This window comes from Romboutsia faecis (assembly GCF_014323405.1).
GTDB lineage: Bacteria > Bacillota > Clostridia > Peptostreptococcales > Peptostreptococcaceae > Romboutsia_E > Romboutsia_E faecis.
Genome location: NZ_JACRWE010000012.1, coordinates 1 through 54,630, shown reverse-complemented (window position 1 = coordinate 54,630; position 54,630 = coordinate 1). Strand labels below are relative to the sequence as shown.

Sequence of the window (54,630 nt, the reverse complement as noted above, 5' to 3'; positions counted from 1 at the left end):
GGTTACCCACGCGTTACTCACCCGTCCGCCGCTCTTTACCGAAGTAAATCGCTCGACTTGCATGTGTTAGGCACGCCGCCAGCGTTCATCCTGAGCCAGGATCAAACTCTCAAATAAAAGTTGATGGGCTCAGATACTGTTATATATCTGGCTTTGTTTGGTTGTTTCGAATAATCCTTATAAAGAATTAATTTTATAAATTAACCTACTGTTTAATTTTCAAAGTTCATTTTTTCGACTCATTTATCTTACCAAGTTTTTCCTTCTTAGTCAAGACTTTTTTCATCTTTTTTCTTTCATGTTTTCCTTTTCTCAAGGACAAGTAATACTATACCATCTTATTTTAATATGGTCAATACTTTTTTTAAAATTATTTTGCTATTTTATTACTGTAAATATGATTATTGTTTTTAAACCTTGTATTTCCAATGTTTTTAGTTTTACCTTTTTTATTAGATTTACTCACTTTTATTACATCTTTACATAAATAAACCATTATTTCTAGCACCAAAAAACTTACACATATATAACATAACCAGTTAATAATTTGAAACATCCAGATCCCCCCACTTATACTTTTTTATTTTATTCTAACTAGATATTCCTTTTTCCTTTATAAAAATTTCTTCTTATATACCTATAATATTTTATTATTTATCAAGTTAAAGTATATAATACCATTTTTAACTATTATTTTTATTAATAATTCTTTATTCATGATAATTATTTTCATTTTATTTATAAAAAAAATCCATATATCTTAACGATACACGGATTTTTTTTATATAAAAGTTATTCTTCATCAGATTTTTTGTTAGTTTCTATTGGTTTCATAGTAGGGAATAATAATACATCTCTTATAGTAGTAGAGTTAGTTAGTAACATTATAGTTCTATCTATTCCTATTCCTAATCCACCAGTAGGAGGTAAACCTACTTCTAGTGCATTTATGAAGTCTTCATCCATATCACAAGCTTCATCATCACCTAATTCTTTCTTTCTTAATTGATCCATAAATCTCCCTTTTTGGTCAATTGGATCATTTAATTCAGAGAATGCATTTCCTAATTCCCATCCATTTGCGAAAGCTTCGAATCTATCTGTTCTTCTTGGATCATCTACACTTCTCTTCGCAAGAGGTGAAATTTCAACTGGATGATGAGTTATAAATGTAGGTTGTATTAATTTATCTTCTCCAAATTCTTCAAAGAAAGCATTTATAACTTCTCCTCTTCTCATACCTGGAGTTATCTCTATACCTTTTTCTTTAGCAATTGCTAAAGCTTCTTCATCTGTATTTATAGTAGAGAAGTCTACACCTGCATATTGCTTAACACACTCTTCCATAGTCATTCTCTTCCACGGAGGAGTAAAGTCTATTTCAGTACCTTGATAATTTACTACCATGCTTCCTGTAGCAACTTCTGCCATATGAGATATAAGATTTTCTGTTATATCCATCATATCTGTATAATCAGCATATGCTTGATATAACTCCATAGCTGTATATTCCGGGTTATGCTTTACAGACATACCTTCATTTCTAAACATTCTACCCATTTCATATACTTTATCAAACCCACCAACTATTAACCTCTTTAAGTATAATTCGTTAGCAATTCTTAAGTACATTGGTATATCTAGCGTATTATGATGAGTTATGAATGGTCTAGCATTTGCCCCACCTGCTATAGTGTTTAAAATAGGTGTTTCAACTTCTAAGAAACCTCTTTCATCTAAGAATGATCTTAACGCTTTAAGAGCTTTTGTTCTTATTAAGAAAGCATTTTTAACTTCTGGATTAACTATTAAATCAACATATCTTTGTCTGTATCTTAAATCTTGATCTTTTAATCCGTGATACTTTTCTGGTAATATTTGAAGAGATTTTGTTAATAAAACTACATTATTAGCTTTTACAGATATCTCTTCTTTTTTAGTTTTAAATACTTCACCTTCAAGACCTATTATGTCTCCTATATCATATGTAGAGAATATTGAATACTCTTCTTCTCCAATTCTATCTAATCTAACATAACATTGAATTCTACCTTCTTGATCTTGTAAGTCTATAAATCCAGCTTTCCCTTGGATTCTTTTGCTCATTATACGACCAGCTATTTTAACTATTTTTCCTTCCATTTCATCGAAGTTGTTTTTTATAGCCATAGAATTACTTGTTCTATCGTATCTACTTTGGTGGAAAGGGTCTCTTCCCATCTCTTGTAGCTTAGCTAATTTATCCCTTCTTACTTGAAGAACTTCACTAAGATCTTCAACTAGTTCATTTTGTTGATCTTTATTCATTTTTCTTCCTCCAGATTATCTTCTTATTTCTAGTATTTTGAACTTCGCTGTTCCATCTGGAACTTGAACATCTACTTCATCTCCTACAGTTCTTCCTAAAAGAGCTTTTCCAACTGGAGACTCATTTGATATTTTACCATCATATGGATCTGCCTCTGCAGAACCCACTATTGTATATTCCACTTCTTCATCAAACTCTACATCATTAACTTTTACTATAGAACCTATAGTAACCACATTAACGTCTATTTGACTTTCATCTATGATAACAGCTCTTCTTATCATATTTTCAAGTTTCATTATTCTTTCTTCTACTTGAGCTTGTTCATTTTTAGCTTCATCGTACTCAGCATTTTCAGATAAATCTCCAAAAGATATAGCTACCTTTATTCTTTCAGCAACTTCTTTTCTTCTAACTGTCTTCAGTAATTCAACTTCTTCTTCTAACTTGTCATAACCTTCTTGAGTTAAAAGTATTTCATTTTTTTGTTCCATAACCCCACAACTCCTTTGTAAAATTAAGAATTTCCATATATTTTAAAATTCTTTATATCTATTTTATTATGCGGTATATTATAAGTCACTATTATACTAATGTCAAGGCATCTTCCATGTACTCATTAAGCCTACTTACAACTTCTTCATAACTAGTTATTTTGTTAATTTCATCTCTTACTTTAGCTGACCCTTTAAGTCCTTTTAAATACCATGCTATATGTTTTCTCATCTCTCTAACAGCCACATATTCTCCATGTTCTCTTACTGCAAGATTTAAATGTTTTACAGCTGTATTTATTTTCTCTTCTAAAGTTGGCTCCGGTAGTATCTCACCAGTCTCCATATAATGATTTATTCTTTTAAATATCCATGGGTTACCTTGAGCACCTCTACCTATCATTATAGCATCACAACCTGTTTTGTCTAACATATTTCTTGCATCTTCTACTGTGAATACATCCCCATTTCCTATTACAGGTATATTTATTGCATTCTTTATTTCAGCTATTATATCCCAATCAGCTTTTCCTGAGTAGTATTGTTCTCTAGTTCTTCCATGTATAGCTAATGCACTTATACCACTCGCTTCTGCTATCTTCGCTATTTCTACAGCATTAACACTATTGTCATCCCAACCTTTTCTTATTTTTAAAGTTACTGGCTTCGTTGAATTTTTCACTACTGATTTTAATACTTCTTCTGCAAGTTTAGGATTTCTCATTAAAGCTGATCCATCTCCATTTTTAACAACCTTAGGAGCAGGGCATCCCATATTTATATCAAGTATTTCATTTGGATATGCATTCATTATTTCTGCTGCTCTTCCCATAAATTCCGGATCTGATCCAAATATTTGAACTGCAACTGGATGTTCTTCATCTTCTATCTTTAACATTTTTTTAGTATTTTCATCGTCATAACATAGAGCTTTTCCATTTATCATCTCTGTGTATAGCATACCACAATTTTGTTCTTTACATATTAACCTAAAAGGAAGGTCTGTAACGCCTGCCATAGGTGATAAGAATACTTTGTTTTTTAACTCGACATTCCCTATTTTCATTATGTTTCTCCTCACTCTGATATATTATTATTAATTTAAATAATCTTTTTATCTATTTTTATAAATATTAAATAATTACCACAAACTATATTATTATAAACTTGTCAATTATACCATTTTTATTTTAAATTTTGTTCATTAATTAAAACTAATATACCTCTTAGCTTATGACAACTATTTATTCAAATAAGTATATCTACTTTATCACAAAAAAGGAACTGGATTTCTTCTCCAATTCCTCTTTAATCTATTCTTTATTTTTTTCGTATATAACCTTTAATCCTTCTAAAGTTAAAAACTTATCTACATTATCTATGCTATCAGTTTCAGAAGCTATAAGATTAGCAAGTCCACCCGTAGCTACAACCTTAATACCTTCACAATTCAATTCATGTTTCATCATAGATATTATTTTATCTACTAAACCTACATAACCATATATTATTCCAGACTGCATTGCAGTAACTGTAGATTTACAAATTGTTGTTCCAGGCTTTAGTAACTCGACTCTTGGTAACTTAGATGCTCTTTGGAATAAAGCTTCACTAGATATTTTTATACCCGGAGCAATTGTTCCCCCTAGGTATTCACCTCTTTCAGATATAGCACAAAATGTTGTTGCTGTTCCAAAATCAACTAATATCAATGGGTACCCATACTTCTCTATACCCGCAACAGCATTTACAATTCTATCCGCCCCAACTTGTTTCGGATTATCATATTTTATATTTAAACCAGTTTTTATTCCTGGCCCTACTATTAATGGTTGCTTTTTACAATATTTAATACAAAAGTTTTCAAGAGAATGCATTACATTTGGCACAACCGATGATATTATAACATCCTTTATTTCACTCATCTCTATATCTTCATATTTAAATAAGCTACTTATTAATATTCCATATTCATCAGAAGTTTTTTCTTTATCTGTGTTTATTCTCCAATCCTTGATTAATTCATTATCTTTGTATATACCTAATACCATATTTGTATTTCCAACGTCGAATACTAAAAGCATTTATGTTAACCTTCTTTCTATTTTTTACTTTTCTTTAGTACAGCAACTACAGCTGATACAACTAAAGCCCCACCCAAGGCTTCTGCTATACCATTCGTTGTTGCCACTCCTATTAAAAGCGCTTTTGCTGCACCTGGGCTTTTCTCTAATGCCACTGCATATTCTGCAGCATAAAGAACATATATCATACTTAAAACACCTACTGTATTGATTATAGACGCTAATGCACCAGATATACAACCAGCTACATATGTGTTTTTTATTAATTTCATAGACATTTTAAATGAATAGTATGCAACTACTCCTATTAGAACTCTTGGTAATACCGACACCAATGGATTCATAAATACAAAACCAGTAGGTCCTGCTAGACCCATTAAAGCTCTAAACATACTAGTTATACCAAATATAAACCCTATACTTGCACCTGCTATGGGACCTTCCATAATCCCACCAATTATTACTGGTATACACATTGTAGTTATGGCTATAGGTCCTATCTGTATATACCCTACTTGAGGAATCATCGATAGCATAATCGATATTGCTGAAAGTAAACTTATTATAGTCATCCTTTTGACATTTACTTTCTTTCTTGTTGCTACTTGTGAATTCACCATAAAAATACACCTCCGTTCCAGCTCATAAAGATGCCGGACTTCTAAATTTTATTAAGTTTGTTTTGTTACACATACATTTTTGATATTAGTCAGGCTCCTGAAATTAGGATGCCAGCTGTAACACAAATAATTTTATCAATAGGGTATATTCTTGTCAACTAAACTTGTAATATCGGAATATTTTTATATGATAATATATTTTTTACATCTGAAGCATTTTTTATAGCATTAATAATACTCTTTTCAACAACTTCAGCTGCTATTGAACCTAATAAGGTTATATCCGTTTCTATCTCACCTGTAGCCATTGTAAATATAGTATCTCCATCATGAGGAGTGTGAATCGGGAATATAGCTTTCGCATATCCATCATGAGCCATCTGAGATATTTTTTTGCATCCAGCTTTATCTAGTTTAGCATTTGTCGCAACAATACCTATAGTTGTATTATCTATACTAAATCCACCTTTATTAATCCCCTGTTTCATAAGTTCGTAACTATTTAGAACTCTAGTCTTAGTGTCATCTAGCACTCCTGCTATTACATTACCATCTTCATATACATCACCAAATGCATTTACAGCAATTAATGCAGATACAACTAGGCCATTTTCTAATTTTATTGAGTAACTTCCTATTCCACCCTTCATTGCGTATTCAGGTCCTTTTATTTTTCCTACTGTAGCCCCGCATCCTGCCCCAAAATTTCCTTGTTTTAAAACAGTATCACTAGCTACTTCACATGCTTTATACCCCATCTTTTTATTAGGCCTACACTTAGGATTTCCTACTGCTAAATCAAATAATACTGCTCCTACTACTATCGGTACTTTAGCAACACTCACATCAAACCCTATATTTTTTTCCTCTAAATACTGACTAACACCACATGTGGATTCAAGTCCAAATGCAGATCCTCCAGAAAGAACTACAGCATGCACCTTTTGAATCATGTTAATTGGATCTAGTAAGTCTGTTTCTCTAGTTCCAGGAGCTGAACCTCTTACATCAACTCCACATACGGCACCTTCTTCGCAAATTACAACAGTGCAACCCGTTAATCCATCTTCATCTTGAACTTGTCCAACTTTTAATCCTTTTACATCCAGTATATTATTATACATATCCATTTTCTCCTCTTACTGAAACTTCACCAGACATAACTTCTTTTATAGCTCCATTAGATTTTTTAACAATTAAATTCCCATCTATATTTATATCTACACATTCTACTAATTCTCTATCATCATTCTTTATAACAAATATATTCTTACCTAAGACTACAGAGTATTTCTTATATGTATCTATTATCTTCTCTCTATTTTCATTTTTTATAAATTCTAAATAATTTTTCTCTAACTCACATAAAATTTCTCTCACAATATCAACCCGAGATAAGTCGTATCCTTCTTTACATAAAGAGGTCGCAATATTTTCTATTTCATTCGGGAAGTTTAAATTTTTTACATTCATACCAATTCCCAATACAATATAGTTTACCCTTTCTATCTCAGCTGATAATTCAGTTAAAATTCCACAAAGCTTTTTACCATTTAAAATTATATCGTTCGGCCACTTAATACCTACACTTACCCCTAGATTATTTAAAGCATTTGCTATACTAGCCCCTGCTATTATAGTCAAAAATGGAGTTCTATAAGGTAATATATTAGGCTTTAGTATTATGCTCATCCATATCCCTTCATAAGCTTTAGAATCCCATATTCTTCCCAATCTTCCCCTTCCTAATGTTTGCTCTTCACTTATTACTACTGTACCATCAACTTCTTCTGATGCAATTTTTTTTGCATAGGTATTTGTTGAATCTATAGTTTCAAAATGGAAAATACTTTTACCTAAAAACTTTGTATTTAACTCATGAGCTATATTCTGTGAACTCAATAAATCTTTCGGTTTCTCCTTTAGTCTATATCCTTTTTTGTTAATAGATTCTATATTATAACCTTCTTCTTTTAACGATTTAATATGTTTCCATACGGCACTTCTAGAAATTCCTAATTGTTTAGATATTTCTTCTCCTGAAATAAATTCTCTATTATTATCTAATATTATATTTATAATTTTTTTTCTCATTGCCACCTCACCGCTCTTATATTTTATATGTAATTATACAACATATGTTTTTACATTCCTATTATTTAAGTTGTATTTTATCAAAAATTGGCTTTGCTCATGTCATAACAGCATGAAAAAGAACCCTATTTCTAGGGTTCCCTCTTATTCTTTATCTTTATAATCTCTTTTCAGCTCAACAACGTTGTCTTCTTTCATATCTTTAGCATCTTTAGGATCTATTTTTCTTACTTCTTCAGTAAGTGCTTCCTCTTTATCATTATACGAAGCTTTTTTATCATCTGAGTTCATATCTACTTCTAAAGATAATTCTTCATCAAATGCTTTAATAAATTGATCTGAGTCTAAAGTTTCATATACTAATAATGCTTTGGCAACATAATCTAACTTACTCATATTTTCTTGTAATATATGTCTACACTCTCTATAAGCTTTATCTACTATACGTCTTACTTCTTTATCTATTTCAGAAGCAACTTCTTCTGAATAATTTCTCTTTGTAGCGAAGCTATTTCCTAAGAATACTTCATCATCAGAGTCTCCAAATACCATAGGCCCAAGTTTTGAACTCATACCGTATTTAGTAACCATAGCTCTAGCAATAGAAGTTACTCTCTCTAAGTCATTAGAAGCACCTGTTGAAATATCTTCTATGACTAATTCTTCAGCTACCCTTCCTCCAAGTGCCATTACTATAGTTTCTTCCATTTCTAGTTTTGTACCATACATTTGATCTTCTTTTGGAAGAGGTTCTGTAAATCCACCAGCTCTACCTCTTGGTATTATCGTTACTTGATGCACTGGACTTACATGATTAAGTACATGCATACAAATCGCATGACCAGCTTCATGGTAAGCTGTAAGTTTTCTATCTTTTTCACTTATAACTCTAGATTTCTTAGCTACACCAACCATAACCTTTGTTATAGCTTCCTCTATAGTTTCCATGTGTATTTTTTTATCTCTTCTTCTAGCTGTTAATATTGCAGCTTCATTCATTATATTTTCTATATCTGCAGGAGTAAATCCTGGAGTTCTTCTTGCTAAAACATCTGGCTTAACATCTTCAGCTAAAGGTTTATTCTTAGAGTGAACTTTAAATATTGCTTCTCTTCCCTTAACATCTGGAGCACCAACAACTATCTCTCTATCAAATCTACCTGGTCTTAATAATGCTGGATCTAGTATGTCTGGTCTATTTGTTGCAGCCATTATTATAATTCCTTGGTTAACACCAAATCCATCCATCTCTACTAGTAACTGATTCAGAGTTTGTTCTCTTTCATCATGTCCTCCACCAAGACCTGCACCTCTTTTTCTACCTACAGCGTCTATTTCATCTATAAATATGATAGCTGGTGCATTTTTCTTAGCTTGTTCAAACAAGTCTCTAACTCTTGAGGCACCTACCCCAACAAACATTTCAACGAAGTCTGAACCACTTATACTAAAGAATGGTACGCCAGCTTCTCCAGCCACTGCTCTTGATAAATAAGTTTTACCTGTCCCTGGAGGTCCTACCATAAGTATACCCTTAGGTATTCTTGCTCCTAAATCAATATATCTTTTTGGATTTTTTAAGAAATCTACGACTTCTTGCAAATCTTCCTTTTCTTCTGTAAGTCCTGCTACATCTCTAAATGTCACTCTAGTTTTTTCATCATCTTTATGCACCTTAGCTTTTGACTTGCCAAAGCTCATAACTTTTCCGCCTCCACCTTGAGACTGATTCATAAATACAAACCAAAGTATTAACATAAGGAATATTAAAATTATAGTTGGTAGCATATCTATAAACCAAGGTGTCGATGGTTTTGCTTCTCCTCCAACAACTAATTTCCCATCCATTGCTTGATCTAATACTTCATCAGCAAATTTATTCCCCATTACTTCCTTAGGTATGTAAGATGTAAATTTTTTCTTTGTATTCTTAATAACCCCTTCTACTGCAGTATCACTTATAAAGTGTATACTTGATATATTTCCGTCTGTAAGCTCCTGATAAACTTTAGAAAACTCTAATTTATCCACTTGCTCTGTTGGATTACCTGAAAATTGAACTATCCCTACTATGATTATGAAAATCAGCAGATAGAAACCTGCTCCTTTTAAAAGTTTGTTCAAAAGAAGCCCTCCTTTCATACGTTGTTTTTATTCTATAATTTCTTAAAGCTTACCTTTAAGACTTCTTTTGTTTCTGCATCAACTTTGTAATTTTCACTGTTTCTAAAATTGCCAACACTTAATATTCCTTGCTCATCGGCAATAACAGGAACCTTACATCTATCTTCTTTAGGTATTTTTATGTCAATAAATAAATCTTTAATTTTTTTACTTCCTCCAGAAAGTTTTATTTTATCTCCTGATCTTCTGTTCCTTACAACTATACCCCCTTTTATCTTATTGAAATCAAACCACTTACATGATTTATCTGATTTACTTCTTTTATATTTGTCTATACTTACTACCTGTGTTTCGATAACTGTACCTATTTCTTTGACTTTAATAAATCCATTACTAGGTATATTATAGCAAAAATCTATTTCTTCAATAACTATTTCTTTATTGGTTAATATTATGCTATCTTTTTTCCTATATACATATATACCTCTAGGCAGATTTATTACCTTATCAATTTTAGATTCATCCTCTAGTTCTATAATATCATCTATATGTCTTTGGTCTATAAAGTTAGTATCTCCTAGTATGTGTTTAATCGAATTCCTTAAGATCCTTACTTTCATTGAATTATGTAAATTAATATAAGACTTTAAGTTAAGCTCTACACTATCACTGTTTATATTAGACACTTCTTTGAATTTAATTAAAGCTTCACTTTCAATATAATCATTGTCACTTCTTAAGCTATTTCCCATCCTTACTATAGATTCTATTATATTAGAGTTAAAATTATCCTTCATATACGGTATAAGTTCTAACCTAATTTTATTTCTAGTATAGATACTTTCTAAATTTGTTTTATCTATTCTAGGATTTAACTTATTTTGTTTACAATATTCTTCTATATCATTTCTCTCAATATCTAAAATAGGTCTAATTATAACACCATCTCTAATATATTCTATTCCCTTTAGACCTTGAAGACCAGTACCTCTCATCATACGCATTAAAATAGTTTCAGCTTGATCATTTAAGTTATGACCTATCGCTATTTTATTAGCTCTAGTATTATTTTTTATCTCATAGAACATTTCATATCTAAGCTTTCTTGCTCCTTCTTCTATTGATACACCATTTTTTTCACAGTATTCTGGAACATTTATAGACTTTATAAAGAAAGTAATTCCCATCTCTTCACAAAGTTTAGAAATATAAAAAGCATCTTTTTGAGCTTCTATTCCTCTTATTTGATGATTTAAGTGAGCTGCGTAAATTTCTAAGTCCAATTCCTCTTTTAGTCTACTTAAAATATGTAATAAACAAACAGAATCTGGTCCACCTGATAGACCAACTACAATCTTATCACCCTTTTGTATTAATTCATGTTTATTGATAGTACTTAGTACTTTTTCAAATATCATAATTATCCCTCATTACTATTTTTATTAACATTTACTATAGTTTCTATAAAAAAACTATAAACCCTTGTATCAATTTTAATTATGGATATAAAAGTTTATATAGATATAATAATACCAAATAAATTAAATAAAAGGTAGTATTTTAACTACCTTTATAAAATTTGTATTCATTATATTAATATCCGTATTATATTTCGACATTTATCCCTATTTTATTTCTTCCATTGAATATATCATTAACTTTTATATCATAATCTAAATCAATTTTAATAGGTTTACTATCATCTACATTTATATCTAAATATCTTGTATAAGTCTCTATATTAAATAAACCATATGGTGTTCTATATTTCGTAGTATGAGTTTTACCTTGTTCAAAAACCATCGTAGAGTTACTTCCTCCAAATCTTTTTATTGTTATCTCTTTTTCTGAGATCTTCATACTTGTAGTAACTTCTACTCCTTCATGATTTTCTTTATACATCAAATAAACATCGTTATTTTTTTTGTGTAATGTTCCTATTGTGCTTATATTGATAGTATCTATCTTACTATGTTCATCATACTGAATAGTGCTTATATTGATTTTTACATCCATAGTAAATTCTCCTTCTAAAAATATAAACTTTAGATATTATTATATCTAAAGTTTATATAATTTAATCATTTAGTATTTTTGTATTTCTATTTTCTTAACATCATCCATGTCTCTTTTTAAAAATTGTTGTCCTATACTAGCGAATTTTTCTGGTATATCGGACACATAATACTCATAAATTGGATTATCTTTGTTCACAGTTCTAAGTATATCTTGTTTTCCTAATATATCATATAAATCTTTCGCTGTTTCTTTAGCTGGGTTCACTAATTTTATTTCCTCTCCAACAACTTTTCCTATAGTTCTTTTTAATATTGGATAATGTGTACATCCTAAAACTAAAGAATCTATTCCTTGATCCAACAATTCTTTCAGATATTCCTTAGCTGTCAAATACGCTACTTCTGTATTTGCCCAACCTTCTTCTGTTATCGGAACAAATAAAGGACATGCCTTTGATACAATTTTAATATCTTTATCTAACTTCTCTATTTCTACATTATAAGATTTTGAACTTATGGTACCTTCAGTCCCTATTACTCCTACAATCTTATTTTTTGTAGAGTATGCAGCAGTCCTTGCTCCTGCTTCTATTACACCTATTATAGGTATATTATATTTTGATTGTGCTTCTTTTAAGCTTCTTGCAGTTGCTGTATTACATGCTATAACAATAGCTTTTACATTTTTAGACATTAAAAAGTTTATAGCCTGAAAAGTATATTTTATTATAGCTTCCTTAGACCTTGGCCCATATGGAACTCTCGCTGTATCTCCAAAATATACTATATTTTCATTAGGTAAAACTTTTATAATCTCTTTTAAAACAGTTAATCCACCTAAACCTGAGTCAAATACACCTATAGGTCTATTATCCATATTAACACCTACTTTACTTTTTTGTATCTAATGCTAACTCTATAAGTTTATCTATAAGATTAGAATATTCTAATCCTGTAGCTTCCCACATTTTAGGATACATACTTATATTTGTAAACCCTGGTAATGTATTTATCTCATTTATAAATATTTCACCTGAATATTTATCTATAAAGAAGTCTACCCTTGAAAGTCCTTTTCCATCTAAAGATTTAAATGCTTTTATCGCCATAGTTCTTATTTTTTCCATATCAGCTTCACTTATTTTAGCTGGTATATCATATGTTGATGCACCATTAATGTACTTATCTTCATAATCATAGAAGTCCTTAGCTGGTTTAATTTCACCTGCTATAGAAGCCTTAACTTCATCATTACCTAATACTGCAACTTCTATTTCTCTTGCATCTATACCTTGCTCTAAAACTATTCTAGAGTCATATATTAAGGCTTCATTTATCCCCGATAAAAGCTCTTCTCTGTTTGTAACTTTAGAAATACCTACGCTTGAACCTAAATTAGCAGGCTTTACAAATATAGGGTAATTTAATTTACTTTCTATTTCATTCAGCTCTTCTTCTTGATTTTGTCTAAATGTCCATCTATTTGTAGAGCAATAATTAACTTGTGGTAAGCCAATTTCTGAATATATAGTCTTACAGATAAGCTTATCCATACCTGTACTTGAAGCAAGAACCCCACATCCTACATATGGTATTTGGCTTATTTCAAATAAACCTTGTATTGTTCCATCTTCACCATATGGTCCATGTAATACTGGGAAAAGTACATCTATTTTTTGTATGCTTCCATCTTCAAATAATAAACCAACTTCTTTGTTACCCATAGGAACTAAGTTTATTTCTACATTTTTATTTGCTAGTTCAACCCATTTTCCATTCTTTATATTTTCTGCATTTCCATCATAATATAACCATGTTCCTTCTTTAGTTATACCTATAGTAAAAACATTATATTTATCTTTGTTTATATTTTCATATATAGAAGCAGCTGATGATAATGAAACCTCATGCTCTCCTGATTTTCCACCAAATATTAAAGCTACATTAAGTTTATTCATATTTTTTGTCCCTTCTATTTAAGAATTATATTATTAATTTTTTATTATATTCATTTTCTTATCTAAGTGATTATTATAGTGTATTTTTGCAAAAAAATAAAGAAGCTTAGCTTCTTTATTTTTATTATATATTAGTCTTATTTAGCAAAAACGTGATTACCTATCCTCATGTGAGGATTTAGTGTCTGTATCCATTTACATGTAGAAATTTTGGGATTCCAGAAATATACAGCCTTTTCAGTCGGATCCGATCCATATAGAGCGTCTTGTGCTGCTTTATATGCCTCATCTGTTGGGTTCATGTTTATAGTTCCATTTTTTACAACAGAAAAAGCATTTTTTTGATATATAACATCTTCTATAGAGTTAGGAAATCTAGAATCTTTTACTCTATTAATTACCACGGCTGCCACTGCAACTTGACCTTCATAGCTCTCACCTCTAGCTTCACTAGTTACTAGTTTTGACAATAGTAATATTTCTTCACTAGTTAAGTTTATTACAGCTTTTCTTTCTTCCTTTGAATTTGTTTTAACTGCTGGTACTGGCTTATCTTCCAAATCGTTGCCTTCTGCTAAAACATTATTCGAAGGAACAATTACACTTATAAAAACTAGCAGAGACACTATAAATTTATAGCACCTATCCATGGTTGAATTCACTCCTTTTTAATTGATAATTAGAATATGTCTTTTACTACTTCAACTATTTTAAATTTAAATTTAACAACATTTCCTTCTTCTTTGTTTTTAGTTGTAATCAACTTATATTCTTCCTCATCTAATACAGATTGTAACTTATCATCTGTAGACTTATCGATTACTCCATTTTCTTCATCTACAAAACATAGTGGAGGAAACATAACGCACCACCAATTTTTCCCTTTTCCTTCACCTATTACCACCTTTAAAGCCTTATACTCTCCTGCAGGTAGTACTACATTAGAATATTGCTTTGTTGGAAAATTACTATATTCTATACCTACTTTTACATCATAATCATATCCATTATCTAAAATAGTTTCTCTACTTATTTCTTGTAAATTATCATACTCATTAGTTATAATTTTTTCACTTTCCTCTATGCTACTTGAATTTTCTAACTTTGGTTGTAGATAACTTATAACTTTATCTCTTACCTTTAGTTTTAATTCTTGATCTTCTTCTGTATCACTATTTGCTATAACATGAAATCTTATTAATTTTTCTTTATAACTTTCACTAATATTATCTATCTTATCAGCTTCACTTTTTATAGATATAGACATTATCGAAATAATGGCTATTAAACTTAAAATTAGAATTACCAATCTAGCTTTTATTATTCTCACTTTCATTATTTTTATCCCCCTAAATATTTTTCTAATTTGAGTATCTCCAATTTTTAATTATTTATTCAATTAAAAATTTACTTTTTATATAGCTAGATAGTATTTAAGATCAATAAAAATAAAATTTATTGCAATAAAAAAAGAAGGTTTCCCTTCTCTATAAACCTTTATGACTTACAGCTTTATCTATCATAAATTGCTCTGCTTTTTCTATATGTTCTGTAGCATATTTTTTTGCTAATTCACAATCTCCTTTTTCAATAGCTGATAATATATTTTTATGTTCCTCAACTATACTTAGAGATGAATCATAATCAGATATATATGTTACTCTAAATCTATAAACTTGCTCCCATAAAGAATTTATTACTTGAGTTAATTTTTTATTATTTGCTGCCTTAAATATACATTCATGAAATTCGACATCTTTTTTTAATAAAGTTTCAATATCTGCATTTATTGTACTTTCTTTAAATTCTTCAGCTATTTTTTTTAATCTTTTTAAGTCTATATCACTTATTCTTTCTGCTGCTAGAGATGCAGATAATCCTTCTAAGCTAGCTCTCACTTCAAGTACATCTATTACATCTTTTAAAGACATATTTGCCACATATGCACCCTTTCTAGGTAGCATAACAACTAGACCTTCTAACTCTAGCTTCCTTATGGCTTCTCTAACTGGTGTTCTACTTACACCTAATTGTTCTGCAAGCTGTACTTCCATTAATCTTTGACCTGGTTTTAATTTGCCTTCTAATATAGCTTCTCTTAAATTTTCAAATACTACATCCCTTAATGGCTTATAATCATCTAAATTTAATTTAGTTAAATTATCCATTAATTTCAACTCCTTTCTCACTACTCTTTACCACATAAACTTGTTTATATTTTTTTAATAACTCTCTTTTCCCTTTTAAAGCATCTTCTTCATTTTTATAAAGTCCAAATACAGTTGGTCCACTCCCACTCATCATAGATCCTAATGCTTTATTTTTATTCATAATCTTTTCAATATCACTTATCTCTTTATGTTTTTTACTAGTTACCGTTTCAAGAACATTCACCATATTTTTAGATAATAATTCTATTTCATTATTTTCTAAGCAGTTTATTAAATACTTGTTATCTGGCTTAATATTAATATTCTTTAAGTCTAATCCCTCGTACACTTCTTTAGTCGACACAAATAATTCAGGTTTACAAACTAATATACTTATATCATCTGGTAACCCCTTAATATATGTAAGTTCCTCTCCTACACCTTGTGCTAAAGCTGCCTTACCTACTATACAAAATGGTACATCTGCTCCTAGTTTAAATCCAAGTTCCTTTAATTCTTTTTCTGATAAATTCAAATTCCAAAGCTTATTAAGCCCCACTAATATCGCTGCTGCATTTGAACTACCTCCAGCCATTCCTGCTGCTATAGGTATATTTTTCTCTATAAAAATCTCTATACCTTTTTTTATATTAAAGTTATCTCTAATTAATTCTGCGGCTTTATAAACTATATTATCTTCATTTAATGGTATGTCTGAAGTATTGCTTTTTATAATTATTTCTTCAGTTTCTAATTCTTTTATTTTAATGATGTCGTACAGGTCTATTGTCTGCATTATCATTTCGACTAAATGATATCCATCCACTCTTTTCCCTAGGACATCTATTGATAAATTTATTTTTGCCCTGCTTTTTAACTCTATAGAATTCATTTTAGCCTCCTTTGTATATCGTATAATGCATTCCCAGTCATAAATATTATACTACAAAAAATAAAATAATAGGGTATTATAACACCCTATTATTTTATTTTTATATAATTTTAGTCTACTAAAACTACTTTTTTCTCTAATATTAAACACTTTCCTGGTTTAAGAGGTTCATCGCATTTTAAATCATTAAGTTCAGCAATTTCTTCTTCTGTTGTATTATATTTTTTAGCTATATTCCAAAGATTATCTCCTTCTTTACATATATATACTATAATACTTGGAGCTTTTGATAAATCGTACTCTCCATGATCCTCTCCCTTAATTATAAAACTTTCAGATTTCTTGTCTATTGCTTCGATAAATCTTTTTACCTTTATAGATATATCTATTTGATCTCTATTTAAATCTGCTTCTATTTTTTCAATACACACTGTATTAAATACAGTAGATGTATCTGTTAAGTTATCAATTTCCATATCATGTTCAAAAGGTATTTCTTCACTTATCTTATAAACTAATCTTAAACCTTCAACAGGAACATACAATATATCTAATTTTATTATACCTTGAATTATACTTTTACCATCTTCTACATATGAATTTTCAATAGATATTGACGGACAAACACTTACAATATCTTTTATTTGTATATCTTCATTATCATTTTTTATTGTCTCTCTAACCACAAAACTTTCAGTGTCGCTTAACAATACTTTATTTAGTTCTATTAATCGGTGATCAAACTTAATTATTTTTTGTGGAGAATAAGCATCTTGTAATACTTCTCTTGTCACTTCATCTGTAACTTTAACCTTACTACTAATTGTACAATCAACCTCTAGTATACCTGTGTTACTTTCATTGTTTTGTTTAAATATATAATTAAAATCTCCTATTGATAGCAATGTTTCTTCTATCATACCATCACAAACACCAGGAACTTCTATAAATTGAGTAAAATCAATATCTACTCTGTCCAATTCAACAAGATCTCCATCATAAGTACAAGCAAGTGGATTTATATTTAATACTCCTCCTATAATGACTTTATTGTCACTGACTCTACTTTCTTTTATTCTTACATATGGATTTATACTTATAATTGATTGTACTTCCTCTGTATTTATAGTTATAGTATCCCTTATTACACTCTCAGACTTTTCTATACCCACAATATCTTGATAATTAACTTCTTTTCTATGTTTTTGTATCCCTTCTACTTGTGATACATCTTTTACTATATCTAATCTTTGTTTTTCGAATAGACTTCCCTTAATATTTATAAGAGCACCTACTCTAATTTTTCTTTCATTCATTATTGTACAATCTACATGCTCTATTTCTGGATATAACATATATTCCATGTCTTGAGTTATATTATCTTTATCAATAACTTCATTTATGTCTATTTTACCATCTACATTTGATACAGTATTTTTATCATCTGTAATATATATTACATTATAATTAAAGCTTCCTCTGCACACTATCTTTCCATCAGCAACTTCTATTTTTTTGAGAGCTATGTACCCCTCTGTTTTTACTATATCATATACGTCTGATTTTTTGTCTGGCACTACTGCTTCTGATTCTATAAATGTTTGAAATTTTCCAAAGTCAATCCTGTTATCAATTTTTATAACATCTTTTATTAATTCCATAATTTGTCCCCCCTGTTTAAATATATAAGTTATCACATTATATTTATATTTAAAGAACAAAAAAAAAATTACACCTATTTTTAATAGGTATAATTTTAACTTACATTTAACTTATCTTTATCTCTATCTTTATATACTTGTAATTTAACATTTGCTGTCAATAAATCTGAATAGCTATATGATACCCTTGAGTATCCATTTTGACTATCATCTAGCCTTACAACAAAAACACTTGGATAAACTTTTTCAAGTACTCCTCTTCTTGTTATAACTTGTTTTCTCCCCTTGTTAGCCTTTAATATTATCTTCTTTCCTAAATGTCTTTCCAAACTTAGCCTGATCTTATCTAGCGTCTGAACTGTAGCCACAATATCACCTTCTTTTAAACGTTTGTATGTTTACATAATACCATAAAAACAGTATATTGTCAAACGTTTAAACTAATAATTTTATATATTTTTAATAGAAAAGTCAATAGTATTTTTTAAGAATACAGTATAATATTACTTTTTTTTTAATATAATATTGTTTTTGGCATAGCCCATCTAAATTTACCTCTAGTTTCTGATCCTCCAATCCCCTTATATCCAGTTACAGTTTGTTCTATAACCTCATCTATAGGTACTACTACATCTATTCTTGAACAAGCTATCTTTTCAACTATAAATACTGGATCTAATGCGTGTATCATTATTCTCCCAGGCGAACTTGCATAATTAGCCCCTGCCTTTATTATTTGCTCATAATTAGATTGACATGCTCCTGCAAATATTACAAGGCTATCAAAATTAGGTTCCCATTTTCTAGCCTCTTTAACTGCTTTTATAAAATTTAGAGAGTTTTTATAATTATTTATATCCTTCGTATTTCCTTTCTTAGATGAAAGAGCATCATGACCTGTTATAACCAATATATCTGGATTATGTTTTTCTAGAAGGGCTCTTACCTCTTTATATTGGTTTTGCTCAGGTATAGCAACTCCTACAGCTGGAATCCCAAGCTGAGTGTATACATCTAAGCATATCTTTAAATATTCTTTATCTCCATCTATTTGCAATACCTTCCCAGGTATTCCATAAACATTAGCATTAGCTTGCGCCTTTGGTATTCCCCTCATATTTTTTTTCTGTCTTTCTTTTGCCTTTTTTACTGATCTATACAATAAATTTTCAACATTTCTATCTATTAAAATATCATTCATATCAGGCAGTTGCACTATTTCTAAATCATCTAAATATGCATCTGCTACAATTCTAAATGCTATACCCTTTAATATCGCTATTTTTTTATTATTCTCATCTATGCTAAAAGCTTCTATTTTAAATATAATATCCTTATTATAAGATTTTCTAGCTACTACATCCCCTATTCTCATAACTGTCCTCCCAAATAAAAATTATCTTAATACATAATATGTCCTTAGAATATTTTTGTTCCTTCTGAAAGAATATAAAACATTTTTTTGTTGAAAAATAGAAAATATGGTGATAACATATTTTGAAACAAATTTTTATTTTTAGGTGATAATATGACTGATAGAGAAAAAGAAATTTTAGATATACTAAAAACAAACCCTATGATTTCGCAAAAAGAGTTAGCTGATATACTATGTATAACACGATCTTCTGTAGCTGTACATATAACTAACCTCATGAAGAAAGGTTATATTAAGGGAAAAGGTTATATTTTAAAAAAAGATAATTATATAACTGTTATTGGAGGGTCTAATATAGATATAGTAGGTATACCAACTAATCCACTTATAATGTATGACTCTACTCCAGGCAAGGTTAATATTTCAGTTGGTGGTGCTGGACGAAACATAGCAGAAAATATTTGTAGATTAGGAATTAATACAAAGCTTATTTCTGCAATAGGAAATGATTTATACGGAAATACAATCTTATCCGAGTGTAAAAATTACGGTATAGACGTAGATGATTGCTATATATCAAATGAAGAATCAACATCAATTTATGTATCTATTCTTAATAATTCAAATGATATGAATATTGCTATTTCCCATATGGATATCATAGATAAATTAGATATCCCTTTTATTAATTCTAAACATTTGCCAATAAGTGATTCGTTGGCTATAGTAATTGATACAAATTTATCTGAAGATACAATAGACTTTATTACAAAAACTTATACAAATATTCCAATCTTTGTTGATATAGTTTCTTCATCAAAGTGTATTAGAATTAAAAATTTCCTTGGAAGGTTCGAAGCTATAAGTTTAAGTCAAAAGGAAGCAGAGATTTTATCAGATATTAAGATTTCTAATGAAAATGACTTACATATGTGTTTTAACTATTTTTTAGGCAAAGGAATAAAAAGAGTTTTTATAAATCTTGATAAAAATAATATTTTTTCATCTGATGGTAAAAATATTATACATATAAAGGATTTAAGCATCGATACAGTTAGTGTTACAGGATCAAGAGATGCATTTATGTCTGGAATTGTTTACAGCTACTTAAACAAATTTGATTTGAAATATTCTACAGAGCTTTCTGTGGCTGCCTCAATTTTAACTTTATCTCATAAATCAGCTGTAAATCCAAACTTATCAATAGAAAGCATAGAAAAAACTTTAAAGGAGTTAATCTCATGTTAGAAAAGTATTTACAGATACATTCGGAAGTTCAAAAATCAATTTCTGCTGGAGAACCTGTTGTCGCTCTAGGATCTGATATTATTTCTAATGATACGCATTATCCTAAGAACATAAATGTCACTAATGATATTTGTAAAGTAATTAGAAATTGTGGAGCTATACCTGCCACAATTGCAATTATAGATGGTATTTTAAAAGTTGGACTTACAGAAGAAGAAATCGAACTACTTTCTTTAAATAAGAATATAATCAATGCGGATAGGAAGGATATACCATTTGTTATATCAAGAAAACAAACATGTTCTACAACTATTGCTGCGTCCATAGTATTAGCTAATTTAGCAGGTATTAAAGTATTTGCTACTTCTCACCTTCAAGGAGTGCGTAGAGAATCAGATAATATATTTGACATATCCACAGATTTACGCGAATTAGTCAATACTGACATTGCTGTTATTTGTTCTGGAATAAATTCCACTTTAAATATAGGATCGGCCTTAGAATATTTAAATACAAACGGTGTTCCAGTAATCGGATATAAAACAAACGAAATATCCTCTTCTTATGAAAGAAAAAATAGTTTTGCTGTAGACTATAATATTGACTCCCCTTTAGAGATTTCAAAAGTATTAAAAGCTAAATGGGATTTGAATCTAAGAAGTGGAGTACTAATAGTTAACCCAATAATAAACGATGAAATTGAAGATAGTAATATTCAACTTATATATAATAACGCTAAACTCGCTGCCGATATAACAAAAAACTTATATAAACTATATAAATCAAAATTATAAATTAAAAAGGATGCCACAAAATATACACTTTGAGACATCCTTTTTGATTTATTAATTTTCTTTTTTAAGTTTAGTGCTACTTTTTATTTATCTTACTTTCCACAGCACTTCTTGTATTTTTTACCGCTTCCACAAGGACAAGCATCATTTCTTCCAACTTTATCTTCTTTAACTATAGTTTTAGAGTTTTTGAAAGCTTTTGTTAATTCTTTTCTCTTTTCTGCAGATAATATTTCTTCCCAACCTGGTAAGCTATGTAACCAATGAGCTTCAACAGCTACCATGTTGTAGTATAATTTTTCCCAATCTATTTTTACAGTAACTTTTGTATCAGCTTCTATAGATTCTAAGTCTAAATCTTCTTTTAAACTTTCACTTATTCCATCTAAGAATCCCATTATGTATTCGTTTGAAGTATTGAACTTTTCAGCTAATTCAGCAACTGTTCCTTCTACTACTTCCATTTTGTTATTTAATATTTCATTGTATATTGTAGTTTCTACCTTTAAGTACTCTTCCCAGAATTTTATTTCTTCTTCTTGGCTAGCATGATTTTCGCTTAAAGATCTCCATTCAGTAAATAAACTCATACTTTTTCCTCCTAAAATTTCTATCTTTTTTATATTATAAATTACTATAAATTTATCAACTTATGCTATAGCATTAATTATTTAACTATTCTATTATATCATAATTAAATAATTCTTTTAATACTTTTATAGCATAGTCTTGTTCTATAAAATAAGGGCTACTAGCTATAGTAATAACCTTAGCCCCTTTTATAAGCTCTTTTATTTTATTAAGCCTAAATTCGTATGGTATATAATCCATATCTTTTGAAAATATATCTAAATCTATATCCAAAACATATTCTCCTTCAACTTTCATATCAAACCCATATGAGCTATCTATGATTATAGCTTCTGAAAATACCTTATGCTTAAGGGCTGGTTTTATAAAATTACCAACATTCAAAACTTTATTAGTATACCTAAATACGTCGTCCATATCATTTATATTGACATCATAATTTATAGGTTCTCTCATATCTTTGTGTTGGTCTACATGAACTACTTTACAGCCCTTTGTAAAATGTTGTTGCTTAAGACTTTTCATCCAAAAATAAAAAGCATGATTATGATTGTCAAAAACATAAACTGTCTTATCATCAATCTTATATTCAACCATATTTTTTAAGCCCTTAGCTTTTATTTCATTTCCTTCATCTATCTCATTGAAAACTATCTTATCACCTAAGGCAACATCCTCTAAAGTTCCTTTTATTAACTTAGGTACATAAACATTTTTATTCTCTCTATCTTCATAAGAAAATTCATTATTCCCTATTGGGTCTTCAATATAAAATCCTACATACTTATCCATACTCAAATCCTCATTATTAATTTTTATTTTTAATTGATTATCTTACAGCACTCTAATAGTTTAAACAAAATTTTGATATTTAATTATAAATATATTTTATTTTTAAACTTACAAAACGGTAATCTAAAACCACTCTTCCCGTAAGGCTTTTTTAGCACCAGCCTGATATAATAAATCTCACGACAAACAAAATAAGTTTACAGGAGGTATCACAATGTCAGGTTTAATATTAACAATTATATTACTATTCCCTTTTATATTAACATTTGTATCTTACTTTCTAACAAACGGTATATGCTTAAATAATAATAACGAAGACTTAAATCTCCAAGATTTAGTTCATATATAACAAATTTTATTCTACATCCTAAATAAAAAAAGGGTGCTTTAAAATTCATTAATATAATTACCTAGGGCGTAAGATGAAATAAAAATTATTATTTCCACCATCGCCCTTAATTATATTATTTTGATTTTAAACAGCCCTATTATTTACTAAATAAATCCCATGGGTATTCTTTTGGAGGTTCACATATAAACTCCATTTTTTCTTTAGTTGTAGGATGAGTTATCTCTATTTTATAAGACCATAACGCTATTTGTTGGCCTACTTTATTTACATCTTGACCATATCTTTGGTCCCCAAATAAGGGATGATTTCTGCTTGCAAATTGCACTCTTATTTGATGTGGTCTTCCAGTCTTCAAATCTATTTGAACAAGACTAAAGTTATTTTTACTTTGTAAAGTTTCATAATCTAATTCTGCATTTTTAGCTTCTTTATGATTCTTATTTACAACACTAACCATATTAGTCTTCTTATTTTTATAAAGGTAGTCTTTTAAAGTATCTTCCTTTTTATTCATCGTTCCATGAATAACAGCTCTATAAGTCTTTTTAAAACTTTTGTTTCTTACTTGCTCTGATAGCCTAGATGCTGCTTTTGAAGTTTTAGCAAATACCATTACTCCTCCAACAGGTCTATCTAATCTATGTATTAATCCAATGAACACATTCCCTGGCTTATTATATTTTTCTTTTACATAGTTTTTCAGAAGATTAACCATATCCTTATCATTAGTATCATCACCTTGAGACAGTATATTCACAGGTTTTTCTACTACCAATAAATGATTATCTTCATATATAACTTTTATCATTATTTACTCTCCCATCTTCCAAATATTCCGCATGGAAGAACTTTTCCGTCTCTTGATGTTGGTATTCCTATCTCTCCACCATATATTTTCCCACCTTTAGCTTTTCTAGCTACAGTTGCATCTAATATATGTTCTAATATTATAGGTGATAAACCTGTTGTATATGAGTTTATTAAGAAGAATAAAGGATTATCTGATAATACCTTAGTACATAAATCTACTAATCCATATAATTTTTCTTCTATTTGCCATACTTCTCCCTTAGGTCCTCTTCCGTAAGATGGTGGATCCATTATTATAGCATCATATTTATTTCCTCTTCTTATTTCTCTTTCAACAAACTTTACAACATCATCTACTATAAATCTTACTTTTCTATCACCTAAGCCTGATGTATGTAAATTTTCTTTTGCCCAAGTAACCATTCCTTTAGATGCATCAACATGACAAACTTCTGCTCCTGCTGCTGCACATGCTACCGTTGCTCCTCCTGTATAAGCAAAAAGGTTTAACACTTTTATTGGTCTTCCTGCATTTCTTATTTTATCCATTGACCAGTCCCAGTTGGCTGCTTGCTCTGGGAATAAACCCGTGTGTTTAAATCCAGTTGGACTTATATTGAATTTTAATTCTTTATAGCTTACAGTCCATTTTTCTGGGTATTTTTTCTTAGTCTCCCAGTGACCACCACCCTTTGCACTTCTATGATAATGCCCATGTGGATTTTTCCATAATCCACTTTCATTTCTTATCGGCCACATGACTTGAGGATCTGGTCTTCTTAATACTACATCTCCCCAACGCTCTAATTTTTCTCCGTTACCCATATCTATAAGTTCATAATCTTTCCATTTATCTGCTAATATTAACATCTTATTCCTCCTGCTAAATTTCTCTTCAATCTTATGTATTATACCATATTTAGTTATATTTTCGCTCTTTTAAATAGTTTATATACTTTCATTTGCTTTATTACTAACATTATTTTATTTATTTCATTATTAATAATTTAATTTCTCATAGCATATTATATTGTAATTGATAATCTAAATAAAGGGGGATTCTTTGTGGCCAATTCTCAATCTGTAAGTAATTGTCTGTATAATCTTATTTATACTGATTTTAATGAAGAGTTTTCTAGAAACTCTACTTTTTACTATAATATCCAATATCCATCTTTCTTTAATTTTAGTAATGGATATTTCTTTGCGAATCCATCTATCTTAAATAATGTAAGCACTCTTATAAAAGAAGATGTTAATGATTTTAGAGATGGTCTTGCGAAAGAAGAACAAGATTATAACTCAACTGTATCCAATGATAAACCCGAGGAAAAAAGAATTTATAGTGCATTTTCCAACTTTGCAGTTACATTTAATAAAAATCATTTACTTAGTGTTATTGTCAATGTGTTAGGATTTTCAGGAAACAGTTTACCTAAATACGATACATTATATAACTATAATTATGATTTACTTACAGGAAATAAAATAGCTTTAAAAGACATATTTAATCCAGGGGTAGATTATATAAAAGTTATTACAGATTATGTAAGTTATAAAATAAATCAAAATAAAGATTTATACTTTGAGAATGTTGAATTTTTTATCACAGATGATCAAGCATTTTACCTTGAAGATGACGGCTTGGTTGTTTATTTTGACGCCGGTCAAATCGCTAAGGAAGAGTTTGGAACTTCTAAATTTAAATTAACATTTAGTAAATTTGCTCCTTATATACATCCTAGATTTTATTGTGAGGGTACAAATCTCAAAAGGAGAATTTATAGAAGATAGAAGTTTACTCTATTTATATAAATTAACCTAAAAACTGTAAGCTATGAAATAATTAATAGCTTACAGTTTTTTTATGTATATTTTTTTTATTTATGTCCATAATTTAAATAAATATATTATAGGGGGTATAAATATGATTGAATTAGGTAGACAAAGTATAATCGAAGGGATACTTGAATTACAAATGGAAGAAGAACTTAAATTAAAAAGCGCTATAGAATCAATAAAACTTATATTAGACAAAGATGAAATATCAGATTTTGATAAATTAAAATATATAAACACTCAACTTGGAGATATAATGATGCTTAATATATAAAATGGCTACCTCATACTTAAGGTAGCCATTTTATATATCTAATATTTATTTTGATATATCATAAACTTCTAATCCAGACTTGTTTATTTGCTTTTTCTTAACACCTACTAAAGCTTTTAAGGTATCTAAAGATGTCATTACTTCCGTTGAGAACTCTGTTGCAGTTCTTCTTATTTTGAATCCATCTCTAGTCGAGTCATTTCCTTTTGTAGGAGTATTTATTACTATATCAACTTGCTTATTTCTTATTGCATCTAATATATTTGGTCTAGATTCCTCTACTCTATTGACTACAGTAGCTTCTATTCCATTTTCTTCTAAACTCTTAGCTGTTCCTGATGTAGCTACAAAAGTGTAACCTAATTCTTTCATATCTTTTGCTATTTCCATAAATTCAGCTTTATCATAATTATTTATAGTAGCAAGAACAACTCCTCTTTCATCAGACATTTGCTTTCCTGCACCTATAAATCCTTTATATAGTGCTTCTTCTAAAGTTTCCCCTACACCTAAAACTTCTCCTGTAGATTTCATTTCAGGCCCTAAACTTACGTCAACTCTAGATAACTTAGACATAGAGAATACTGGAACTTTAACTGATATTAACTTAGGCTCTTTATATACTCCTGTTCCATATCCTAAATCTTTTAACTTAGCTCCTAACATACATTGAGTTGCTAAATCAACAATTGGCACTTTACTTACCTTGCTTATATATGGAACTGTTCTACTTGCTCTTGGATTAACTTCTATTATATATAATTCCCCTTGGAATTCTATAAATTGTATGTTAACCATTCCAAGTACGTTAAGCTCTAATGCTATTTTCTTAGTATAGTCTAATATTTTAGCTTTTATTTCATCAGATACATTCTGGCTAGGATACATAGTTATACTATCTCCAGAGTGAACACCAGCTCTTTCTAAGTGCTCCATTATACCTGGTATTAATATTTCTTCTCCATCACAAATTGCATCTACTTCTATTTCTCTACCAGTTAAATACTTATCTATAAGAACTGGATTTTTCTTATCTCTTTCAAATGCGCTTTGTAAGTATGATTCTAACTTATGCTCTTCATAAGTTATTTCCATACCTTGACCTCCAAGTACATAAGATGGTCTAACAAGTACAGGGTATCCTAATTTACTAGCTTCCTCTATACCTTCTTTAACTGACCATACAGCCTTCCCTTTCGGTCTATTTATATTTAATTTTTCTAATAATTCATCAAACTTTTCTCTATCCTCAGCTGCATCTATATCTGCAAAATCTGTACCTAGTATTGGTATTCTCTTTTCATCTAAGAATTTAGCTAACTTTATAGCTGTTTGACCACCAAATTGTAATATTACTCCATCTGGTTGTTCTTTTTCTATTATGTTTAATACTTCTTCCTCTGTTAATGGTTCGAAATATAATTTATCAGATGTATCGAAGTCTGTACTTACTGTTTCTGGGTTGTTGTTAACTATTATAGTTTCTATTCCCATCTTTCTAAGTGCTTTAACACAGTGAACTGAACAGTAGTCAAACTCTATACCTTGACCTATTCTTATAGGACCAGATCCTAAAACTACAACTTTTTTCTTGTCATTTACTACAACTTCATCATACTCTTCATAAGTTGAATAGTAGTATGGAGATAATGCATCAAACTCCCCACCACAAGTATCAACCATCTTATATGCAGGCTTTATGCTATATAAAGTTCTTAATTCATAAACTTTCTCTGGACTTATTTTCATTAAGTCCGATATTCCCTTATCTGAGAATCCTTTTTTCTTTAGTTCAAGAAGATACTCTTTAGTTAAGTCTTCTATCTTCATTCCTTTTAACTTTTCTTCTTGCTCTACTATCCATTTAAATCTATTTATAAACCACTTATCTACACCAGTGATTTGTTCTATCATATCTATTTTGTAGCCTCTTCTTATCATTTCAGCTAAGTCGAATAATCTTTCATCGTCTGGCACTACTATACTCGCTTTTAATTCTTCTAAGCTCTTTTCTTCAGAAGGAGCATGAACTAATGAGTATTTTCCTATTTCTAGAGATCTTATACCTTTAAGCATCGCTGCTTCAAAGTTACTTCCAATACTCATTATTTCACCTGTCGCCATCATCTTTGTTCCTAACTTTCTATTAGCTTGCTTAAACTTATCAAATGGCCACTTTGGTATCTTAACTACTACGTAATCAAGAGTTGGTTCAAAACATGCGTAAGTTTTCTTTGTTACTGCATTTTCTATTTCATCTAATGTATATCCTAAAGCTATTTTCGCTGCAACTTTAGCTATTGGATATCCTGTAGCTTTTGATGCAAGAGCTGAAGATCTCGAAACTCTAGGATTTATTTCTATTATTGCATACTCTAAACTATGAGGGTTTAGTGCTATCTGGACGTTACATCCTCCTTTAACCTCTATTGCATTTATTATATCTATAGATGCTTTTCTAAGCATTTGGTATTCTTTATCACTTAAAGTCTGGCTAGGCGCAACAACTATACTATCTCCTGTATGTACTCCGACAGGATCTATATTTTCCATGTTACATACTGTTATACAGTTTCCATTACCATCTCTTATTACTTCGTATTCTATTTCTTTCCAACCTTTTATACTTTTCTCAAGTAGTACTTGGCTAACTGGACTTAATTGTAAACCTTGAGTAAGTATTTCTGTTAATTCTTCAACTGTTTCAGCTATACCTCCACCAGTTCCACCTAATGTGTATGCAGGTCTTACAACTACTGGATATCCTATTTTATTTGCAAATTCTAATCCACCTTCTAAGTCAGTTACTATATCACTTACTACCACTGGTTGGTTTATTTGTCTCATTACTTCTCTGAATGTATCTCTATCTTCACCTTTTTTAATAGATTCAACAGATGTTCCTATTATTTCAACATTATACTTTTCAAGTATACCTGCTTCATGTAATTCAACAGCTAAATTAAGAGCAGTTTGACCACCCATTCCTGCTAATAAACTATCCGGTCTTTCTTTTTCTATTATTTTTTCTATAAATTCTATTGTTAATGGCTCTATGTATATCTTATCTGCAATCTCTTGGTCCGTCATTATCGTTGCAGGATTACTATTTATTAATACAACTTCTACTCCCTCTTCTTTTAAAGCCTGACAAGCTTGAGTTCCCGAGTAATCAAATTCAGCCGCTTGACCTATTATTATTGGTCCTGATCCCAGTACTAATGTCTTTTTTATACTCTCTATTTTAGGCATAATCTTAATCTCCTTAATCTCTTAAATATTTATAACAACTATACTAATTCTAAGAATTTATCAAATACATAATCACTATCTTTTGGTCCAGGACAAGCTTCTGGATGATATTGTACGCTGTATATTGGTAATTCTTTATGTCTCATACCTTCCACTGTATCATCGTTTAAGTTTATATGAGTAACTTCCATATTTTCTGGCATCTCACATACATAGTACCCATGATTTTGAGATGTTATAAATACTTTCCCTTCTTCTAAATCTTTAACTGGATGGTTCCCACCTCTGTGTCCGAATTTAAGTTTTCCTGTTTTTCCACCTAATGTTAAAGCTAAAAGTTGGTGTCCTAAGCAGATTCCTACTATTGGCTTTTTACCTACTAATTCTTTTATATTTTCTATTACTTCTTCTAAATCTTCTGGATCTCCAGGTCCATTTGATAAGAAGATTAAATCTGGGTTTATAGCTAATACTTCTTCTGGCTTAGTTAATGCAGGGAATACTGTTACATCACAGCCACGAGCTGCAAATGATCTTAGTATATTTTGCTTAACACCAAAATCCATAACTGCTACTTTAGGTCCATTTCCTTCTATACGTTCTATTTCTTTTCTTGTTACTGTTTTTACTGCCTGTGTATTTGAGAAACTTTCTAACTTAGCCTTAACATCTTCTAATGAAGTATTTTCTAAAGTTATTATTCCTCTCATTGTTCCGTTATTTCTTAATATCTTTGTTAAAGCTCTCGTATCTATCCCTTCTAAACCAATTACTTTATTTTGCTTTAAGTATGTGTCTATATCCATTTCGCATCTAAAGTTGTTTGGAGTATCACTCTTTTCTCTTACTATAAATCCTTTTACATGAACACCTTTCGACTCAACATCTTCTAAATTTATTCCATAGTTTCCTATAAGAGGATATGTCATTGTAACTATTTGACCATAGTATGATGGGTCAGTTAAAACTTCACCATAACCTGTCATTGATGTATTGAATACTACTTCCCCTATGCTATCTTTTAAATATCCAAAGGCTTTTCCCTCAAATATCGTTCCGTCTTCTAATATTAATTTACCCTTCATTTAACCTACCCCCTAAGCATTTTCTATTTCATTTACTATTTTTTCTGCTGATTCTTTAGGATTTTCTGCTTTAGTTATAGGTCTTCCGACAACTAAGTAGTGAGCTCCTCTGTTTATTGCATCAGCTGGAGTAACGACTCTCTTTTGGTCTCCTACTTCTGACGATACAGGTCTTATTCCTGGACAAACTGTTACGAAATCTTTACCACAAGCCTCTACTATCTTATCAACCTCTTGAGCTGAGCAAACTATTCCATCTATTCCTGCTTCCTTAGCTAACTTAGCTCTCTTTATAGCTAATTCTTCTGTATTCATATTACATCCTATATCTTGTAAATCTTGATTGCTTAAAGATGTTAAAACTGTAACTCCAACTATTATTGGCTTTTCTATATTTAACTTTTCCGCTTCTTCTTTTGCAGCTAAAGCACATTGTCTCATACCTTCCATATCAGATACATGTATTGTCATTAACCATACCTTATCTCTTACTGCTGCTCTTACTGCACTTTGCATTGTATTTGGTATATCATGGAATTTGAGATCTAAGAATACTTTTTTTCCTTTTTTATTTAAATAATCTACTGTTTTTCCTCTTGTTGCTACATATTGTTCTAAACCTACTTTAAATATATCTACACTATCTTCTAATTTATCTATTAATTCTTTAGCTTTATCAAACTCATTAGTATCAATTGCAACTATTAATTTCTCTTTACCACTTATCATATGCCTTCTCCTTTTTAATAAAGCCTTAATCATAATAAAAAAGTCCCTATACCAAAAAGAGGTATAAGGACTCTATCTAAACATAATTTTTTTAAAATTAGTTATTAGATTTCTTTCTCAGCCTCTCTGGACTATTTTAAAAGACTTTATTCTATTTTATTTTATTAATGTTTATATTAAAAAAACCCTTTATCATCCAGATAAAGGGTTATAATGTAATCAAATTAATATTATCTAACCTTTTTAGACTCTCTGGACTAAATTCAAGGTATATTTTATTTTTATAAAAAAATTAAATGCTTCATACTCTCTCTGGAGTAACTTAAAGCTTTATCTTACATCAATTATTACATTTATTTTTCTTTATGTCAACTATTCTTTTGTTATAGTTTTCCATTATCAATTATACTTATTAAATAATTTTTTCCCCTTTTTCTTTTTGTATCTATATTTTCAAATTTAACATCCATTCCAAATTTTTTACAAGCTAAATCAAAATGACTTAATGCAATACCCATACTTATTTTAAAATCGTCTTCCATTCCTTTTTTAGCTTTTTCTTCATATACATCAAATCCATAATCTTTAGAATAAAATACCCATGGTTGACTATTTTTTATTGAAGGTGATACTCTTACAGCATTAAGAATTTTAACCCATTTTTTATCTATTTTTTTACATATCTTTTTTAACCTTTTTCTATCAGGTTCTGCATCTATATTTCTAAATAATGCCTCTTGTTTTTCAGCATATCCAAAGGCGATTACAGCGTATGGTTTCTCAATTTTTTTCTCATATTTTTCGTCATCTATATCAATTTCATCTAAATCTATAAATTCTAAAATATCATCCCTTTTTAAGTTACACTTTATCCAACATGTTGCTATTCCCAAAGATGTTATCCCTAGTAATATTTTTTCTGCTGCAAATCCAACATTTTCTAAATGATTCTCTCCTTCATTAGATGTAATTACTATATAATGAGGAGCTTTTACTTCACATGCTTTTCCCATTAAAAATTGAATTAAATGGCCCCTATCTACCACATGTGCTTTAATATTTAAGTCTTTATTTAGATAAGTTATATTGCTACATAAACCTTTAACTTCTTCCATTAACGATGATTTTATACTTTTTTTTGAATAATTCCTTATAGATTTTCTATAAAAAATAGCATCATATAACTCCATCTATTTCCTCCTAACTGAAGCACTCTACTTCGAACTTACTTGTTTAACATCATATTTATCTAATAGTCTATATTACTTAAAATAAACGTTTAGTTTCCATTATTATATTATAAATTCTTTTGAAGATTTTTGTATATAATTTAGTATAAATTTTATATTAAATTTTTTATTTTTTATTTATTTAATATTTGAATTAGTTTATTGACATAAAATATCTTAAATTAAGTATTTTTATCTTAGTTATTCCCTAAAATATAAGTATGCTATAATAAAATATATATGTTATTTAACTTATTTTTACATAGGAGGTTAAAAATGGATTTTAATAGAAATTTAGATAAGTATGCTGAACTAGCAATCAAAGTTGGAGTTAATATTAAACCTGGTCAAGATTTACTTGTAAGATCACCAATTGAGTGTGCTCCATTTGTGAGAAAAGTTGTTAAACATGCTTATGAAACTGGTGCTAAAAACGTATATGTAGAATGGTCTGATGAAGAGTGTACTTTAATAAAATATTTAAATGCTCCTGATGAAGTATTTAATGAATTTCCAAAGTGGATATCAGATCAATATGTGCATATTGCAAAGAATGGAGGAGCATTCTTAAGTATTCATGCTGCAAATCCTGATCTATTAAAAGATGTCGATCCACAAAGAATAGCTAATTATCAAAAAGCATCTGGAATAGCATTAAAAGAATGGAGGTCTTATACTTTATCTGATAAGTGTAAATGGAGTATAGTTTCTATTCCTACTGAAGCTTGGGCTAAAAAAGTATTCCCAAATGTATCTAGTCAAGAGGCTATAGATAAATTATGGGATGCTATATTCAAGTGTTCTAGAGTAAAAGACCAAGACCCAATCCAAGCTTGGGCTGATCATAATGCTGACTTAAAATTAAGAATGGACTTCTTAAATAAAAAGAATTTTAAAGTTTTAAAATTCAAATCTAATAAAACTAATTTAACTATGGAATTACCAGAGGGACATATGTGGTTAAGTGGTGCTTCAGTTGATCCTAATGGAGTAGAGTTCAACCCTAATATACCAACTGAAGAGGTATTCTGCCTTCCTCATAAATTTAAAGTTAATGGTGTAGTTCATAGTACAAAACCATTAGTTTACGGTGGAAATGTTATAGATAACTTTTCATTAACATTTAAAGACGGAAGAATAGTTGAGTACACTGCTGAAAAAGGATATGAAACTTTAGGTAAACTAATTGAAACAGATGAAGGATCACACTATTTAGGTGAAGTAGCTTTAGTTCCTTTTAAATCACCAATTTCAGATACTAACATAGTATTTTACAATACTTTATATGATGAAAATGCATCTTGTCACCTTGCTATAGGATCTGCGTATAGAACTTGCGTGAAAAACGGCAATGAGATAAAAGATGAAGATCTTGATAAGTATGGAATAAATGAAAGTTTAACTCATGTTGATTTTATGATAGGTTCTTCTGATATGAATATAATTGGTGAAACGTATAATAATGAAGAGGTTCAAATATTCAAGGATGGTAATTGGGCCTTTTAGCTCTTTGGTTAATTAATAAAAACATATTTAAAATAAAAAAGGACTAAGTCTTAGAACTTAGTCCTTTAACATTTTGTTGACGACAAAATTTTATATTAATCTACCTATATTATAATATAGATTAATTTCTAATACTAGATTTATTGTACTTAAATTATATATAAATTATTCGATTTAGTAAAATCTTTATTTTTCAAACTTAACTTCTGACCAATTTATATTGTTAACGTACTTTTCAACTAAATCAAATCCCATTTCTGGATGTATAGTTTCTTCTGTAGATATAGTTATTGTAGACATTGATATGGCAAACTTTAAAGTATCTATTAAATCACACTTATTTGCATACCCATAAGCTATACCTGCTACAAATGAGTCTCCTGCACCTGTAACATTTACAACTTTTACATCGTTAGCTTTAATTTTTCCTTCTACTAAACCATTATTATAGTATATACCATCTTCATCTAACGTTATAAATACATTTTCTATACCTAAGTCGATGAAGTATCTTCCTGCTTTTCTTAAGTCTTCATCATTTTTTATTTTCATTCCACACATTATTTCAGCTTCATATCTATTTGGCTTTATTGTATGGAAGTATTTTATTAAATGTTTTATTTCTTTTGCTTTAGCCGCTGATACAGGGTCTAATATAAACTTAGTATTTCCACTAAAATTCTTTAATATATACTCTACTATATCAGGTCTGTCTGAATCTAGAATCATATATTCAGCGTTTCTTATTATATCAGCCTTAGAATCGATAAATTCAGTTGTAAATTTATCAATTATTTTCATATCTACTACTGCAGATACCATTTCTCCATGTTCATCTAAAACAGCCATGTAAGTAGGTGTATTACCACCTTCTATAATTAATGAGTTACTCATATCATAGTTCATTTGTTTTGAATGTTCTAACATTGCTTTACCAGCTTCATCATCACCTAGAATAGATATAAACTGAGTATTAACTCCTACCCTTGACATACACTCAGCTATGTTCCTACATACGCCTCCGAATGACGTCCTTACTTTACCTGGGTTAGAATCATTACATCTATAGTTACTATCTGTAAATCCACATATGTCAAAAACTGATACTCCGAAAACTAATGTATAATTTTGGTTATTTTCCATCATATCTTTTTGCACCCTCCCTAAGAATCACCTTCCCATTTTATCATATTCTTATGAGTTTTTTCTACATTTTTCGATTTTAAATTTTATTTATGCAAATATTTACAAAAAAATAAGGGTTTTATCCCTTATTTTTATTTTATCTATATTTTAAATCTCATTTGAGCTATTTCTATTGCTGATTTTGCATCTTTAGAGTAGTAGTCTGCTCCTATATTTTTTGCGTACTCTTCTGTAAGTACTGCTCCTCCTACAAATACCTTTGCATCAATATTATTATCTCTTAAAGCTTTTATTGTATCTTCCATACTTTTTACTGTCGTTGTCATAAGTGCACTTAAGCCTACAAGTTTTATATCTAACTCCTTTGATTTTTGAACGACTTTTTCAATAGGTACATCTTTACCTAAATCTATAACTTCATATCCATAATTCTCCAACATTATTTTAACTATATTCTTTCCTATATCATGGATATCACCTTTAACTGTTGCCACTATAATTTTTCCTTTAGATATATTATTTGTACTTTCTTGTAGTAATTTTTCTTTGATTACATTTAAAGAAGCTTTAACTGTCTCTGCACATTGAATTAATTGAGGTAAAAATATTTCTCCAGAGTCATATTTTTTACCAACATTGTCTAAGGATGGTATCAATATTTCATCTAATATAATATTAGCATCACTTTCTTTCAATAGCTCTATTGTTTTATCTCTTGCTTCCTCTTTTAATCCTCTCACAACAATTTCTTCTAATGTTGACTCTATATTATTGCTTTTAGATTTTATTAAGTCTTTTGATACCTTACCATACTTATCAATATATTTATTACACCCTTTATCTATATTATTTATCACTCTGAATGCGTCTATTGCTTCTACCATACCTTCTTCATTAGGATTTATTATAGCTAAATCAAGACCTGCACCTAAAGCTAGATTTAAATATGTATTATTTATATGTTTTCTACTTGGTATACCAAAGGATATATTAGATACGCCAAGAATTGTTTTAACTCCTAGCTTTTCTTTAACTAATTTAATTGCCTTTATAGTTTCCATTGCCTCTGATTGCTGAGCTGAAACTGTTAATGATAAACAATCTATAAATATATCTTCTTTTCTTATTCCATAAGATTGAGCTCTTTTTACTATTTTTTTCGCTATTTCAAATCTACCTTCTGCTGTTTCTGGTATTCCATTATCATCTAATGCTAACCCAACTAAAGCTGATCCATATTTTTTTACTATAGGTAAAATTTTTTCTAATGAATCCTCTTTTCCATTAACAGAATTAACTATTGTTCTTCCATTATAGTATCTCAATCCTTGTTCTAATGCCTCAATATTAGAAGAATCTATTTGCAAAGGAGTATCTATAATTCCTTGTATTTCTTTTATAATTTTAGGCATTTCTATTTTTTCATCTATATCTGGTAATCCTACATTTACATTTAAAATTTCTGCGCCTGCATTTATTTGTTCTAATGCTAATTTTATTATATAATCAATATTTTCATTCTTTAAAGCTTCTTTTAAAGACTTTCTTCCTGTTGGATTTAATCTTTCTCCCATTACTATAGGCTTATCTATTTCTATGAATTTTGAAGGAGAGCAAACAACACACTTGTAATATGATTCTATTTTATGTAACTCTATATCTTTTATATTATCCGATATATATTTTATAAAGTTTGGGTTTGTTCCACAACATCCACCTATTATTCTAGCACCTGCGTTAATGAATTCTACTACTCCACTATAAAATTCTTTCTCATCTACATCATAATATGCTTGCCCATCTACAATATTAGGTAATCCAGCATTAGCTTGAACAATTACAGGTACTGTAGCTCTTTTAGTTATATTTTTTACAATAGGCAAAAGTTGTTTTGGTCCTAATGAACAATTCACGCCTATAGCATCTACCCCTAGACCGCCTAAAGTAGCTACCATACTTTCTGGAGTACATCCAGTGAAACTTCTACCATCTTCATTAAAAGTCATTGTACAAAATATAGGCAAATCAGTGTTTTCTTTTACTGCTAATACTGCTGCCTTTGCTTCATAAAGATCCATCATTGTTTCTATTATAATAAGATTGGCACCAGATTTTTCTCCTTGAACTGCCTGTCTTTTAAATATTTCATAAGCTCTATCAAAACTTAAGGTTCCCATAGGCTCTAGCATCTCACCTATAGGACCTATATCTAAAGCTACATATCTAGGCCTAGATTTATCTACTTTTTCAATTGCTTTCTTTGCAACATAAATAGCATTATCTACTATCTCTTCTACTGTATATCCTAATTTGTCTAATTTTAATTCATTTGCTCCAAATGTATTTGTTGTTACTACATTTGATCCGGCTTCTAAGTATGCCTTATGAATATTTATGAGTATATCTGGGTTATTGAATCCAAATATCTCTGGATTTTCACCCATTTGTAATCCATTCTTTTGAAGCATTGTACCCATTGCTCCATCAAAAATTAATACATTATCTTTTATATATTCTTTAATTTCCACAGCTATTAACCCCTTTTTTGAATTTACATATACTTTTATTTTTACAATTAGAACAGGCTTCTTTACTTTGTTTTATATTTTTGTTACTTATACCAATTATAGCAATTACTGATTTCCTAGGTATCATAATCCCACTATTATTAATAGTTAGGCCTATTTCTTTTTGCCCGTTTAAAATAGTTAATATTTCTGTATTTTTTTCTATTGCTAAATCTCCATATCCAGGACTATATCTAGAAGTCAAATATTGTCCTTTATTCAATATGTTATTTTCTATTTCATTTTGAACTTTATTACAAACTTCTTCTATTGCTGTTGTTGCACATGAATCTATTATTATTGCCTTAGTTAGTTCCGTATAAGAATATTTCTTTATATCTTTTTCTATGTTTATTCCCAAAGTAGCTGCCATTAAAATACACTTGTTACAATCTTTTAATACCTCATATAAATCTTTGCTCTCTAATATTAAATTAGTTCCCTCTATATCTATTATCCCTTTACATTTTTGATTAATAGAATAAACCCTAAAAGTATATTTAGGGCTTATTTTATCTTTAGTTATATTTCTGCATTCTTCTATTATTTCTATAAGATTATTGTCTATATCTTGACCCTTGTACTCTAAATATCTCAGTACTTCTTCTCTATCAATACCTATAATATCTACAAAATCTTTTTTCATAATTATTCTCCGTATATATTTAGAGAAAATCCTTTTTCTAAAACATCTTTAGCATATTCTTTCGCTCCAAACAAGGATAAATCTTTATAGTTTCCGCATTCAACAGCTGTAGCTGCCGGTATTTCATTTGCATCTAGTATCATTTTTAAAGCTTTCTCTAAACCTACCTTGATAGTTGATGCATCTACATCTCCCCATAATATAAGATAGAAACCTGTTCTACATCCCATTGGAGATAAATCTATTATATTGTCTAATGTTTCTCTTAAATAAGTAGCTAACAAATGTTCTAAACCATGCATAGCTGCCGTTCCAAATGTTTCTGAATTAGGCTGTAAAAATCTTAAATCAAATTTACTTACCTTATCCCCTTTAGCTCCATTTAATACACAACATTTTCTTACATAAGGAGCTTTTACTTTTGTATGATCTAATTTAAAGTTTTCTACTTTTTGCATCTCTTTTTCCTCCATTATTCCTAACCTTTTATTTATACTTAAATATTATACACTATTTTTGTATTGACTAATTTTTGTATATAAAAACGCCTAAAGAAATTCCTTAGACGTCATAACCTTACTCTTGTAAAAATTATATATTAAATAATATTCTTTGTAAATATTCAGAATTTAATGACTCTTATATTTTCACCTGATACTCTAAAGTCTAAACTATATTATTACCATTTCACACCTAAATGCTTGACTCATGTTAACTAATTTTATATATAGTTTTATCCAATTTATTATAATTGTTCGCTACTATTAAATTTGCTATAATATTTGAGTTATTATTTTATGGTACAAAGTTTAAACAATTACTATTTAAAACTTAAGAATTTTGAGTTTTTAATTTATACTTATACGGAGGAAAATATTCATGCAAAAACTACTTAGTAAGGCACGCCAAGCAATCAATGACTTTGATATGATACAAGAAAACGATAAAATAGCAGTTGGATTATCTGGTGGAAAGGATAGTCTTACATTACTTCATATATTAAAAAACTATCAAAAGTTTTCACCTCAAGCTTTTGAACTTATTGCTATTACTCTAAATCCAGGAGGAGTAGATAATTCTCCACTTTATAAATTATGCAAAGATTTAGAAATACCATTCTATGAAGTACAAACAGATATCAAAGAAATTGTTTTCGATATAAGAAAAGAAAAAAATCCATGCTCTTTATGTGCAAACTTAAGACGTGGTGCATTAAATGATAATGCAAAAAAATTAGGATGCAACAAAGTAGCCCTTGGACACCATAAAGATGATGCTATAGAAACATTTTTAATGTCTATGTTATACGAAGGAAGAGTAAATTGCTTCTCACCAAAAACTCATATGGATAGACAAGATTTAACTATTATAAGGCCAATGATTTATATTGATGAATATATGACTAAAAAAGCAGCTAGAGATTTTGACTATCCTATTATAAAAAATCCATGTCCTGCTGATGGTAAAACAAATAGACAAGATATAAAAGAACTTGTTTCGAAATTAAATAAAGAAATCCCAGGATCTAAGAAAAATATTTTTGGTGCCTTAAATAACTCAGATAGATTATTTATTTGGGATAAAGAAAAAATAAAATAATTATAATTAAATAGGCGAGTAAATTTACTCGCCTAAGTGTTCTATCCTATAACCAATCTCTCTATTTGCCATTTTATATGCTCCATTTATCATCTCTTCCTTAGAAATTGAATTCCCCATTAAACTATCTATAGTTACTTGATGTCTATTTTCATAATACTTATCTAATATTTTTTCTTCTATATATCTCTGATCTTTTATAGCATAATCATCCATTATATGATTTACAGTAAATCCCAAGCGTTCTAATTCTCTTCCAAGTAAAATTGATCTATGACATCTTATAGGGTCTTGCATAGCACCTAAAAGAGCTATCTTAAATCCTTTTTTACATCCATTTTCTAATCTCTTTACCCCATTTTTAAAATCTTCTTCTTTTATTACTTTTTCAAAGTCTGAGTACCCCTCTTTATTATAAGAAATTTTATTTTCCCTCTTAGCAGCAAATTCTTTAGCCATATAAATATATACAAAACCAGCTTTAATTAAAGTATTTTTTATTGTTTCTTTGTTATATTGAACATTGTACTTGGAATAAGGAGTTCCTCTAACATCTACAACACAGTTTATATTATAAAATTTGAGCATATCAATAAGCTTCTCTACTGGATAATTAGAATGACCTATTGTAAATATATTCATAATAACTTCTCCTTTTCTATATTCAGTTTATTTTATTATACTTTGTTATTATGCCTTGTATCATATATTTTAAGTTTTTTAATTTTATAAAGTCCAAATAAAATTTATTTTAATATAAAAAATATCTTATAGTTTCATATGAAACTATAAGATATTTTTTAATTCTTCAATATTTTCAATTATATAATTTGGGTTAGCTTCTTTCAACTCTTCTAAAGAACCATATCCATATAAAACACCTATTGAATCTACTCCTATTTTTTGTGCTCCAAGTACATCATATTTCCTGTCCCCTATCATTATCACATCATCCATAGAAGATATATTGCAAGTTTCTAATACATGATTTATTACTTCATTTTTTTCACTTCTACTTCCATCTAAATTACTACCACCTACATATTTAAAATATTGATCTATTTCAAAATGTTTTAATATTCTTTCTGCAAATACAGTTGGTTTAGAAGTTGCAAGTAATAAAACTTTACCTAATTCATGTAAATATTCTAATATCTCTTTTACATTTGGGAATATCTTATTTTCGAATATTCCTGTTTCAGCGAAGTATTCTCTAAACTTTGTAACAGCTTCCTCAACTTTTTCATCGTCAAAGTTATAATCATCTCTAAAAGAATCATGTAAAGGAGGACCTATAAATTTTTCTAAGTTAACTAGATCTTCATCAATACCAAAGTGTTTTAAAGCATATTGAAAAGATTTCGTTATTCCTTCTTTTGGATCTGTAAGTGTTCCATCTAAATCAAATAAAATATATTTATAGTCTTTTCTCATAATTGTCTCCCACTTTTTTTATTTAATTTTATCACAAATTATATAAGTTTTATAATACTCATATAAAAAAAGGACATATATCAATATAAATTTACTTAATAAATTATTACCAAGTAATCTATTTGACAAATGTCCTTATTTATTATTCTACAGTTATTGCACTAACTGGGCAGCTATCTTGAGCTTCAGCTGCTGAATCTTCTAACTCAGCACTTACTTCATCTGATATAGCAACAGCTAATCCATCATCATCCATATCAAATATTTCTGGGCATATACCAGTACATGCTCCACAACCTATACAAGTGTCTTTATCTACGAATGCTTTCATTGTAAAATCCTCCTAAGTTTAATTTATACTCATTGTATATTTATCCTTAATTTTACTAATTTAAACATTTTTTCTTAATATTAATACAAAATCTAACATTTTAGACAACAGTATTTATGTCTTCTGACTCTTCTATTTGCTTAGATTTTTCTTCTTTTTTCTTTTCTATAATGAGTATAACCTTATCAACTAAAAGACCATTTATAACTACAGCAATTAGTGAAAATACTCCTTTTCCAAATCCAAAAGTTAATCCACCACAAACAACCACAAATAAATCTACACATAATAGAGAAATACCTATATTGAATTTAGAATATTTATTTAATATTTTAGCTAGTATATCTGTTCCACCAGTTGAAGCATTTAATGCAAATGCAAGTGCTAAACCACTAGCTATAATCATTGTTCCTAGTATAACAGCTAAAAATAAATTTGTCGTCAATGCATAAGAATGAAGTACTTTTTCCATAAAGTCCATTACAAAAGATAGAGCAAAACTTGCATATATAGTTTTTAATCCAAAGTCTCCTCCAACTAGTATAAATGATATAACAAATAATATTAAATTTCCTAAAAAAATTATTGTTCCAACTGATAAATTTGGAATGTAGTGACTGATTACTAGAGCTAGACCACTTAATCCGCCTCCAGCTATTTCATTTGGAGCATAAAAATATTGAATCCCAAAAGCCACTAAAACTACGCCTAATGTTACAAAAACATAGTCTCTTATTGTTAAGATTAAATTATCTTTTGTCATTTATGATATTCCTTCCCATATTTTATAATAAATTATTTCTTTTAGAGTTTATATTATACTACAATATCATGCTTAATTACTATTTTTGATTAAGGTTTATGATTATAAAGTATTGATAAGTTAAGATTAAATGTATTTTAAGATAGCTATTTTTTTAATGATTATAATAATTTCTCAATATCAAGGTTAACATAAATATAATCTTACTTTAATAAAGGAGGTAATTTATGAAAATCTTGAAATATATGCTTATTTTTATTCCAATAAGTTTTATAGCTAAGTTCATGAACGCATCAGGTTCTGTAATGTTTATATTATCATGTTTATCTATAATTCCATTGGCTGGTCTTATGGGAGAAGGAACAGAAGAAATATCTTTTTATTCAGGTCCTAAAATAGGTGGTTTTTTAAACGGTACATTTGGAAATGCAACAGAACTTATAATATCATTTTTTGCACTTAAGCAAGGTTTATTTGATGTAGTTAAATCATCTATTGCAGGAGCAGTAATAGGAAACATCTTACTAGTAGTTGGAGCAAGTATGTTAGCCGGTGGATTAAAATATAAAACTCAGAAATTTAATCAAAAAGTTACAGAAGTTTCTTCAAGCATGCTCTTATTTGCTGTCCTTGGTTTATCTATACCTGCTTTATTTACTCATACAGTAAATCCTGACCTATTAAACACAAGATATGAAGGTCTAAGTGTGTTTGTCGCAGTCGTAATGATACTTATTTATGTACTAAGTTTATTCTTCTCTTTTAGTACTCATAAAGATATCTATTCTAGTACTAAAGAAGAAGAAGGCCATGCAAAATGGTCTTTAAATAAATCAATATTTATACTTGTTATTTCTACAGTTCTAATAGCAATAGAAAGTGAATTTTTAGTTAGTGGTATAGAACCTATAACTGAAAGCTTAGGATGGAGCCAATTTTTTGTCGGTATAATTTTAATACCTATAATAGGTAATGCAGCTGAACATAGTACCGCAGTAGTTATGGCCAGAAAAGATAAAATGGATGTAGCTCTTGAAATAGCTATTGGGTCAAGCTTGCAAATAATCTTGTTTGTAGCTCCAATTCTAATATTTTTAAGCTTATTTTTCACCCCTATGAGTATAGTTTTTAATGAATTTGAACTAATTGCTCTTATAGCTTCAGTAATTATAGCCAATAGGGTTTCTCATGATGGTGAATCTAACTGGTTAGAAGGTGTTCAATTACTTGCAGTATATCTTATAATTGCAGCATCATTCTTTATTCTATAGTATATATATTTTATACAATAAAGGCTTGTCTCAAGTTAAACTGAGACAAGCCTTATTATATTAAGCTTTTTTAACAACACTAGATTTTAATTTCATAGCTCCAAAGCCATCTATTTTACATTCTATATCATGTCCATCTGCTGCATCTGGAACTAAACGTATACTTTTTACTTTTGTTCCTATTTTTATAGATGATGAACTACCCTTTACTTTAAGGTCTTTTATTACTGTTACAGCATCTCCATCGTTTAATACGTTTCCGTTAGCATCTTTTATAACATTTGTTTCTTCAACTTCAACAGCTGTTGCACTCCACTCATGAGCACATTCTGGACAAACTAAAAGACTTCCATCTTCGTAAGTATATTCTGAGTTACATTTTGGACAATTTGGTAAATTAGTCATTATATTATTTCCTCCGCTATTTATTATCAATTTTAAAATTATTAAAATTATTTTCATATCCCTATTATAAAAACTATATTGGGATTTCCTTATAGTTTTATATAATATCATATTCTTATAATATTGACAAACCTTCCTATAGTCTTTCCTTTATGTTCCTATAAAACTACCTTCCGCCTAAAAATATTTACTTTCATAAGCATGATTTATGTAAAAAGACTATGATATTTATTATCATAGTCTTCGTAAATATGATTATCATCGATATCAATTTTTAATAAAATATGCTAATTTATATTCATATTCAGCAAATTGCCCATAAGCTTTACTTAATTTTATACTAATGGGGCGTCAATCTGAGTAGTGAAAAGGAATTGATGACAATGTCCATCAGCAACAGTTGTATTTCCACATATTAAATGAATATGTTTGTTAGTACCTGGTATTCTTATTGCTGGACCAGTTGTAACACATATTTTGTGGAAGTGATCTAGATAGTCTGTTCTGTCATTTATCTTATGAACATGATTTGTTCCATCATTTATTGGTATAGCTTCACCTGTTACACCTGCTGCACGATGATTATGTCTATCGCAACCTTCTTCAGCTAATTTAACACTACTTTCGTATTCATGAACATGTGTCATCTCTTCATCCTCACAATAACACTTATAACCTTTTTTATATTTACACTCATCACAGTCTTTCAATTCTTTTTGATATTTGTAATCATTATAGTCCTTATAATCTTTTTGACATTTATAATTTTGATAGTTCACTTTGCATCTCTCCATATTATATATTGAGATTCTTTCTGAGAATCTCAATATATAATATGGAGAGATTGTCAAATAAGTTCTTATTTTGTACTACTATGTAATATCTTAATGTAACTTTACTTATTTTATTATCTGTTATTTATAGTACTTTTATCTATTTTTATATTAAGCTTTCTATATTATCACCACTTAAAAATAAGGTATCTCCACCTTTTATTACAGTAAAAACAACTATTGTTCCTGATAAACCTGGGATATATTTTATTCCTTTATCATAAACTTTGTCCTGAATAAGTTTTAACAAATACGTTTATTAATTTAAAATATCCTTATTTTTAGTTTATAACTAAATAGTTTTATAAACTCTATAAGATAAGTTATAATAATTAAAATCAATATTAGCTATAAGGAGTAAATTGTATGGAATATAAAATAAAAGAAGTTTCTGAAATAACTAATATACCTCAATCAAAAATAAGATTTTATGAAAAACAAGGATTATTACCTGAATTTAAAAGAGATAAAAACAATATAAGAATATTCTCAGAAAAAGATATAGAATTGCTAAATTTAATTAGATGTTTAAGAAATATAGGAATGTCAGTCAAAGAAATCCGTACTAATTTAGATATTCTAGCAGATAGTAGCAATAATCAATTAGCAATAAATATTTTAATCGACCATCGAAATAAGTTAGAAGAACAAAGAAAAATACTAAAAAATCATATCGAGAAAATAAATTTAAACCTTGAAAGTAGACAGAGTAATTAATACCGATTTTCATTTTAAAAAGACTTGACTTAAACTATAGTTTAATAAATATAATTATAAACACCAATATAGTATAGTGAGGAGGGATTTTATAGTGTTCGTAAATACTCATAAATGTATAGGATGTACTTTATGTAAACAAGACTGTATAGTGAATGATATAGTAATGATTAATGGAAAGTCTCATATAAAAAATGAAACTTGTGTAAAATGTGGGCATTGTATTGCAATTTGTCCTGTAAGAGCTATATCTTCTGATGATGAAAAAGAATATTCAATGAATGAAGTAAAAGAATATAATGATAAAGAGTTTTCATTAGATCCAGAGGTATTAATGAACTTCATGAAATTTAGAAGAAGCGTTAGGTTATTTTCCCCAAAAGATATTGAAGAAGAAAAGATAAATAAAATAATTAACGCAGGAAAATTCACTCAAACTAGTGGAAATCTGCAAGATGTTTCATATGTCATTGTAAAAGATAAAATACAAGATCTTAGAAAGATGGTACTAGAAACTTTAAATAGCCAAGCTGATAATTTATTATCTGATGAAACTACTCCAACCCAAATTAGAATGTATGCTAATATGTGGAAGGATATGTATAAAAATTTTACAGAAAATCCTGATGGCGAAGATAAACTATTCTTTAAGGCACCATTATTAATAGTAATAAAATCAAATAACATAATAAATGGAGCTTTAGCAGCATCAAAGATGGAACTTATGATAAATGCTTTAGGACTTGGAACATATTTTAGCGGTTTCTTATCAAGAGCTGCAAAATTTAATCCTGAAATAGGCAAGTTCCTTCAAATAGGAGATAATGAAGAGTTAGTTGCATGTATGGTAATTGGTTACCCAAAAGTACATTATAAAAGAACAGTTCCAAGAAAAGATGTAAATATAACAAGGTTATAATTTTAAAATTTTTTAAATTATGTATAAATACTAAACCCTAGGCAATATATTATTTGATTGACTAGGGTTTAATCTTTGGCTTTAGCATTTAATCAACATTTTACTTATAAAACGTCTTAATTATCGATATTGCTATGTACACTCCTTTACTTGAGATACGGTTCTCCATTACACATCTAAAGGTGCACTTAGGCCATAATGTGTTGCTTATATCCTTGTTTTTTCTCTTTAAAGAAAATTTTTATTATTTCTTCAAATGTTTCCAGTATTTTTAAAAATTTTAAAAAGTATTTTTCAGCATAAAACAGAAACACTATTTTTGATTCATTTCATCCTGTAAGTTTTTAAAAAACATCGATACATGATAACCATCTGCAATTGCGTGTGAGATTTGTATTGTAATTGGCATCATTAGTTTTGAATTGATTTCTTCATATTTACCAAAGGTAATCATCTTAGTAATTTGATTTTCCTGTGTTTTTGAATTGGAAGAAAAATGTTCAAAATGCATCCAAGGTATACAAGAAACATTGAATACATTGAGTGGTAAATCCATTTGCGGAACAATTGCGTTTGAATCAGAATATTTTGTAGTTATATTTTTATATTGCTTATCAAATTCAAGATAACTTTCCACTGGTTCTTCACACAACGTAAAAAATAGTTTACTTTTTTCGTTGAAACTAGTGAATGTTGGAATAATTTTTTCCCATTCAACAACATTTCCATCAACAATATCATATCGAAAGTTTTGAATTGAATTCATTACTTTATATATTTTAAACAGTGTATACGCATGAAAACTAATTGATTCTTGCTTGCATTTTTGCACAGCAGTTGTTACATCTATTTTTATTGTAAATTCAATAGTATTGCCTACACTAGTAAAGTATTGAAAATAGTCTGCTCTATCAAATTCTTTCATATCTATTATTTTGTATGATTTCATATTATAACCCTCCAAATTAAAATCTATATAATCATCTATAAAAAGTAGACAGGTATATTTGTTCATGTTACTTATTGATTCGAATAGCATATATTAGTCTATAACTATATCTATTGAAATTAACAAATTTCTTACCTCAAGAAATGAAAACTTTGCCTTCTTCAACTTGTTACTTTGAATATCAATAATATATCCATATGTTCCTCTAAAATCTGACCTTGTCATATTACATTGAGTAAATTGTGTATATTCAAAACATATATGTTTAAAATTTGCATCTATTAAGTCATACTCTTCAAAATACTTTCTTGAAATTTTGAACCAGAAAAATTAACTCTATTTAACCTCATTGATATAAAGTTATTATATTTAAAGAAACATTTTCTAACTTTATTGGTCCTACGCTAAAGGAATCACCAATTGAAGTATTTTAATTGATACTTATAAATTCTGATTCATGTAGTATTGCATTCTTCATAGTGGAAAATTTAAATATAAAATTATTCATTGTACAATTATTAATTTCCACATCTATAAAATTGCAGTTATAAAATTCACAACCAACATATTCCCTATTACTTATAATTTCATTTCTAAACTTCAACTCTTTAATTTTCTCATTTTAAAATTAATTATAAATATTTATGATAATACTTTTTTATAATTAATGATTTACCTTTGTTATATAAATAGTTTTGCAAAAATTTATCTTCAGTGATATTATAAACCTTAAAGTTACTTTAAGGTCAATGGTTAGTTTAAAGTTTGGAGGTTATTATGAAAGATAGATATTATATGACAATAAAAGAATTTTCCAATATTACTGGTATTAAGAGTCAAACCTTAAGATACTATGATCAAATTGGATTGTTCTCTCCAGAACATCGTGGTGAAAATGGTTATCGTTATTATACTAGAAATCAACTTACTACATCTTATTTAATCATTTCTCTTAGAGAAATTGGCATTAGTATAGACGAAATTAAGAAATATATAGATACCCGTACTCCTCAGCAACTATTCTCTTTGTTTGACACACAAAGGGAACATATTTTAATGAAAATAAAAAAACTTACTCGTATTATTGAAATCATGCAATTATATGTTGATATGACAAAGGATGCTGTTAAATATAAAGAAAACAGTATAAATATTGAGTATAAAAAGAAAGAGCCTATCTTTCTAAGCCCTATAGTTACTAATAATCCTACAAATGATTATATAAATGATTCCATTATTTCATTTTATAATTTCGCTACTGAAAGTGAAATTAATGTAATAGGTTATCCAAGTGGTGCTATTATTAATATACAAAACTTTGAATCTGATAGATCTTTATTAGTAAAGCACTACTATTTTAAAATGAAAGATTATCAAAGTTCATATAAGCCAGAAGGTAAATATGTAGTATTCTATGGTAGATGTGCTTATGGAGAATCTGCTGATTTTTACGAAAAATTATTTGCATTTACTAAAGAAAATAATCTACGCGTTTGTAGTGATGCATATGAGGAATATCCTCTAAATGAACTTACTACTAAAGATGAAAAATACTACTGTGTAAAGATTGAAGTTATGGTAGAAGATATTTAATACTCTCGTAATTTATCTTCGCAATATATGCAAATAAAATACATTATATTTAAATATAGTCCTAACTAAATAGCTTAAATAGTTAGGACTATAAACTTAATTTATTTATGATACAGTTCTCCGTTACACCTCCAAGGGAGGTCATTTTTTATTCTCTTATCTTAACATACTTATCAATTCCTCTAGCTCTGTATATGGCATTGCTGAAAGTTCCATAAGATTGTATAATAATGCTCCCATCCCCTGTACCTTTATCTCAGAAGGATTTATGTATGCCATCTCTAATATCACACTTCCACTTCCTCCAACAATACCAATATGGTATAGTTCTAATGTATCTTGCAGAATAGATATTAACTTATATCCGCTTATTCCATTTTTAGAATAGTCTTCATTTTTTAATAGTATCTTTGGTATTTGTTGATTTATAGCATACAAATTTAATAGTTTTATCTGTCTATACGATAGTTTTTGAGCTATTGAGATTAGCTGATTTGCTTGCTCTCTTGATACAGTTTTATCAAATGCTATGTTAGCAACTAAATTACCATAGTACTTAAGCTTATTCTCTTCATGCTCTCTTTGTGCTGAGAACATTACACCTTCCATTATTTCATCTGCTTTAGACCTTCCAGTAAAATCTTCTTCGAAAAAGTCATCATCTCTAAGTTGTTTTCCTTTTTCTATGTTTTCTTTTATTTTACTTAATGCATATGTTGCTGTTGCTCCTATTTTTTTATTTTCTCTTTTAGATAGTACCCTGGATTGTATTTCTGATCCTAATTTTGAAAATGCCATCTCTACAGCTTTTCCACCAACAATACCAGCTACCGCTCCACCTGGACCTGCAACAGATCCTCCAATTATTGCTCCTACACTACTTCCTGTTAACTCTGCTCCTGATTCAATCAAAAATTCTATCATTTTATTAGCCATTTTATTCCACCTCTTTATAGTGTTTTATCTATTATATTACAAATTTTAAGCAAGTACAATTAAGCACAGAAGCATGAAAAAAGGAAGAGCCATCTTTTTTTGATGACTCTTCCTTCATTAAGTATGTTATTACATCTTCACTTATTTGTAGTTCTATGCTATCTATATTCCTTGATTTATCTATAGTTATCTTTGAAACAAGTAAATTTAGTAACTGCTTCCTTTGTTGTCTTGTACTACTCTCTTTGAATATCTCTCCAAACTTATTCATCACTTGACTTACTAACTCAAATGGTACTGGTCCTCCCTCTGCTAACATTACATCTTGTTTTAGTTCATCTAATCTAAACTTTAATGTATCTATTTCTTCATTTAGCTTTTTAATCCTTTGAGATAACTCATTTTTAGTTAAAATTCCATCTTCAAAAAGCTCTATGCTTGAATTTTTCTTGCTACTTAGCCTATCTATTTCCTTACTAACTACATTCATTTCATCTAGTTTTGGTTTTAACTTACTAGATCTATTCTGATTTATATTACTTATTACTTTCTTTAGTAATAGCTCATTATTTACTGTATCTACTAACTTATTTATTACTACTTCATCTGCAACTTCTGCTCTTATCGAATTTGAGTTACATACTGCTGTACCTTTGTTCTTCCAATTACCACAGACATAGTACTCGGCTATCTTTTTAGTTCCATCTTTTCTCTTATGATAGGATCTACTTATAGTCATTGACGCTCCACATACAGGGCATTTTAGTAAACCAGTTAAAGGAAATTCACTATCGTATACTCTATTGTGAGTTTTACTTCTATCCTTTAAGATTATTTGTACCTTTTCCCATGTTTCATTATCTATTATTGCTTCATGTTCTCCCTCTACAAGTATTGGATTTGGATTTATATTCTTTCTTCTTTTTTCATTCCAGTCTTGTCTTAAATTGTATCTTATCTTACCAATGTATACTGGATTTTTTAGTATCTCTTTTATTGTAGCTGTTGCAAATGGATTACCTTTCTTACTTCTATGACCTTCTTGATTTACTCTATTTTAGTTTCTTTTCTCCTCTTTCCTTCACTTGGTATTTCTACTATGTCGTATCCAAGCACCTTGCCACCATTCCACTTACCTTCCTTAGCTCGTGCCATCATCCCCATTTTCACATTCTCAGCTATAGTACCTCTCTCAAATTCCCCTATTGCTCCCATGATGTTAAGTTGTAGCTTTCCTGCTGGAGTTTCTGTTTCAAAGCTTTCTGTTAGAGAACGAAATGCTATCTTATTTTTGTCTAATGTATCTACTATGTTAAGTATGTCTATTAGTTTTCTACTTATTCTATTTAGTTTCCAAACTATTACTAAGTCAAATTTACCAGCATTAGCATCTTGCAAAAGATCTTTAAGACCTGGTCGACCTGAAATATTTTTACCACTTATCCCCCTATCTTCATAGACTTTGAAAACTTCATGACCTTCTTTTTCACAGTATTCTATGTTCCTTCTTCTTTGTTCGTCAATACTATATCCTTCTTCTGCCTGCTCTACCGTTGATACGAGTTATTTTCCTATAGACGCTACTCTATAGAAGTCATTTAGCTTATAGCTTTATGACCACTTCCTTTCAGAACGTGTCTAGACTATTTCTTCACCTTCACCATTATGTGTTAAGGGCAACCCATTTCCATTACCACAAACTTGTAATGTACTCTCTTTCGAGATAGTCGTTTGACCTTATCCTATTCGGATCTTGGCGACCAAACATCCATTGCTTATAGCACTTAGGTTCTCACCATATGCCATCCTTACTATTGTTTCTGAGTTTCCTCACATTCACAAAGACATCTTTCATTCTATGTTGTAGTTGTAAGGCTTTAGGAGTTACTGGTTTTAAGGTTGTGTCCTACATGGATTTCTCCAAGTACGGGGCTATTTTACCCTACAGTAGATTGCTACTCTTTTACTCATGTTCATTATCTCCTTTGTTTTTACTTTGAATTATAGATTTTTGAATTATATCACTTAGTATTTCTACTATTTCTTGTGCCTTAATTTGTTCTAAACTAATACCCTCCATTTTTCCTCCAACATCTAATTTATAATATATATTTTTGATTATGTTTATTTAACTAAATTTAGACTACTTACTACTTCTTGTATAACTTATATAAATTCTTCTTCATTACATGCTTCTATGTCTTTAACTATTAAGTCTAATAATCTTAATGTATATGAATTTAACCTTAAGTAGTTAAAATATCCGATTTCATCATTTGCTAATAATTCAAGCATTTCATTTTCAATTAGTTCATATTCCTAGTTTAAAAATTCTAGTTCATTGTAGTTCATTCTTTGTCTCCTCCTAATTATTATTGAGTTTATTCCATGTTGGAATTAAGTCTAAAAAGGCTTAACTCCAATATTATTACTACTAGATTATTAGTTGTTATTTTCTTCTTTTATTTCTTTTTCTTTAGGTAATTTTATTACTATATACTCGGTATTAACTCCTACACTATTTTTTCTAGATCTAGTTAATCTATCTTTTTCACAGTCTAGAAATCCCGCTTTTTTTAGTTCTTTTAGAACTATCTTTCTATCCTCATATCCACCTTCTTTTATCATTAGTTCAAAAGAAAGTTGCTCCATTTGAAGTTCTGTATAGTCTTCCTTGTCTGTAATTTTTCCTAATATCTCTTGTGAGTTAGATTTTGATTTTCCATCAAACTTGTTTCTATACCTATCTACATACTGTTTTATGAAGTCCATTACTACTTTGTGGAAGTTTCTATACTTTATTGATTCTCTTTCTATGCTAACTATCATGTCTACTATCCCTTCTATATCTAATTCTATATCTAATAACTCTTCGATGATATATGCCGTTTGTATGATAATTGCAAACTTACTACATCTTCTCATTGACATATCATCATAGACATTTCTTTTGCGAAGTTCATCGTATAGATTGATTTTCTCTTGCTTATAATTTCTAATTACTTCATTTCTATTTTTATCTAATAAATACTGTGCAAATTCTATTGCTAGATGACCATAGTTATTTAAAATAACATGATTTATAGCTTCTGCATGTTCTGGACTTTTAGTCCAAGTAAAGTTTTCTGCTTCTATTACTCTAACTTGTAGACCTGCATTATTATTAGAAGATCTAGTTATAGACTTTTCACCATTTGAAAGTATTGTTGTCAACCAAGATTCCTTTTCCATTAGTTCAGAGTCTTTGTTTAAACGTTCTTTGTCAGCTCCATTAGCTAAACTATATACAAATCTAGTAAAGTTATTATTATCCGACATAGATATCTCATCTAAAGCATATGGTACTCCTTTTAAACCTCCTAGTTTTTTTATTAATGCATTATTTGTTCCATTATAAGTTCCATATAGACCTCCATTAGAACCTGGATAACCAAAGCATGATATAGCTAATTTTAAAGCTGTTGATTTTCCAGTAGTTGAATTTCCAACAAGGTGTATTATATTAGAATCTAACCCTAAGTCTTCACCTATATATCCTAAAAGGATTGATGATACTCCACTTGATAATGCGAATTCTAATTCTACATTACCTACGACATGATTTTGTATCATTTTAATGTATTCATCATATGATCCTTGTGGTTTAATATCATATGTACCTACATATGTTGAATTTATCCCTATTGCTTCATGTAGTTTGTATATTATATTTCCTTCATACTCCATGAATCCTAACTTGGAATGAATATATCTCTTAATAATAGAGTCTTCACATTCTCTTATGCATTCCACTATATGTCTTCCATTACTTTTTACTATATCTACACCTCTATTTTGGAGCTTCATTAGATTACGTTCCATTAAACAGTCATGTCGGTCAAGTAATTCTGTTTCCATTTTTCTTACTGTTCTGAATTCTAGCAGAATTTTTTCTGTTTTATCATCTATGTTATAATGATTTTCTTTAGCCCATATATGTCTGCCAACCTTTAGACTTCTTAGCTTATCATATAGATATTGCCCGTCACTACAGTAGTTTTTAGTTTCATATTCATTTTGTTCTACTTTTTCATCCATGTCTTCCTTTACTGCTTCTATTTCTTGATTAAATTCACATGAGCTGCTTTCTACTGACTCATGTATTACTTCTTTATCTAGTGTTTTAGGTTCGTTTACTATTATTCCTTCTCCTAGTCTTTTTCTGTGTTTAATTGCCATATTTCAATTCTCTCCTTTTTGTAA

At 29.0% G+C, this 54,630-nt stretch carries 55 protein-coding genes, 1 rRNA gene and 1 pseudogene; 11 read left to right on the top strand and 46 right to left on the bottom strand.

Annotation, left to right across the window (positions count from 1 at the left end):
* The 21 genes from H8923_RS16010 to yabG form a co-directional block, all read right to left on the bottom strand.
* Positions 1-117 (bottom strand): 16S ribosomal RNA (locus tag H8923_RS16010); the annotation flags it as partial.
* 253 nt (positions 118-370) lie between these two features.
* On the bottom strand, positions 371-556 hold the full coding sequence (locus H8923_RS16005) for a hypothetical protein (RefSeq protein WP_153972860.1): 186 nt from the start codon (positions 554-556) through the stop codon (positions 371-373).
* A 236-nt stretch (positions 557-792) separates the two neighbouring features.
* On the bottom strand, positions 793-2,307 hold the full coding sequence (lysS, locus tag H8923_RS16000; RefSeq protein WP_153972859.1) for a lysine--tRNA ligase: 1,515 nt from the start codon (positions 2,305-2,307) through the stop codon (positions 793-795).
* A gap of 15 nt (positions 2,308-2,322) precedes the next feature.
* Positions 2,323-2,802, bottom strand: a complete 480-nt coding sequence (greA, locus tag H8923_RS15995) for a transcription elongation factor GreA (RefSeq protein WP_153972858.1) — start codon at positions 2,800-2,802, stop codon at positions 2,323-2,325.
* Positions 2,803-2,893: 91 nt separating this feature from the next.
* Positions 2,894-3,868 (bottom strand): tRNA dihydrouridine synthase DusB, encoded by a 975-nt coding sequence (dusB, locus tag H8923_RS15990; RefSeq protein WP_153972857.1) that lies wholly within the window; start codon positions 3,866-3,868, stop codon positions 2,894-2,896.
* A 247-nt stretch (positions 3,869-4,115) separates the two neighbouring features.
* A complete protein-coding gene (locus tag H8923_RS15985; protein WP_153972856.1) occupies positions 4,116-4,886 on the bottom strand; it encodes a type III pantothenate kinase in 771 nt (256 codons plus the stop codon).
* A 17-nt stretch (positions 4,887-4,903) separates the two neighbouring features.
* The gene (locus tag H8923_RS15980; protein WP_153972855.1) at positions 4,904-5,506 is read right to left on the bottom strand and encodes an ECF transporter S component; all 603 of its coding nucleotides are present in this window, start codon (positions 5,504-5,506) and stop codon (positions 4,904-4,906) included.
* A 158-nt stretch (positions 5,507-5,664) separates the two neighbouring features.
* Complete coding sequence (locus H8923_RS15975; RefSeq protein WP_153972854.1) at positions 5,665-6,630, bottom strand: P1 family peptidase; 966 nt, start codon at positions 6,628-6,630, stop codon at positions 5,665-5,667.
* Complete coding sequence (locus tag H8923_RS15970; protein WP_153972853.1) at positions 6,623-7,600, bottom strand: biotin--[acetyl-CoA-carboxylase] ligase; 978 nt, start codon at positions 7,598-7,600, stop codon at positions 6,623-6,625. The genes H8923_RS15975 and H8923_RS15970 overlap by 8 nt, the downstream gene beginning before the upstream one ends.
* Positions 7,601-7,744: 144 nt before the next feature.
* Positions 7,745-9,724, bottom strand: a complete 1,980-nt coding sequence (gene ftsH, locus H8923_RS15965) for an ATP-dependent zinc metalloprotease FtsH (RefSeq protein WP_153972852.1) — start codon at positions 9,722-9,724, stop codon at positions 7,745-7,747.
* A gap of 32 nt (positions 9,725-9,756) precedes the next feature.
* Complete coding sequence (tilS, locus tag H8923_RS15960; RefSeq protein WP_153972851.1) at positions 9,757-11,142, bottom strand: tRNA lysidine(34) synthetase TilS; 1,386 nt, start codon at positions 11,140-11,142, stop codon at positions 9,757-9,759.
* Positions 11,143-11,329: 187 nt separating this feature from the next.
* The gene (locus tag H8923_RS15955; protein WP_153972850.1) at positions 11,330-11,740 is read right to left on the bottom strand and encodes a DUF1934 domain-containing protein; all 411 of its coding nucleotides are present in this window, start codon (positions 11,738-11,740) and stop codon (positions 11,330-11,332) included.
* 69 nt (positions 11,741-11,809) lie between these two features.
* The gene (gene murI, locus H8923_RS15950) at positions 11,810-12,619 is read right to left on the bottom strand and encodes a glutamate racemase (protein WP_153972849.1); all 810 of its coding nucleotides are present in this window, start codon (positions 12,617-12,619) and stop codon (positions 11,810-11,812) included.
* Positions 12,620-12,632: 13 nt separating this feature from the next.
* The gene (locus H8923_RS15945) at positions 12,633-13,700 is read right to left on the bottom strand and encodes a D-alanine--D-alanine ligase family protein (protein ID WP_153972848.1); all 1,068 of its coding nucleotides are present in this window, start codon (positions 13,698-13,700) and stop codon (positions 12,633-12,635) included.
* Between the two features lie 137 nt (positions 13,701-13,837).
* On the bottom strand, positions 13,838-14,350 hold the full coding sequence (locus H8923_RS15940; protein WP_153972847.1) for a cell wall hydrolase: 513 nt from the start codon (positions 14,348-14,350) through the stop codon (positions 13,838-13,840).
* Between the two features lie 29 nt (positions 14,351-14,379).
* Entirely contained in the window at positions 14,380-15,036 is a 657-nt protein-coding gene (gene spoIIR, locus H8923_RS15935) for a stage II sporulation protein R (RefSeq protein ID WP_153972846.1), read from the bottom strand.
* Positions 15,037-15,187: 151 nt separating this feature from the next.
* Positions 15,188-15,868 carry a GntR family transcriptional regulator gene (locus tag H8923_RS15930; RefSeq protein ID WP_153972845.1) on the bottom strand — a complete coding sequence of 227 codons (681 nt, stop codon included), beginning with the start codon at positions 15,866-15,868 and terminating at the stop codon, positions 15,188-15,190.
* Positions 15,861-16,742: a 4-(cytidine 5'-diphospho)-2-C-methyl-D-erythritol kinase gene (ispE, locus tag H8923_RS15925; RefSeq protein WP_153972844.1), complete on the bottom strand. Its 882-nt coding sequence runs from the start codon at positions 16,740-16,742 to the stop codon at positions 15,861-15,863. Before ispE ends, H8923_RS15930 begins: the two co-directional genes overlap by 8 nt.
* Positions 16,743-16,852: 110 nt before the next feature.
* Positions 16,853-18,403, bottom strand: a complete 1,551-nt coding sequence (locus H8923_RS15920) for a DUF3794 and LysM peptidoglycan-binding domain-containing protein (RefSeq protein ID WP_153972843.1) — start codon at positions 18,401-18,403, stop codon at positions 16,853-16,855.
* Between the two features lie 95 nt (positions 18,404-18,498).
* Entirely contained in the window at positions 18,499-18,771 is a 273-nt protein-coding gene (locus H8923_RS15915; RefSeq protein ID WP_187127985.1) for a Veg family protein, read from the bottom strand.
* A gap of 146 nt (positions 18,772-18,917) precedes the next feature.
* A complete protein-coding gene (yabG, locus tag H8923_RS15910) occupies positions 18,918-19,778 on the bottom strand; it encodes a sporulation peptidase YabG (protein ID WP_153972842.1) in 861 nt (286 codons plus the stop codon).
* A 153-nt stretch (positions 19,779-19,931) separates the two neighbouring features.
* On the opposite strand from yabG, the gene H8923_RS15905 reads away from it, so the two are divergent.
* Positions 19,932-21,026: a PfkB family carbohydrate kinase gene (locus H8923_RS15905; RefSeq protein WP_153972841.1), complete on the top strand. Its 1,095-nt coding sequence runs from the start codon at positions 19,932-19,934 to the stop codon at positions 21,024-21,026.
* Positions 21,020-21,820 (top strand): pseudouridine-5'-phosphate glycosidase, encoded by an 801-nt coding sequence (locus tag H8923_RS15900; protein ID WP_153972840.1) that lies wholly within the window; start codon positions 21,020-21,022, stop codon positions 21,818-21,820. The genes H8923_RS15905 and H8923_RS15900 overlap by 7 nt, the downstream gene beginning before the upstream one ends.
* A 92-nt stretch (positions 21,821-21,912) precedes the next feature.
* Here H8923_RS15900 and H8923_RS15895 read toward each other — a convergent pair whose 3' ends face one another.
* Both H8923_RS15895 and H8923_RS15890 read right to left on the bottom strand, forming a co-directional pair.
* Positions 21,913-22,410, bottom strand: coding sequence for an SEC-C metal-binding domain-containing protein (locus H8923_RS15895; RefSeq protein WP_153972839.1), 498 nt, complete (start codon positions 22,408-22,410; stop codon positions 21,913-21,915).
* A gap of 85 nt (positions 22,411-22,495) precedes the next feature.
* A complete protein-coding gene (locus H8923_RS15890; protein WP_153972838.1) occupies positions 22,496-23,203 on the bottom strand; it encodes a peptide arginase family protein in 708 nt (235 codons plus the stop codon).
* Positions 23,204-23,417: 214 nt separating this feature from the next.
* Between H8923_RS15890 and H8923_RS17565 the strand changes: the two genes are divergently transcribed.
* Complete coding sequence (locus tag H8923_RS17565) at positions 23,418-23,552, top strand: hypothetical protein (RefSeq protein ID WP_263457715.1); 135 nt, start codon at positions 23,418-23,420, stop codon at positions 23,550-23,552.
* Between the two features lie 139 nt (positions 23,553-23,691).
* On the opposite strand, the gene H8923_RS15885 is transcribed toward H8923_RS17565, so the two are convergent.
* Together H8923_RS15885 and H8923_RS15880 are read right to left on the bottom strand one after the other, a co-directional pair.
* On the bottom strand, positions 23,692-24,363 hold the full coding sequence (locus tag H8923_RS15885; RefSeq protein WP_153972837.1) for an RluA family pseudouridine synthase: 672 nt from the start codon (positions 24,361-24,363) through the stop codon (positions 23,692-23,694).
* Complete coding sequence (locus H8923_RS15880; RefSeq protein WP_153972836.1) at positions 24,363-25,235, bottom strand: class I SAM-dependent methyltransferase; 873 nt, start codon at positions 25,233-25,235, stop codon at positions 24,363-24,365. The genes H8923_RS15885 and H8923_RS15880 overlap by 1 nt, the downstream gene beginning before the upstream one ends.
* Before the next feature lie 195 nt (positions 25,236-25,430).
* Between H8923_RS15880 and H8923_RS15875 the strand changes: the two genes are divergently transcribed.
* The gene (locus H8923_RS15875; protein ID WP_153972835.1) at positions 25,431-26,159 is read left to right on the top strand and encodes a DUF3298 and DUF4163 domain-containing protein; all 729 of its coding nucleotides are present in this window, start codon (positions 25,431-25,433) and stop codon (positions 26,157-26,159) included.
* Positions 26,160-26,292: 133 nt separating this feature from the next.
* The gene (locus H8923_RS15870; protein ID WP_153972834.1) at positions 26,293-26,478 is read left to right on the top strand and encodes a hypothetical protein; all 186 of its coding nucleotides are present in this window, start codon (positions 26,293-26,295) and stop codon (positions 26,476-26,478) included.
* A 45-nt stretch (positions 26,479-26,523) separates the two neighbouring features.
* Here H8923_RS15870 and carB read toward each other — a convergent pair whose 3' ends face one another.
* From carB to H8923_RS15850, 4 genes are all read right to left on the bottom strand, one after another.
* Positions 26,524-29,730, bottom strand: a complete 3,207-nt coding sequence (gene carB, locus H8923_RS15865) for a carbamoyl-phosphate synthase large subunit (RefSeq protein ID WP_153972833.1) — start codon at positions 29,728-29,730, stop codon at positions 26,524-26,526.
* 38 nt (positions 29,731-29,768) lie between these two features.
* Positions 29,769-30,815 (bottom strand): carbamoyl phosphate synthase small subunit, encoded by a 1,047-nt coding sequence (locus H8923_RS15860; RefSeq protein ID WP_153972832.1) that lies wholly within the window; start codon positions 30,813-30,815, stop codon positions 29,769-29,771.
* Between the two features lie 12 nt (positions 30,816-30,827).
* The gene (pyrF, locus tag H8923_RS15855; protein ID WP_153972831.1) at positions 30,828-31,544 is read right to left on the bottom strand and encodes an orotidine-5'-phosphate decarboxylase; all 717 of its coding nucleotides are present in this window, start codon (positions 31,542-31,544) and stop codon (positions 30,828-30,830) included.
* A gap of 383 nt (positions 31,545-31,927) precedes the next feature.
* Positions 31,928-32,734: a nitroreductase family protein gene (locus H8923_RS15850; protein WP_153972830.1), complete on the bottom strand. Its 807-nt coding sequence runs from the start codon at positions 32,732-32,734 to the stop codon at positions 31,928-31,930.
* A 315-nt stretch (positions 32,735-33,049) separates the two neighbouring features.
* Between H8923_RS15850 and H8923_RS15845 the strand changes: the two genes are divergently transcribed.
* Positions 33,050-34,279, top strand: coding sequence for an aminopeptidase (locus tag H8923_RS15845; protein WP_153972829.1), 1,230 nt, complete (start codon positions 33,050-33,052; stop codon positions 34,277-34,279).
* A 186-nt stretch (positions 34,280-34,465) separates the two neighbouring features.
* Here the strand turns inward: H8923_RS15845 and H8923_RS15840 are convergent, their stop codons facing one another.
* The 4 genes from H8923_RS15840 to H8923_RS15825 all read right to left on the bottom strand — a co-directional run bounded on the left by H8923_RS15840 (position 34,466) and on the right by H8923_RS15825 (position 39,096).
* Positions 34,466-35,437, bottom strand: a complete 972-nt coding sequence (locus H8923_RS15840) for a carbohydrate kinase family protein (RefSeq protein ID WP_330596688.1) — start codon at positions 35,435-35,437, stop codon at positions 34,466-34,468.
* Positions 35,438-35,565: 128 nt separating this feature from the next.
* Positions 35,566-37,953, bottom strand: a complete 2,388-nt coding sequence (locus tag H8923_RS15835; protein ID WP_187127984.1) for a homocysteine S-methyltransferase family protein — start codon at positions 37,951-37,953, stop codon at positions 35,566-35,568.
* Positions 37,943-38,638: a vitamin B12 dependent-methionine synthase activation domain-containing protein gene (locus H8923_RS15830; RefSeq protein ID WP_153972828.1), complete on the bottom strand. Its 696-nt coding sequence runs from the start codon at positions 38,636-38,638 to the stop codon at positions 37,943-37,945. Before H8923_RS15830 ends, H8923_RS15835 begins: the two co-directional genes overlap by 11 nt.
* A gap of 2 nt (positions 38,639-38,640) precedes the next feature.
* Entirely contained in the window at positions 38,641-39,096 is a 456-nt protein-coding gene (locus H8923_RS15825) for an S-ribosylhomocysteine lyase (RefSeq protein WP_153972827.1), read from the bottom strand.
* A gap of 421 nt (positions 39,097-39,517) precedes the next feature.
* On the opposite strand from H8923_RS15825, the gene H8923_RS15820 reads away from it, so the two are divergent.
* On the top strand, positions 39,518-40,237 hold the full coding sequence (locus H8923_RS15820) for a tRNA 2-thiocytidine biosynthesis TtcA family protein (protein ID WP_153972826.1): 720 nt from the start codon (positions 39,518-39,520) through the stop codon (positions 40,235-40,237).
* Positions 40,238-40,261: 24 nt separating this feature from the next.
* On the opposite strand, the gene H8923_RS15815 is transcribed toward H8923_RS15820, so the two are convergent.
* The 4 genes from H8923_RS15815 to H8923_RS15800 all read right to left on the bottom strand — a co-directional run bounded on the left by H8923_RS15815 (position 40,262) and on the right by H8923_RS15800 (position 42,765).
* Positions 40,262-40,879: a DUF488 domain-containing protein gene (locus H8923_RS15815; RefSeq protein ID WP_153972825.1), complete on the bottom strand. Its 618-nt coding sequence runs from the start codon at positions 40,877-40,879 to the stop codon at positions 40,262-40,264.
* A gap of 144 nt (positions 40,880-41,023) precedes the next feature.
* Complete coding sequence (locus tag H8923_RS15810) at positions 41,024-41,671, bottom strand: HAD family hydrolase (RefSeq protein ID WP_153972824.1); 648 nt, start codon at positions 41,669-41,671, stop codon at positions 41,024-41,026.
* A gap of 142 nt (positions 41,672-41,813) precedes the next feature.
* Positions 41,814-42,002: a ferredoxin gene (locus H8923_RS15805; protein WP_153972823.1), complete on the bottom strand. Its 189-nt coding sequence runs from the start codon at positions 42,000-42,002 to the stop codon at positions 41,814-41,816.
* Between the two features lie 100 nt (positions 42,003-42,102).
* Positions 42,103-42,765, bottom strand: a complete 663-nt coding sequence (locus H8923_RS15800; protein WP_153972822.1) for a YitT family protein — start codon at positions 42,763-42,765, stop codon at positions 42,103-42,105.
* Between the two features lie 227 nt (positions 42,766-42,992).
* Between H8923_RS15800 and cax the strand changes: the two genes are divergently transcribed.
* The gene (cax, locus tag H8923_RS15795) at positions 42,993-44,036 is read left to right on the top strand and encodes a calcium/proton exchanger (RefSeq protein WP_153972821.1); all 1,044 of its coding nucleotides are present in this window, start codon (positions 42,993-42,995) and stop codon (positions 44,034-44,036) included.
* Between the two features lie 60 nt (positions 44,037-44,096).
* Here cax and H8923_RS15790 read toward each other — a convergent pair whose 3' ends face one another.
* Together H8923_RS15790 and H8923_RS15785 are read right to left on the bottom strand one after the other, a co-directional pair.
* Positions 44,097-44,441, bottom strand: a complete 345-nt coding sequence (locus H8923_RS15790; protein ID WP_153972820.1) for a zinc ribbon domain-containing protein YjdM — start codon at positions 44,439-44,441, stop codon at positions 44,097-44,099.
* A gap of 335 nt (positions 44,442-44,776) precedes the next feature.
* Positions 44,777-45,220, bottom strand: coding sequence for a YmaF family protein (locus H8923_RS15785; protein WP_187127983.1), 444 nt, complete (start codon positions 45,218-45,220; stop codon positions 44,777-44,779).
* Positions 45,221-45,640: 420 nt separating this feature from the next.
* Here H8923_RS15785 and H8923_RS15780 point away from each other — a divergent pair, with 420 nt between their 5' ends.
* Positions 45,641-45,991, top strand: a complete 351-nt coding sequence (locus H8923_RS15780) for a MerR family transcriptional regulator (RefSeq protein WP_153972817.1) — start codon at positions 45,641-45,643, stop codon at positions 45,989-45,991.
* 94 nt (positions 45,992-46,085) lie between these two features.
* Positions 46,086-46,910 (top strand): nitroreductase family protein, encoded by an 825-nt coding sequence (locus tag H8923_RS15775; protein WP_330596687.1) that lies wholly within the window; start codon positions 46,086-46,088, stop codon positions 46,908-46,910.
* A gap of 313 nt (positions 46,911-47,223) precedes the next feature.
* On the opposite strand, the gene H8923_RS15770 is transcribed toward H8923_RS15775, so the two are convergent.
* Positions 47,224-47,859 (bottom strand): CatA-like O-acetyltransferase, encoded by a 636-nt coding sequence (locus H8923_RS15770; RefSeq protein ID WP_172976750.1) that lies wholly within the window; start codon positions 47,857-47,859, stop codon positions 47,224-47,226.
* A 93-nt stretch (positions 47,860-47,952) separates the two neighbouring features.
* The gene (locus tag H8923_RS17850; RefSeq protein ID WP_456300159.1) at positions 47,953-48,141 is read right to left on the bottom strand and encodes a pentapeptide repeat-containing protein; all 189 of its coding nucleotides are present in this window, start codon (positions 48,139-48,141) and stop codon (positions 47,953-47,955) included.
* Positions 48,142-48,636: 495 nt separating this feature from the next.
* Here H8923_RS17850 and H8923_RS15755 point away from each other — a divergent pair, with 495 nt between their 5' ends.
* A complete protein-coding gene (locus H8923_RS15755; RefSeq protein ID WP_153972814.1) occupies positions 48,637-49,452 on the top strand; it encodes a MerR family transcriptional regulator in 816 nt (271 codons plus the stop codon).
* A gap of 156 nt (positions 49,453-49,608) precedes the next feature.
* On the opposite strand, the gene H8923_RS15750 is transcribed toward H8923_RS15755, so the two are convergent.
* The 5 genes and pseudogenes from H8923_RS15750 to H8923_RS15730 all read right to left on the bottom strand — a co-directional run bounded on the left by H8923_RS15750 (position 49,609) and on the right by H8923_RS15730 (position 54,606).
* Positions 49,609-50,388 carry a hypothetical protein gene (locus tag H8923_RS15750; RefSeq protein WP_153972813.1) on the bottom strand — a complete coding sequence of 260 codons (780 nt, stop codon included), beginning with the start codon at positions 50,386-50,388 and terminating at the stop codon, positions 49,609-49,611.
* Between the two features lie 31 nt (positions 50,389-50,419).
* Entirely contained in the window at positions 50,420-51,385 is a 966-nt protein-coding gene (locus tag H8923_RS15745; protein WP_408639066.1) for a recombinase family protein, read from the bottom strand.
* 50 nt (positions 51,386-51,435) lie between these two features.
* A pseudogene (locus H8923_RS15735) lies at positions 51,436-51,936 on the bottom strand (recombinase family protein); the annotation flags it as partial.
* Between the two features lie 618 nt (positions 51,937-52,554).
* Complete coding sequence (locus H8923_RS17560) at positions 52,555-52,683, bottom strand: hypothetical protein (RefSeq protein WP_263457714.1); 129 nt, start codon at positions 52,681-52,683, stop codon at positions 52,555-52,557.
* Between the two features lie 147 nt (positions 52,684-52,830).
* On the bottom strand, positions 52,831-54,606 hold the full coding sequence (locus tag H8923_RS15730) for a DUF927 domain-containing protein (RefSeq protein ID WP_153972810.1): 1,776 nt from the start codon (positions 54,604-54,606) through the stop codon (positions 52,831-52,833).
* Between the last annotated feature and the right edge of the window lie 24 nt (positions 54,607-54,630).

Excerpts from the sequence above, each read along its gene's own strand:
- lysS (WP_153972859.1), bottom strand. The coding sequence starts at position 2,307 with ATGAATAAAGATCAACAAAATGAACTAGTTGAAGATCTTAGTGAAGTT.
- spoIIR (WP_153972846.1), bottom strand. The coding sequence starts at position 15,036 with ATGAAAGTGAGAATAATAAAAGCTAGATTGGTAATTCTAATTTTAAGT.
- greA (WP_153972858.1), bottom strand. The coding sequence starts at position 2,802 with ATGGAACAAAAAAATGAAATACTTTTAACTCAAGAAGGTTATGACAAG.
- H8923_RS15730 (WP_153972810.1), bottom strand. The coding sequence starts at position 54,606 with ATGGCAATTAAACACAGAAAAAGACTAGGAGAAGGAATAATAGTAAAC.
- H8923_RS17560 (WP_263457714.1), bottom strand. The coding sequence starts at position 52,683 with ATGCTTGAATTATTAGCAAATGATGAAATCGGATATTTTAACTACTTA.
- H8923_RS15850 (WP_153972830.1), bottom strand. The coding sequence starts at position 32,734 with ATGGAGTTATATGATGCTATTTTTTATAGAAAATCTATAAGGAATTAT.
- H8923_RS15870 (WP_153972834.1), top strand. The coding sequence starts at position 26,293 with ATGATTGAATTAGGTAGACAAAGTATAATCGAAGGGATACTTGAATTA.
- H8923_RS15885 (WP_153972837.1), bottom strand. The coding sequence starts at position 24,363 with ATGATAAAAGTTATATATGAAGATAATCATTTATTGGTAGTAGAAAAA.
- H8923_RS15790 (WP_153972820.1), bottom strand. The coding sequence starts at position 44,441 with ATGACTAATTTACCAAATTGTCCAAAATGTAACTCAGAATATACTTAC.
- yabG (WP_153972842.1), bottom strand. The coding sequence starts at position 19,778 with ATGAGAATAGGGGATGTAGTAGCTAGAAAATCTTATAATAAGGATATT.
- murI (WP_153972849.1), bottom strand. The coding sequence starts at position 12,619 with ATGGATAATAGACCTATAGGTGTATTTGACTCAGGTTTAGGTGGATTA.
- carB (WP_153972833.1), bottom strand. The coding sequence starts at position 29,730 with ATGCCTAAAATAGAGAGTATAAAAAAGACATTAGTACTGGGATCAGGA.
- H8923_RS15940 (WP_153972847.1), bottom strand. The coding sequence starts at position 14,350 with ATGGATAGGTGCTATAAATTTATAGTGTCTCTGCTAGTTTTTATAAGT.
- H8923_RS15810 (WP_153972824.1), bottom strand. The coding sequence starts at position 41,671 with ATGAGAAAAGACTATAAATATATTTTATTTGATTTAGATGGAACACTT.
- H8923_RS15955 (WP_153972850.1), bottom strand. The coding sequence starts at position 11,740 with ATGGATGTAAAAATCAATATAAGCACTATTCAGTATGATGAACATAGT.
- H8923_RS15750 (WP_153972813.1), bottom strand. The coding sequence starts at position 50,388 with ATGGCTAATAAAATGATAGAATTTTTGATTGAATCAGGAGCAGAGTTA.
- H8923_RS15980 (WP_153972855.1), bottom strand. The coding sequence starts at position 5,506 with ATGGTGAATTCACAAGTAGCAACAAGAAAGAAAGTAAATGTCAAAAGG.
- cax (WP_153972821.1), top strand. The coding sequence starts at position 42,993 with ATGAAAATCTTGAAATATATGCTTATTTTTATTCCAATAAGTTTTATA.
- H8923_RS15845 (WP_153972829.1), top strand. The coding sequence starts at position 33,050 with ATGGATTTTAATAGAAATTTAGATAAGTATGCTGAACTAGCAATCAAA.
- tilS (WP_153972851.1), bottom strand. The coding sequence starts at position 11,142 with ATGATATTTGAAAAAGTACTAAGTACTATCAATAAACATGAATTAATA.
- ispE (WP_153972844.1), bottom strand. The coding sequence starts at position 16,742 with ATGAATTCTATAGAGTTAAAAAGCAGGGCAAAAATAAATTTATCAATA.
- H8923_RS15815 (WP_153972825.1), bottom strand. The coding sequence starts at position 40,879 with ATGAATATATTTACAATAGGTCATTCTAATTATCCAGTAGAGAAGCTT.
- H8923_RS17565 (WP_263457715.1), top strand. The coding sequence starts at position 23,418 with ATGTCAGGTTTAATATTAACAATTATATTACTATTCCCTTTTATATTA.
- H8923_RS15920 (WP_153972843.1), bottom strand. The coding sequence starts at position 18,403 with ATGGAATTAATAAAAGATGTTATAAAAATTGATAACAGGATTGACTTT.
- H8923_RS15930 (WP_153972845.1), bottom strand. The coding sequence starts at position 15,868 with ATGGATAATTTAACTAAATTAAATTTAGATGATTATAAGCCATTAAGG.
- H8923_RS15970 (WP_153972853.1), bottom strand. The coding sequence starts at position 7,600 with ATGAGAAAAAAAATTATAAATATAATATTAGATAATAATAGAGAATTT.
- H8923_RS15825 (WP_153972827.1), bottom strand. The coding sequence starts at position 39,096 with ATGCAAAAAGTAGAAAACTTTAAATTAGATCATACAAAAGTAAAAGCT.
- H8923_RS15975 (WP_153972854.1), bottom strand. The coding sequence starts at position 6,630 with ATGTATAATAATATACTGGATGTAAAAGGATTAAAAGTTGGACAAGTT.
- H8923_RS15830 (WP_153972828.1), bottom strand. The coding sequence starts at position 38,638 with ATGAAAAAAGATTTTGTAGATATTATAGGTATTGATAGAGAAGAAGTA.
- H8923_RS15755 (WP_153972814.1), top strand. The coding sequence starts at position 48,637 with ATGAAAGATAGATATTATATGACAATAAAAGAATTTTCCAATATTACT.
- H8923_RS15805 (WP_153972823.1), bottom strand. The coding sequence starts at position 42,002 with ATGAAAGCATTCGTAGATAAAGACACTTGTATAGGTTGTGGAGCATGT.
- H8923_RS15890 (WP_153972838.1), bottom strand. The coding sequence starts at position 23,203 with ATGGATAAGTATGTAGGATTTTATATTGAAGACCCAATAGGGAATAAT.
- H8923_RS15895 (WP_153972839.1), bottom strand. The coding sequence starts at position 22,410 with ATGAGTTTATTTACTGAATGGAGATCTTTAAGCGAAAATCATGCTAGC.
- H8923_RS15985 (WP_153972856.1), bottom strand. The coding sequence starts at position 4,886 with ATGCTTTTAGTATTCGACGTTGGAAATACAAATATGGTATTAGGTATA.
- pyrF (WP_153972831.1), bottom strand. The coding sequence starts at position 31,544 with ATGATAAGTGGTAAAGAGAAATTAATAGTTGCAATTGATACTAATGAG.
- H8923_RS15770 (WP_172976750.1), bottom strand. The coding sequence starts at position 47,859 with ATGAAATCATACAAAATAATAGATATGAAAGAATTTGATAGAGCAGAC.
- H8923_RS15900 (WP_153972840.1), top strand. The coding sequence starts at position 21,020 with ATGTTAGAAAAGTATTTACAGATACATTCGGAAGTTCAAAAATCAATT.
- H8923_RS15780 (WP_153972817.1), top strand. The coding sequence starts at position 45,641 with ATGGAATATAAAATAAAAGAAGTTTCTGAAATAACTAATATACCTCAA.
- H8923_RS15905 (WP_153972841.1), top strand. The coding sequence starts at position 19,932 with ATGACTGATAGAGAAAAAGAAATTTTAGATATACTAAAAACAAACCCT.
- H8923_RS15945 (WP_153972848.1), bottom strand. The coding sequence starts at position 13,700 with ATGAATAAACTTAATGTAGCTTTAATATTTGGTGGAAAATCAGGAGAG.
- H8923_RS15880 (WP_153972836.1), bottom strand. The coding sequence starts at position 25,235 with ATGTTAATATTAGCAGATAAATGGAAAGATTATGAACTTATAGATATG.
- dusB (WP_153972857.1), bottom strand. The coding sequence starts at position 3,868 with ATGAAAATAGGGAATGTCGAGTTAAAAAACAAAGTATTCTTATCACCT.
- H8923_RS15860 (WP_153972832.1), bottom strand. The coding sequence starts at position 30,815 with ATGAAGGGTAAATTAATATTAGAAGACGGAACGATATTTGAGGGAAAA.
- H8923_RS15800 (WP_153972822.1), bottom strand. The coding sequence starts at position 42,765 with ATGACAAAAGATAATTTAATCTTAACAATAAGAGACTATGTTTTTGTA.
- H8923_RS16005 (WP_153972860.1), bottom strand. The coding sequence starts at position 556 with ATGTTTCAAATTATTAACTGGTTATGTTATATATGTGTAAGTTTTTTG.
- H8923_RS15820 (WP_153972826.1), top strand. The coding sequence starts at position 39,518 with ATGCAAAAACTACTTAGTAAGGCACGCCAAGCAATCAATGACTTTGAT.